Annotated in this window: 67 protein-coding genes and 2 pseudogenes; 23 read left to right on the top strand and 46 right to left on the bottom strand. The window is 53.2% G+C overall.

Annotated elements, in window-relative coordinates:
• Positions 1-161: 161 nt before the first annotated feature.
• Positions 162-689, top strand: a pseudogene (locus GA0061070_RS16585) (tyrosine-type recombinase/integrase); the annotation flags it as partial.
• A 279-nt stretch (positions 690-968) separates the two neighbouring features.
• Here the strand turns inward: GA0061070_RS16585 and GA0061070_RS16580 are convergent.
• From GA0061070_RS16580 to GA0061070_RS16570, 3 genes are all read right to left on the bottom strand, one after another.
• Complete coding sequence (locus tag GA0061070_RS16580) at positions 969-1,352, bottom strand: hypothetical protein (protein WP_090137139.1); 384 nt, start codon at positions 1,350-1,352, stop codon at positions 969-971.
• A gap of 125 nt (positions 1,353-1,477) precedes the next feature.
• On the bottom strand, positions 1,478-1,726 hold the full coding sequence (locus GA0061070_RS16575; RefSeq protein WP_090137138.1) for an ogr/Delta-like zinc finger family protein: 249 nt from the start codon (positions 1,724-1,726) through the stop codon (positions 1,478-1,480).
• A 39-nt stretch (positions 1,727-1,765) separates the two neighbouring features.
• A complete protein-coding gene (locus GA0061070_RS16570; RefSeq protein WP_090137137.1) occupies positions 1,766-2,902 on the bottom strand; it encodes a phage late control D family protein in 1,137 nt (378 codons plus the stop codon).
• Between the two features lie 153 nt (positions 2,903-3,055).
• On the opposite strand from GA0061070_RS16570, the gene GA0061070_RS16565 reads away from it, so the two are divergent.
• From GA0061070_RS16565 to GA0061070_RS16540, 6 genes are read left to right on the top strand one after another with little or no spacing between them, the layout of a single operon-like run.
• Positions 3,056-4,237, top strand: coding sequence for a phage tail sheath subtilisin-like domain-containing protein (locus GA0061070_RS16565; protein WP_090137145.1), 1,182 nt, complete (start codon positions 3,056-3,058; stop codon positions 4,235-4,237).
• On the top strand, positions 4,238-4,753 hold the full coding sequence (locus tag GA0061070_RS16560; protein WP_047364084.1) for a phage major tail tube protein: 516 nt from the start codon (positions 4,238-4,240) through the stop codon (positions 4,751-4,753). It abuts the gene before it with no gap.
• A gap of 48 nt (positions 4,754-4,801) precedes the next feature.
• Entirely contained in the window at positions 4,802-5,119 is a 318-nt protein-coding gene (locus tag GA0061070_RS16555) for a phage tail assembly protein (protein WP_090137136.1), read from the top strand.
• A 5-nt stretch (positions 5,120-5,124) separates the two neighbouring features.
• On the top strand, positions 5,125-5,280 hold the full coding sequence (locus tag GA0061070_RS16550) for a GpE family phage tail protein (RefSeq protein ID WP_090137144.1): 156 nt from the start codon (positions 5,125-5,127) through the stop codon (positions 5,278-5,280).
• Entirely contained in the window at positions 5,267-8,308 is a 3,042-nt protein-coding gene (locus GA0061070_RS16545) for a phage tail tape measure protein (RefSeq protein ID WP_090137143.1), read from the top strand. The genes GA0061070_RS16550 and GA0061070_RS16545 overlap by 14 nt, the downstream gene beginning before the upstream one ends.
• A 14-nt stretch (positions 8,309-8,322) precedes the next feature.
• A complete protein-coding gene (locus tag GA0061070_RS16540) occupies positions 8,323-8,811 on the top strand; it encodes a phage tail protein (RefSeq protein WP_090137135.1) in 489 nt (162 codons plus the stop codon).
• A gap of 154 nt (positions 8,812-8,965) precedes the next feature.
• Here the strand turns inward: GA0061070_RS16540 and GA0061070_RS16535 are convergent, their stop codons facing one another.
• The 17 genes from GA0061070_RS16535 to GA0061070_RS16455 all read right to left on the bottom strand — a co-directional run bounded on the left by GA0061070_RS16535 (position 8,966) and on the right by GA0061070_RS16455 (position 19,211).
• Positions 8,966-9,562 (bottom strand): tail fiber assembly protein, encoded by a 597-nt coding sequence (locus GA0061070_RS16535; RefSeq protein WP_090137134.1) that lies wholly within the window; start codon positions 9,560-9,562, stop codon positions 8,966-8,968.
• Positions 9,562-10,602 carry a phage tail-collar fiber domain-containing protein gene (locus GA0061070_RS16530; RefSeq protein WP_090137133.1) on the bottom strand — a complete coding sequence of 347 codons (1,041 nt, stop codon included), beginning with the start codon at positions 10,600-10,602 and terminating at the stop codon, positions 9,562-9,564. The genes GA0061070_RS16535 and GA0061070_RS16530 overlap by 1 nt, the downstream gene beginning before the upstream one ends.
• The gene (locus GA0061070_RS16525) at positions 10,592-11,206 is read right to left on the bottom strand and encodes a phage tail protein I (protein WP_090137132.1); all 615 of its coding nucleotides are present in this window, start codon (positions 11,204-11,206) and stop codon (positions 10,592-10,594) included. Before GA0061070_RS16525 ends, GA0061070_RS16530 begins: the two co-directional genes overlap by 11 nt.
• The gene (locus tag GA0061070_RS16520; protein ID WP_090137131.1) at positions 11,199-12,095 is read right to left on the bottom strand and encodes a baseplate assembly protein; all 897 of its coding nucleotides are present in this window, start codon (positions 12,093-12,095) and stop codon (positions 11,199-11,201) included. The genes GA0061070_RS16525 and GA0061070_RS16520 overlap by 8 nt, the downstream gene beginning before the upstream one ends.
• Positions 12,082-12,450, bottom strand: coding sequence for a GPW/gp25 family protein (locus GA0061070_RS16515; protein WP_090137130.1), 369 nt, complete (start codon positions 12,448-12,450; stop codon positions 12,082-12,084). Before GA0061070_RS16515 ends, GA0061070_RS16520 begins: the two co-directional genes overlap by 14 nt.
• Positions 12,447-13,028, bottom strand: coding sequence for a phage baseplate assembly protein V (locus tag GA0061070_RS16510; protein WP_090137129.1), 582 nt, complete (start codon positions 13,026-13,028; stop codon positions 12,447-12,449). Before GA0061070_RS16510 ends, GA0061070_RS16515 begins: the two co-directional genes overlap by 4 nt.
• On the bottom strand, positions 13,025-13,663 hold the full coding sequence (locus GA0061070_RS16505; protein ID WP_090137128.1) for a phage virion morphogenesis protein: 639 nt from the start codon (positions 13,661-13,663) through the stop codon (positions 13,025-13,027). Before GA0061070_RS16505 ends, GA0061070_RS16510 begins: the two co-directional genes overlap by 4 nt.
• Entirely contained in the window at positions 13,656-14,126 is a 471-nt protein-coding gene (locus tag GA0061070_RS16500) for a phage tail protein (RefSeq protein WP_090137127.1), read from the bottom strand. The genes GA0061070_RS16505 and GA0061070_RS16500 overlap by 8 nt, the downstream gene beginning before the upstream one ends.
• 84 nt (positions 14,127-14,210) lie before the next feature.
• Entirely contained in the window at positions 14,211-14,423 is a 213-nt protein-coding gene (gene lysC, locus GA0061070_RS26020; RefSeq protein WP_074172044.1) for an Rz1-like lysis system protein LysC, read from the bottom strand.
• Positions 14,320-14,757: a DUF2570 family protein gene (locus GA0061070_RS16490; protein ID WP_090137126.1), complete on the bottom strand. Its 438-nt coding sequence runs from the start codon at positions 14,755-14,757 to the stop codon at positions 14,320-14,322. The genes lysC and GA0061070_RS16490 overlap by 104 nt, the downstream gene beginning before the upstream one ends.
• Positions 14,754-15,299, bottom strand: a complete 546-nt coding sequence (locus tag GA0061070_RS16485) for a lysozyme (RefSeq protein WP_090137125.1) — start codon at positions 15,297-15,299, stop codon at positions 14,754-14,756. The genes GA0061070_RS16490 and GA0061070_RS16485 overlap by 4 nt, the downstream gene beginning before the upstream one ends.
• The gene (locus tag GA0061070_RS16480) at positions 15,283-15,585 is read right to left on the bottom strand and encodes a phage tail protein (RefSeq protein WP_090137124.1); all 303 of its coding nucleotides are present in this window, start codon (positions 15,583-15,585) and stop codon (positions 15,283-15,285) included. Before GA0061070_RS16480 ends, GA0061070_RS16485 begins: the two co-directional genes overlap by 17 nt.
• Entirely contained in the window at positions 15,576-15,776 is a 201-nt protein-coding gene (locus tag GA0061070_RS16475; protein WP_090137123.1) for a tail protein X, read from the bottom strand. Before GA0061070_RS16475 ends, GA0061070_RS16480 begins: the two co-directional genes overlap by 10 nt.
• The gene (locus GA0061070_RS16470) at positions 15,776-16,300 is read right to left on the bottom strand and encodes a head completion/stabilization protein (protein WP_090137122.1); all 525 of its coding nucleotides are present in this window, start codon (positions 16,298-16,300) and stop codon (positions 15,776-15,778) included. Before GA0061070_RS16470 ends, GA0061070_RS16475 begins: the two co-directional genes overlap by 1 nt.
• A gap of 98 nt (positions 16,301-16,398) precedes the next feature.
• On the bottom strand, positions 16,399-17,256 hold the full coding sequence (gpM, locus tag GA0061070_RS16465; RefSeq protein ID WP_090137121.1) for a phage terminase small subunit: 858 nt from the start codon (positions 17,254-17,256) through the stop codon (positions 16,399-16,401).
• A gap of 45 nt (positions 17,257-17,301) precedes the next feature.
• A complete protein-coding gene (locus tag GA0061070_RS16460) occupies positions 17,302-18,351 on the bottom strand; it encodes a phage major capsid protein, P2 family (protein ID WP_090137120.1) in 1,050 nt (349 codons plus the stop codon).
• A gap of 23 nt (positions 18,352-18,374) precedes the next feature.
• The gene (locus tag GA0061070_RS16455) at positions 18,375-19,211 is read right to left on the bottom strand and encodes a GPO family capsid scaffolding protein (protein ID WP_090137119.1); all 837 of its coding nucleotides are present in this window, start codon (positions 19,209-19,211) and stop codon (positions 18,375-18,377) included.
• 159 nt (positions 19,212-19,370) lie between these two features.
• Between GA0061070_RS16455 and GA0061070_RS16450 the strand changes: the two genes are divergently transcribed.
• Together GA0061070_RS16450 and GA0061070_RS16445 are read left to right on the top strand one after the other, a co-directional pair.
• A complete protein-coding gene (locus GA0061070_RS16450) occupies positions 19,371-21,101 on the top strand; it encodes a terminase large subunit domain-containing protein (RefSeq protein WP_090137118.1) in 1,731 nt (576 codons plus the stop codon).
• A complete protein-coding gene (locus GA0061070_RS16445) occupies positions 21,101-22,159 on the top strand; it encodes a phage portal protein (protein WP_090137117.1) in 1,059 nt (352 codons plus the stop codon). The genes GA0061070_RS16450 and GA0061070_RS16445 overlap by 1 nt, the downstream gene beginning before the upstream one ends.
• A 481-nt stretch (positions 22,160-22,640) precedes the next feature.
• Here the strand turns inward: GA0061070_RS16445 and GA0061070_RS16435 are convergent, their stop codons facing one another.
• The 15 genes from GA0061070_RS16435 to GA0061070_RS16365 form a co-directional block, all read right to left on the bottom strand.
• Positions 22,641-22,862, bottom strand: coding sequence for a hypothetical protein (locus GA0061070_RS16435; protein WP_090137116.1), 222 nt, complete (start codon positions 22,860-22,862; stop codon positions 22,641-22,643).
• Between the two features lie 57 nt (positions 22,863-22,919).
• On the bottom strand, positions 22,920-23,279 hold the full coding sequence (locus tag GA0061070_RS16430; protein WP_090137115.1) for a type II toxin-antitoxin system HicB family antitoxin: 360 nt from the start codon (positions 23,277-23,279) through the stop codon (positions 22,920-22,922).
• The gene (locus tag GA0061070_RS16425) at positions 23,276-23,551 is read right to left on the bottom strand and encodes a type II toxin-antitoxin system HicA family toxin (protein ID WP_090137114.1); all 276 of its coding nucleotides are present in this window, start codon (positions 23,549-23,551) and stop codon (positions 23,276-23,278) included. The genes GA0061070_RS16430 and GA0061070_RS16425 overlap by 4 nt, the downstream gene beginning before the upstream one ends.
• 69 nt (positions 23,552-23,620) lie before the next feature.
• Positions 23,621-23,860 carry a hypothetical protein gene (locus tag GA0061070_RS16420; RefSeq protein ID WP_090137113.1) on the bottom strand — a complete coding sequence of 80 codons (240 nt, stop codon included), beginning with the start codon at positions 23,858-23,860 and terminating at the stop codon, positions 23,621-23,623.
• The gene (locus GA0061070_RS16415) at positions 23,853-24,557 is read right to left on the bottom strand and encodes a DNA adenine methylase (protein ID WP_090137112.1); all 705 of its coding nucleotides are present in this window, start codon (positions 24,555-24,557) and stop codon (positions 23,853-23,855) included. Before GA0061070_RS16415 ends, GA0061070_RS16420 begins: the two co-directional genes overlap by 8 nt.
• Before the next feature lie 199 nt (positions 24,558-24,756).
• Positions 24,757-27,195 carry a replication endonuclease gene (locus tag GA0061070_RS16410; RefSeq protein WP_090137111.1) on the bottom strand — a complete coding sequence of 813 codons (2,439 nt, stop codon included), beginning with the start codon at positions 27,193-27,195 and terminating at the stop codon, positions 24,757-24,759.
• Positions 27,192-28,118, bottom strand: coding sequence for a DNA cytosine methyltransferase (locus GA0061070_RS16405; RefSeq protein ID WP_090137110.1), 927 nt, complete (start codon positions 28,116-28,118; stop codon positions 27,192-27,194). The genes GA0061070_RS16410 and GA0061070_RS16405 overlap by 4 nt, the downstream gene beginning before the upstream one ends.
• Complete coding sequence (locus tag GA0061070_RS16400; RefSeq protein ID WP_090137109.1) at positions 28,115-29,125, bottom strand: phosphoadenosine phosphosulfate reductase domain-containing protein; 1,011 nt, start codon at positions 29,123-29,125, stop codon at positions 28,115-28,117. Before GA0061070_RS16400 ends, GA0061070_RS16405 begins: the two co-directional genes overlap by 4 nt.
• Positions 29,125-30,096: a DNA adenine methylase gene (locus GA0061070_RS16395; RefSeq protein WP_090137141.1), complete on the bottom strand. Its 972-nt coding sequence runs from the start codon at positions 30,094-30,096 to the stop codon at positions 29,125-29,127. The genes GA0061070_RS16400 and GA0061070_RS16395 overlap by 1 nt, the downstream gene beginning before the upstream one ends.
• 8 nt (positions 30,097-30,104) lie before the next feature.
• Complete coding sequence (locus GA0061070_RS16390) at positions 30,105-30,353, bottom strand: DUF7446 family protein (protein WP_060707431.1); 249 nt, start codon at positions 30,351-30,353, stop codon at positions 30,105-30,107.
• 15 nt (positions 30,354-30,368) lie between these two features.
• Positions 30,369-30,581, bottom strand: coding sequence for a hypothetical protein (locus GA0061070_RS16385; protein WP_074169021.1), 213 nt, complete (start codon positions 30,579-30,581; stop codon positions 30,369-30,371).
• An 86-nt stretch (positions 30,582-30,667) separates the two neighbouring features.
• Entirely contained in the window at positions 30,668-30,898 is a 231-nt protein-coding gene (locus tag GA0061070_RS16380; protein WP_090137108.1) for a phage filamentation protein Fil family protein, read from the bottom strand.
• Complete coding sequence (locus GA0061070_RS16375) at positions 30,888-31,094, bottom strand: DUF4761 family protein (RefSeq protein WP_080461359.1); 207 nt, start codon at positions 31,092-31,094, stop codon at positions 30,888-30,890. The genes GA0061070_RS16380 and GA0061070_RS16375 overlap by 11 nt, the downstream gene beginning before the upstream one ends.
• A 10-nt stretch (positions 31,095-31,104) precedes the next feature.
• Positions 31,105-31,308 carry a hypothetical protein gene (locus tag GA0061070_RS16370; protein ID WP_090137107.1) on the bottom strand — a complete coding sequence of 68 codons (204 nt, stop codon included), beginning with the start codon at positions 31,306-31,308 and terminating at the stop codon, positions 31,105-31,107.
• Between the two features lie 10 nt (positions 31,309-31,318).
• Positions 31,319-31,600, bottom strand: a complete 282-nt coding sequence (locus GA0061070_RS16365; RefSeq protein ID WP_000130011.1) for a Cox family DNA-binding protein — start codon at positions 31,598-31,600, stop codon at positions 31,319-31,321.
• Between the two features lie 222 nt (positions 31,601-31,822).
• On the opposite strand from GA0061070_RS16365, the gene GA0061070_RS16360 reads away from it, so the two are divergent.
• From GA0061070_RS16360 to GA0061070_RS16350, 3 genes are all read left to right on the top strand, one after another.
• Positions 31,823-32,302 (top strand): hypothetical protein, encoded by a 480-nt coding sequence (locus tag GA0061070_RS16360; RefSeq protein WP_090137106.1) that lies wholly within the window; start codon positions 31,823-31,825, stop codon positions 32,300-32,302.
• Positions 32,303-32,563: 261 nt separating this feature from the next.
• Positions 32,564-32,884, top strand: a complete 321-nt coding sequence (locus tag GA0061070_RS16355) for a helix-turn-helix domain-containing protein (protein ID WP_090137105.1) — start codon at positions 32,564-32,566, stop codon at positions 32,882-32,884.
• 69 nt (positions 32,885-32,953) lie between these two features.
• Positions 32,954-33,934: a phage integrase gene (locus tag GA0061070_RS16350; protein ID WP_090137104.1), complete on the top strand. Its 981-nt coding sequence runs from the start codon at positions 32,954-32,956 to the stop codon at positions 33,932-33,934.
• Between the two features lie 176 nt (positions 33,935-34,110).
• On the opposite strand, the gene cpxP is transcribed toward GA0061070_RS16350, so the two are convergent.
• A complete protein-coding gene (cpxP, locus tag GA0061070_RS16345) occupies positions 34,111-34,605 on the bottom strand; it encodes a cell-envelope stress modulator CpxP (protein ID WP_090137103.1) in 495 nt (164 codons plus the stop codon).
• A 151-nt stretch (positions 34,606-34,756) separates the two neighbouring features.
• Between cpxP and cpxR the strand changes: the two genes are divergently transcribed.
• Positions 34,757-35,455 (top strand): envelope stress response regulator transcription factor CpxR, encoded by a 699-nt coding sequence (gene cpxR / locus GA0061070_RS16340; RefSeq protein ID WP_090137102.1) that lies wholly within the window; start codon positions 34,757-34,759, stop codon positions 35,453-35,455.
• A complete protein-coding gene (cpxA, locus tag GA0061070_RS16335) occupies positions 35,452-36,825 on the top strand; it encodes an envelope stress sensor histidine kinase CpxA (protein WP_090137101.1) in 1,374 nt (457 codons plus the stop codon). The genes cpxR and cpxA overlap by 4 nt, the downstream gene beginning before the upstream one ends.
• Before the next feature lie 32 nt (positions 36,826-36,857).
• On the opposite strand, the gene yiiM is transcribed toward cpxA, so the two are convergent.
• Positions 36,858-37,532 (bottom strand): 6-hydroxyaminopurine reductase, encoded by a 675-nt coding sequence (gene yiiM, locus GA0061070_RS16330; protein ID WP_090137100.1) that lies wholly within the window; start codon positions 37,530-37,532, stop codon positions 36,858-36,860.
• 160 nt (positions 37,533-37,692) lie between these two features.
• Between yiiM and GA0061070_RS16325 the strand changes: the two genes are divergently transcribed.
• Positions 37,693-38,589: a dihydrodipicolinate synthase family protein gene (locus GA0061070_RS16325; protein WP_090137140.1), complete on the top strand. Its 897-nt coding sequence runs from the start codon at positions 37,693-37,695 to the stop codon at positions 38,587-38,589.
• An 88-nt stretch (positions 38,590-38,677) separates the two neighbouring features.
• Here the strand turns inward: GA0061070_RS16325 and kdgT are convergent, their stop codons facing one another.
• The 3 genes from kdgT to GA0061070_RS16310 all read right to left on the bottom strand — a co-directional run bounded on the left by kdgT (position 38,678) and on the right by GA0061070_RS16310 (position 41,423).
• Entirely contained in the window at positions 38,678-39,661 is a 984-nt protein-coding gene (gene kdgT, locus GA0061070_RS16320; RefSeq protein WP_090137099.1) for a 2-keto-3-deoxygluconate transporter, read from the bottom strand.
• Between the two features lie 255 nt (positions 39,662-39,916).
• Positions 39,917-40,537 carry a superoxide dismutase [Mn] gene (sodA, locus tag GA0061070_RS16315; protein ID WP_090137098.1) on the bottom strand — a complete coding sequence of 207 codons (621 nt, stop codon included), beginning with the start codon at positions 40,535-40,537 and terminating at the stop codon, positions 39,917-39,919.
• Between the two features lie 337 nt (positions 40,538-40,874).
• Positions 40,875-41,423 (bottom strand): helix-turn-helix domain-containing protein, encoded by a 549-nt coding sequence (locus GA0061070_RS16310; protein WP_090137097.1) that lies wholly within the window; start codon positions 41,421-41,423, stop codon positions 40,875-40,877.
• Positions 41,424-41,526: 103 nt separating this feature from the next.
• Here GA0061070_RS16310 and GA0061070_RS16305 point away from each other — a divergent pair, with 103 nt between their 5' ends.
• Together GA0061070_RS16305 and GA0061070_RS16300 are read left to right on the top strand one after the other, a co-directional pair.
• Complete coding sequence (locus GA0061070_RS16305) at positions 41,527-42,189, top strand: AzlC family ABC transporter permease (RefSeq protein ID WP_090137096.1); 663 nt, start codon at positions 41,527-41,529, stop codon at positions 42,187-42,189.
• Positions 42,189-42,512, top strand: a complete 324-nt coding sequence (locus GA0061070_RS16300) for an AzlD domain-containing protein (protein WP_090137095.1) — start codon at positions 42,189-42,191, stop codon at positions 42,510-42,512. The genes GA0061070_RS16305 and GA0061070_RS16300 overlap by 1 nt, the downstream gene beginning before the upstream one ends.
• Positions 42,513-42,550: 38 nt before the next feature.
• On the opposite strand, the gene GA0061070_RS16295 is transcribed toward GA0061070_RS16300, so the two are convergent.
• A complete protein-coding gene (locus GA0061070_RS16295) occupies positions 42,551-42,763 on the bottom strand; it encodes a YdgH/BhsA/McbA-like domain containing protein (RefSeq protein ID WP_090137094.1) in 213 nt (70 codons plus the stop codon).
• Positions 42,764-42,877: 114 nt separating this feature from the next.
• A complete protein-coding gene (gene fdhD / locus GA0061070_RS16290; protein WP_090137093.1) occupies positions 42,878-43,717 on the bottom strand; it encodes a formate dehydrogenase accessory sulfurtransferase FdhD in 840 nt (279 codons plus the stop codon).
• Between the two features lie 237 nt (positions 43,718-43,954).
• Between fdhD and fdnG the strand changes: the two genes are divergently transcribed.
• The 6 genes and pseudogenes from fdnG (at position 43,955) to GA0061070_RS16260 (ending at position 51,044) form a co-directional block, all read left to right on the top strand.
• The gene (fdnG, locus tag GA0061070_RS16285; RefSeq protein ID WP_090137092.1) at positions 43,955-47,005 is read left to right on the top strand and encodes a formate dehydrogenase-N subunit alpha; all 3,051 of its coding nucleotides are present in this window, start codon (positions 43,955-43,957) and stop codon (positions 47,003-47,005) included.
• A gap of 12 nt (positions 47,006-47,017) precedes the next feature.
• Positions 47,018-47,920, top strand: a complete 903-nt coding sequence (gene fdxH / locus GA0061070_RS16280; protein ID WP_090137091.1) for a formate dehydrogenase subunit beta — start codon at positions 47,018-47,020, stop codon at positions 47,918-47,920.
• Positions 47,917-48,552 (top strand): formate dehydrogenase cytochrome b556 subunit, encoded by a 636-nt coding sequence (gene fdoI, locus GA0061070_RS16275; protein ID WP_090137090.1) that lies wholly within the window; start codon positions 47,917-47,919, stop codon positions 48,550-48,552. Before fdxH ends, fdoI begins: the two co-directional genes overlap by 4 nt.
• Positions 48,549-49,478: a formate dehydrogenase accessory protein FdhE gene (gene fdhE, locus GA0061070_RS16270; protein WP_090137089.1), complete on the top strand. Its 930-nt coding sequence runs from the start codon at positions 48,549-48,551 to the stop codon at positions 49,476-49,478. The genes fdoI and fdhE overlap by 4 nt, the downstream gene beginning before the upstream one ends.
• A gap of 301 nt (positions 49,479-49,779) precedes the next feature.
• Positions 49,780-50,691 carry an alpha/beta hydrolase gene (locus GA0061070_RS16265; RefSeq protein WP_090137088.1) on the top strand — a complete coding sequence of 304 codons (912 nt, stop codon included), beginning with the start codon at positions 49,780-49,782 and terminating at the stop codon, positions 50,689-50,691.
• Between the two features lie 17 nt (positions 50,692-50,708).
• Positions 50,709-51,044: pseudogene (locus GA0061070_RS16260) on the top strand (nuclear transport factor 2 family protein).
• A 47-nt stretch (positions 51,045-51,091) separates the two neighbouring features.
• Here the strand turns inward: GA0061070_RS16260 and fabY are convergent.
• The 4 genes from fabY to yihX are packed head-to-tail and all read right to left on the bottom strand — an operon-like array spanning position 51,092 to position 53,977.
• Positions 51,092-52,033 (bottom strand): fatty acid biosynthesis protein FabY, encoded by a 942-nt coding sequence (gene fabY / locus GA0061070_RS16255; RefSeq protein ID WP_167353587.1) that lies wholly within the window; start codon positions 52,031-52,033, stop codon positions 51,092-51,094.
• A gap of 44 nt (positions 52,034-52,077) precedes the next feature.
• A complete protein-coding gene (gene dtd / locus GA0061070_RS16250) occupies positions 52,078-52,515 on the bottom strand; it encodes a D-aminoacyl-tRNA deacylase (protein WP_007369330.1) in 438 nt (145 codons plus the stop codon).
• Positions 52,512-53,384: a virulence factor BrkB family protein gene (locus GA0061070_RS16245; protein WP_090137086.1), complete on the bottom strand. Its 873-nt coding sequence runs from the start codon at positions 53,382-53,384 to the stop codon at positions 52,512-52,514. Before GA0061070_RS16245 ends, dtd begins: the two co-directional genes overlap by 4 nt.
• On the bottom strand, positions 53,378-53,977 hold the full coding sequence (yihX, locus tag GA0061070_RS16240; protein WP_090137085.1) for a glucose-1-phosphatase: 600 nt from the start codon (positions 53,975-53,977) through the stop codon (positions 53,378-53,380). The genes GA0061070_RS16245 and yihX overlap by 7 nt, the downstream gene beginning before the upstream one ends.
• Positions 53,978-54,413: the final 436 nt, after the last annotated feature.

Below are 54,413 nucleotides of genomic sequence, written 5' to 3'. Positions count from 1 at the left end.
TTCACATCACGCCTGCTTTGCGACCGCATTCATACAAAGCACTCTCTGTAAGCACAGGCGTTTTCACATCTATAAATATTGTTGCTCTGAAATCGTCAGACATGGTCTGCCTTGGTGAACTTCGCCAAGCTTGACTATGTCGGCTACACTCGGTTCATAATTTTCCTCTACTGGCAGAAGCTAAGCCGGAAATGACGTTTCTGGACAAGTCAGAAATTGAAAGGCTGTTAGGAGTATTGACCGGAGATGCTTTGCTCGTTGCTATCCTCTGCCTTAGCACTGGCGGAAGATGGACAGAGGTAGCTACTCTAAAACCGGCGCAGATAGCCAGTTGCAGGGTTACCTTTTTGAAAACTAAAAACGGCAAAAAGCGAACCGTGCCTATCTCAGCACAGCTTGAATAGAAAGTGAAAGAGGAAGCCAGTGGGAAGCTGTTCAAAGTTGATTATGAAAAATTTTGCGGGGTCTTACGCAACGTGAAACCTGACATTCCACCCAATCAGGCAACACATATTCTGCACCACACTTTCGCAAGCCATTTCATGATGAACGGGGGAAATATTATTGCCCTGCAACAGATTCTCGGGCATGCAAGCATTCAGCAGACAATGGCCTATGCGCACCTTGCTCCTGACTACCTGCAAAATGCTGTCGCGTTGAACCCTCTTAACGGAGGAGTGACGGTATAAATCATCTCTCTGAGTGTCCACATTGTGTCCACACTCAGAGGGTTTTGAAACCGTTCCATACTGTCACAGCTTTTTCTAAGCTACTGTTTTATTTAGAATAATGTGTAAGTAATTGATAAAAAAAACCCCCACATCATGTGGGGGAAGACAGGGATGGTGAAGAAATCTAGCCAGCAACACATTGGAATAAAAGGATTTATTCTAAACTTCGTCTACATTTTGACTACACTTCGACGTAAAAAAGCCGGGCTTCTGCCCGGCATCTTACCGAAACATCCCTCACTCATCAGGGCCGCAATTGTCTTTGTATGACGCTGGCACTGGATCACTAAACCGGGTGTAGATTTTCTTCTCCGTTACAGAGTAGGTGACCCCCTTAGAAAACGTACCCTTTGATTTCATGCTTATTTTCATAAGGAATGGAGAGAATCCCTCGTAAGCCCCAAAACCATTTTTTGCATTGATCTGGCCGCAAACATAGCCAGTGATAGCCCCATCAGGTGAATCCTCACCCTGAACAAATCGAAGATATCTAAATTTTACGCTATCTGGATCCCTAACATCTGCTGCAACTTCTGACTTACCTAGTTCAACAGCTTTTTCAGCGCCGGGCTTACATCCAACGAGAGAAACCAAAGCCAGTATTAACAACACCTTTTTCATATCCCTATCCCATCATCGCTATTAATATGCTGACCGATGTTATCAAAGATATTTTCTCTGGAAAAAACGTTTTGCTTGAAGTTGCCCCCGCACTAAATAGAGTTACGGGGGCGCTATGATGGTGGTCAGAGAGCCAGATTAAGCTGGTCTCTGCCGTAATGTGATTCCGGAAAGGCATCGCGGGGGATAAAGTCAGGCGGTAACGGTGCAGTGCCTACGCGTTTCGTTACTTCCCTTTCCACGCTGTTTAACGTGGTGAATGACCGGCTACATTCCATATTCTGGCACTGGTGATATTGCCGGATCGTCATATCGGTTATTTTACGGCTGGTACGGGTGCGGGCCATAGCGCCGCAGAATGGACATCTGAACATAATGATGGCTCCCCTGTGGGAGTTGAACTCTATTTCATTTTATTCAGTTTCCGCTATCCAGTCAGGTATTTTTGCTTCCAGTTCCAGCCGGGTAGTAAAGCCGTTGTCGTCTATGACGTGCTCAGCACGCGCAATGATCCAGTCCTGATTATCTATTTCATCCTTAAAACCGCTAACCGTAACGTGCATTTCTGGGTAAAGCTCAGCGCGGCCACGCGCCAGGGTGATCGAAAACTCTGCCGCACCACGCTGAAGCTGTTGCCATTTTGCCGCTGCCGCACGTTTCGCCGCCTCTTCATTCTGGTAAGTTTTGCGCAGTACATAGACGTTACCGTCTGCGCCTTCCATGTAATCGCCCTCACGACTACTGCTCTTCTCTTTTTTTGGCTTTGCAGGCTTGCGGCGCTTAACGCTAACCTTTTTCTTTTTGCCAAAATTCAGATCCAGCCAGTAAGCCCTGACGCCGGTATACGCATCCCGATCGGCAATACGAAAGCGGTGTCGATCGCCGCTCGTGCGGTCAATGCTGGCAGAAGGTAACGCCTTCCCGTCAGCGGTAACACCACCACCCGGCAGGATAAACAGCAGACTGCCGTTCTTGACGGTGGCAATTGCACCCAGCATTTCCGCCATGCGGGTAAGGAATGACATGTCGCTTTCCTGCGTCTGGTCGGCGTGATCAATCTCAATGTCCATGAGCATTTCACTGATCTGCGCCTTCAGCCCGTAACGGTGTGCAATAGCCGACACGACGCGCTCAACGGTCACATCATGCCAGGAGACTTCACGCTTAACGTTGAACTCTTCACGAAAATCAGCGCTGCGGGCAGTAATGCCAATGGTATCTGCCGGGCCTTCGTGGGAAACCTCGTCAACCGTATACAGCCCCTTGTAAATCAGAGGTTCACCCAGCCAGCCAAATGATACGGCAAGCTCAGCCCCGCGAGGTGGCAGTGCAACCATACCATCACTGTCATCAATGGAAATGGATAGCTGATCGGCATCAAAACCCCGGTTGTCCGTCAGTGACAACGACATAATCCGATCATCTAGCTGCGTCAGCACTTTGCCGCCCATCGAAATGCTGAACCCCGGACTTTTTACCGCCTCAGTCAGTGAATCGTTATAACTGCTGACGGCATCGTTAAGTGATTTGGTCAGGTCTGTAAGTGCCATGCTTCCCCCCTTCTTCCGGCGAAGGATCCCACGCGCGCGGGAGAGACCAAATCAGTTTTTGTTGTCGCCGTCCGGCCAGACCCGCAATAGCGTGAGTGGCAATCAAACATGGGGGATTATCACTGCGAACTCAATAACGTAATGGTGGAAACTATGGCGGAATCTCGCTTTCATGGTGCCCGCATCCGGGAGAATACCGACCTTGTGGCGGCTATTAATGACATTGAATCCAGTGTCATTGGGGTTGTCGCCGTGGCGGATGGTGCCGATGCGGAAACCTTTCCCCTGAATACCCCCGTATTAGTGACACGGGTTAACAACGTGCTGGGTAAGGCGGGTAAAACCGGCTCCCTGTACAAAACGCTTAAAGCCATCGCTGACCAGACAAGCCCGAAGGTGATCGTTGTGCGCGTGGCCGCAGCCACGAAAGAGGAAGGCGGTAAAACGCAGTCGCAGCTCATCATGGGTGGCACGGCAGAAGACGGCAGCTATACCGGCATGTACGCATTTCTGACGGCTGAACAAAAGGTCGGCTATCGTCCGCGCATCCTAGCCGCACCAGGCTACGACACGGAAGAAGTTACCTCTGCGTTATGCGTCATTGCGCAGAACCTGCGCGCGTTTGTCTATGCCAGTTGTTACGGCTGTAAGACGATGGCGGAAGCCATCACCTATCGCGCAACCTTCGCCTACCGCGAACTTATGCTTATCTGGCCTGATTTCATCGCCTACAACCCGCTGACCGGAGAGAACGAAACCTTCCCGGCCCCGGCGTATGCCTGCGGCCTGCGTGCGCTGATTGACAACAATCAGGGTTGGCATAAATCGCTTTCCAACGTGTCGGTCAACAACGTGCTGGGTATTTCGCAGGATGTTTTCTGGTCGCTTCAGGCTGAAGACAGCGACGCGAACGAACTGAACAACAAGGAGATCACAACGCTCATCAAGCGTAACGGTTTCCGGTTCTGGGGAAACCGCGTCACGGATACCAAAGATTATATTTTCGAGGTTTATACCCGTACCGCTCAGATCCTTGCTGACAGCATTGCGGAAGCGCAGTTTGAAGCCATCGACGAGCCGCTTTCCCCGGCCAACGTCAAGGATGTGGTCAGTGGTATCAGCGGGAAACTTAGTTCGCTGGTAACACAAGGGCGGTTAATTGGCGCTTCCTGCTGGTTTGACATTGTGGATAACCCGACAACTGGTCTTCGTCAGGGCCAGGTGCGCATTCGTTATAAATACACACCCGTTCCACCGATGGAGGATCTGACGATGTACCAGACCTTCACCGATGAATACTTTGAATCGGCGTTCTCTTCGCTGGGAGGTGCATAAATGGCGGTTCCTCACAAACTGCGCCTGTTCACCTGCTTTGTGAACGGCAGCAACTGCATCGGCAAAGTCTCTTCCGTGACGCTGCCAAAACTGACCCGCAAGACTGAAGATTTTCAGGGCGGCGGGATGATTGGCTCTGCGGCCGTAGATCTCGGTCTGGACAGTGGCGCACTGGACACCACGATGGTGGTTGGCGGTCTGGTTCAGTCTCTTTTGCTTAACTACTGCGGCGATATCGACGAAACCCGCTTTCGCTTCGCCGGTGAGTATTACACCGATGGTGAAAGCCTGCTAGTTGAGGTCGAACTGCGTGGCCGCATCACAGAAATGGACGGCGGCGAAAGCAAGCAGGGAGAAGACACCTCCGTCAGTTACACGATGAAGAACACCTATTACAGGCTCACCATCGACGATAAGCCGCTGTTTGAGTTTGATTTGCTGAACTTCATCTACAAGAAAGACGGCAAGAATATTTACCCTGACCGCATTACGTCTGCGCTGGGAATGGGTAACTGATTAACCTGATAAGTGGCGGTACACTCGTACCGCCCGGAGCATTCAACAATGAGCAAGAAAACCGATAACGCCATTACGCTGGCAAAACCCGTTGTTCGCGGCGATGAGAAAATTACTCAGGTAACGATCACGGATGAGATCAAACAGGCTGGTTCCCTGCGCGGGCTGAAGCTTGTCAACGTGATGAATATGGATGTGGATTCTGTGGCGGTGCTGCTGACCCGCGTCACGTCACCGCGCCTCAAACAGAGCGAAATTAACGAAATGGATACCCGCGATTTCGTCAGCCTGTCAGAAGCGCTCGTCCCTTTTTTAACACCTGCGGTATCTGGAGCATCGAGCGAGGCGGAGACGGAGAATCAGTAACACTCCTGCGGTTCGACCTGATCGACGATCTGGTCGCTGATATCGCAGTTGTTTTCAACTGGCCGCCCTCTGAAGTCTTCACGATGGAACTGGGCGAAGTCATAGCCTGGCGTGAGCGGGCGGCTGTCCGAAGTGGAGCCAGTGACAGTGAAGAGCCTTAGTATCCGCGTCGCGTTCAGCGCGATTGATAAACTTACCCGTCCGGTTAATGCCGCCCGCCAGAGTGCGGGCGGTTTATCTGAATCCCTCAAAAAAACGCAGTCCAGCATTAAAGATCTGGACAGTCAGTCCCGGACGTTCAACCGTCTGCGCGACAGCGTGCAAAAGACCTCCCGCAAAATCGACGACGCCAGCCGGACACTTGAAGGGCTGAATCAGGCGCAACGGGAAGGCACGCAGCTTACTGAGAAACAAAAAGCACATATGGCTGCGCTGGCCGCAAAGCTTGAACGTCTGAACTCTGCACGTACACAGGAAATGGTTAAGCTGCGCGCTGCCTCCCAGGCATTACGCGGCCACGGTGTTTCGCTGGTCGGCAGCGATCGCACAATTCAGAGTGCGATACGTCGAACCGAGCAGTACAACCAGACGCTGGAGCGGGAACGGCGACAGCTTGCCGCTGTCACGCAGGCACGCGCACGCTACGACCAGATGCAACAAACTGCGGGCAAACTTCGCGGCGGTGGCACGATGGCCGTTGCCGGTGCTGCTACTGCCGGTTACGCGGCGGGGCGCTTCTTATCCCCTGCCGTTGGGTTTGACCGGGAAATGTCCCGCGTACAGGCGCTGACCCGCATAGATAAAAACTCAGCAGACTTTTCGGCACTCCGCGATCAGGCCAAAAAGCTGGGTGCTGAAACTCAGTTCACCACGACTGACGCCGCCAGTGGCCAGGCATTCCTCGCTATGGCCGGTTTCACTCCGCAGGCCATTCAGGCCGCACTGCCTGGCGTGCTCAATATGGCGCTGGCCGGGGGTATGGATTTAGGTGAAAGCGCCGATATCAGCTCAAATATCCTGTCTCAGTTCCGCCTCGATCCCAAAGAAATGGATCGCGTCAGTGACGTATTAACGGGCGCGTTCACCCGTACCAACACCGATTTGCAAAATATCGGTGAAGCGATGAAGTACGCCGGGACGGGCCTTTCCAACCTTGGCGTAAGCGTTGAACAGACAACAGCCATGATCGGCGTGATGGCTAACGTGGGTCTGCGCGGGAGTATCGCCGGTACGGGTTTGCAGGCCACATTTTCACGTCTGGCCGCTCCAACCGGCAGGGCGAAAGATGCCCTTAAAGAATTGGGTGTACAGGTCGCTGATGCAACGGGAAAAATGCGCCCTGCTGAAGTAGTTCTCACAGACCTCTATAAAAAGATCAGCAAATACGGCGACACCGATAAGCTCTCATTCTTCAAAGATATTGCCGGTGAAGAAGCGTCAAAATCATTCCAGGCTCTGGTTATGTCCGCAGGTAGTGGCGAACTTCAGAAGCTACTTGGTGAACTGAAAAATGCCAAAGGCGAGGCACAGAAAGCCGCCAAAATAATGGCGGATAACCTTGACGGCGATCTTAAAAATCTGGACAGCACCTGGGAAGGCTTTCGTATTCAGATTAACGATCTCGTCAACAATCAGCTTCGCGGCCTGACACAAGGGCTTAGCGACGTTGTGGGGAATATGACGCAGTGGGCGAAGGAAAATCCGAAACTCGCCCAATCCCTGCTGGTTGTCGGCGGCAGCGTTCTGGCACTGACTGCCGTTATTGGCGGCACATCGCTGGCGATCGGTCTTCTGATGGGGCCACTGTCTAAACTCCAGTTAGGTTTTACCCTGCTGACAGGTGGCAGAGGTATAACCGGAACGATTGCCGCATTCCGAACACTCGGCACAGTTTCCGGCCCGGCAATGGCAAGCGTGCGCGGATGGGGGCCAGTTCTTGGCTCAGTAGCAGGAAAAATGCGGGGAGTATCAGCCATCATCCCTGCAATGCGTGGCGCACTTATGGGGATATTTCTTGCACCTGGTGCCGCACTGGGCGCACTGACTAAAAATATTGGAATGTTTGCCCTTCGACTGACTGGCTTGCCCGCAATATGGGGCATGATCACTACTGCGGTATCTGTACTTGGTACAGCGCTATCACTGCTATTTAGCCCCATTGGCCTGATAGTGGCAGCGTTTATTGCAGCTGGCGTGCTTATCTGGCGGTATTGGGAACCTCTTAAAGCATTTTTTGCTGGCGTGTTCACCGGCATCATGGAAAGACTTTCCCCATTACGCGAGACCTTCGCGCAATTCAGCCCCATCTTTGACGCGATAGGCAGCGCTGTTAGCCAGGTCTTTAACTGGTTCAAATCTCTGCTTTCCCCGATGGAATCCAGCAAGGAAACGCTGGATAAATGCTCCAGCGCCGGGGAGGTGTTCGGCAACGTTCTTGGTGGCGCGCTCCAGCTTGTTCTTGCACCTGCCAAAATGCTGCTGGATACACTGGCGTGGATCCTTGAAAAACTCGGTGTTCTTCCTGATGAGGCAGAAAAAGCCAGGAAAAAAATCGAAGACGCGCAGCGCATGGCCGTTCTTCAGGACAAAGTTGCCCTTCTTCAGGGGGATATCGCTAAAGTTGCACCGAAAAAAGTTGAGGTGAATAACGTTCCGCCCGGAGCACCGCAACCCACTTCACCGCTGACAGGCGATAACGGCACTATGCGCCGGTTGCAGAGTATCGACAGCAACACCAAAGCGACAGCCGACAACACGAAGAAGATCGGCCCCGGCGATATCGTGTTTAAAAACCTGCCGCGTGCACTGGCCGTTCGTGGTGAATGGAAGGAGTCGCAGCTTGCCAGCACCACTACGGCAGGCCGGTTAGGTGCACACTCCGCAGTGTTGGGAGGAGAACGGACGAAGCCACAACTTGCCAGCACCATCACGGCAGACCTGTTAAGTGCGCGCCCCGCAGTGGTGGCGGCATCGCTTCCTGTCAAACAGGCGGAACTACCTCCAGTCAGCCGCAATGTCAGTAATATACCGGCTGTCACTGGTGGGTTCACGGGAGAAATTCATGTTCACTTGCACGGCGTTGACCGACAGGACGCACGCGAAATTGGCCGGATTGCCGCCGATGCGGTGAATGCCGAACTGGCCCGTCTTGCACGGCTCAATCGCGGCAGCTTCAAAGACAGAGATTAAGGGGAGGCAACATTATGATGATGATATACGGGATGTTCGTTTTTGAACTGAGGACGTTGCCTTACCAGCAGCTACGGCATTCGATGAACTGGCGCCATGTCAAAAATGACCGCATCAACCGATCGGCAAAATGGCAGTACATCGGCGCTGGTGAGACGCAGATCAACCTTGACGGGGTGCTTTACCCTGAAATTACGGGCGGCGACGTGTCTCTTACCGTTCTGGCAACGCAGGCATACACCGGGCGTCCGTGGCCTTTAATCAGCGGCGCAGGGCAGATTTACGGGATGTATGTGCTGACCGGGCTACAGGCCACGCATACGGAGTTTGACCGCTACGGGAAGGCGAAAAAAATAGAGTTTTCGATCAGCTTCCAGCGCTGTGATGAAGATTTACGCGAACGCCTGCAAGCCTCGTCCGTTGGCGATCTGCTTTCCGGGCTGAAGGATAAAGCCACATCTGCCTATAACTCTGCCAGTAGCACACTGTCGGGCCTGTTCTGACGGTATCCACATAAAACTAAAGCGGGCATTTGCCCGCTTCATCTTCCGGAACACACCGCCATAACTGACCGTGCTGCAGCACCGTTAAAAATGACAGTACTCGATACATATGGCCAGCACGGTTAGAACCGGCAGTGCGTGCCGGAATGCAAACTTATTCCGGCTTTTCCGGCCAGGTGATATCCGGTGCCTTCGACGTATCCACCGCCTGCACAACTTTGATGTATTTCATCCAGGCGATCAGACTGGCTTTGTCTTCATCACTGATAATGCTTAGCTGTAGTTCAGTCTGCCACAGGCTGATCGTCGCTTGTGCCTCTGCAAGTAACGCAGCTTTCTGTTGCCCCGCTGCCTCCACATCCGCTGCGTGCTGCGCTTTTGTATCCGTCACCCATCCGCTGCCGTTCCATGTATCGTATGGCGTGGCAGGTGCCAGCGTGGTGGTGCCCTCCGGGTAATCACCGGGTGCAGAAATGCTCACCGCCTCACCTGTTTCGGTGCTGTATACCGTTTCACCCCGATGATCGGCTACGTATTCCCAGGCGGTAAAATCTGCTGTCCGGCAAATGGCAAAATCTTCTTTGCTTTCGTCTGGCGCATCGGTGCAAGAATTGGCAGGAATGCCAACACCCACAGCCAGATACTCTAAGGATAAAGATAAATATTCCCGCGTCTCCCCGTCATAGTTAAACACTGTAATTTCACCGGCCACCGTGGCAATAAGTTCACTGTTTAATTTTGCCTGCGTCATTATGCAGCCCTCACTATGTAGTTAAAGACAGTATTGCGCGGCCTGTTCTCTGTTGAAGTCGGTACAACTAATGATGCATCAAATAAGACACCATAATTAGTTACTTGAAACGAAGACTGCGTTACAGGAATAAGAGAATTATTAGTTCCCGAATTATAAGTTGTGAGTGCTCCACCAACCCCGGTAGGAAGGACTACAGTTTGGTTTACTTGTCCTTGCGTATAAGCAACTATTTGCCCTCGAATATTGCGGATTGCATCACCCTGAGCACTTAATAACTGTCGCCCGTTATCCACTCCGCGCCCATCATCCCAGCCACGTAGAAACTCACCACGCAAATCAGGCAAGCTACCGGAAGGATATGCAACAGCAAGCTTTGGGTATTTCGTTTTATCAAAAGTTGCGCCATTACACTTAAGCCAGCCATCAGGGGGAGTTGCCAACGACCACGGCAGGGGAAATCCGACCGGGATATATTTATCAATATCCGTTGTTTTTAGATATTGGGGATGTGGGTCAGTGGCGGCAAGATGCGCGGCCAGCTTCTGATCTACATATGCCTTAACTTCAATAACGGCATCATCGACATATTTGCGGGTTGCCAGCACCACGGACGGATCGATTTTCAGCGTTACCGCCTCGGTACTGCTGACGATCAGGATAACGCGAATAACCTGCACACGCCCGCTGCCTTCCTGCAACTGCGGTTTATAGGTCTCCGCGCAGTTGGCAACTGCAATCATATCGCCGTCTTTATCAAACAGGCCGATTTCACGGATCCACCATCCGCCCACGTCTTCCGGTATGATCTGTTCCGCAATGATCTGATTGGTATTTATCGGGTCGACAGTCAGCATGTTAAGTTGCGCGCGGCGCAGCTCATGCGTCAGCGCGGTTTGTGCCGGGTTCGGTGTCGGCAGCGCACCATTGCCATCACCCACGGCCATCTGGGTGATCTCAACCTTCGCACCCAATGCCGTGGCGTTTGCCAGTTTTGCCGCCCCGATATTGGTTAACAGGGCAAAATATTTAGTCGCCAAATGCTACCTCCACGGTATCAATTAAATGGACTGCCGCGCCGGTGTAATCGCCACCGCCCACGGATATGGTTTCAGGAAAATAAGGGTAAACGGTCAGAGTATCGCCGATATAACACCCGGCCCCGGCTTCGATATAACCCTGCGACTGAAGCGAAAGAGAAAGGCCAGTAAGGTGGCGACTTCTCGGCTTGGCATCGTCAATAAGGCGCTCAAGCTCAAGATAGGTTTCCTCCGTAATCCCCTGTTCCTGAATGCCGATTTCAAGCTTGAATGTTCCCGGCTCTTCACCGCTCTGCCACCACTCGATCACGCGCAGCAGAAAGCCGAACGGTTCAACGACGCGACGCAAAGCGGAAATAGTGCCCTTCTGACGGTGAACCAGCCATGAGGCTTTAATCACCTGCCGCTTGGTCTGTTCTGACCAGTTCTTATCCCAGCGGTCAACTGACAACGCCCAGGCGAGATAAGGCAGAAGATCAGCGGGGCATTCGTCCGGATTCCACAGCTTACGCAGATCAACAGGAATATCGGTAAGCCGTTCCGTCACCTTCTCCGTACTGCGCATAAAACCGCTGGCCGAAGGCGGCAGCATGTTCTTATTCATCAGTGCCCCCGGTTTCTATCGCGAAGGACTCGCACCGCGCTGCCTGCGTATCGGCGATCACAATATCGCTGGCAGGCTCCAGCAGCTCCACCCTCTGCACACCCTGAACATGCAGCGCCGCCATAATGGCTGAGCGGGCAACGTCACGGCCAATCTTGCCCTGCTGATTCAGCCAGGACTGAAGCGCGTCCTGCGCGGCGGTATGGATTGGTTCAGACTCCGGGCCGGGATAGAAATACAGCATCGCATTGATCTGATAATTCACTATCTCTGCTGCCTGAACGGTCAGACGATCGGCAACGGGGCGCTTATCGTCAGCAGACAGCGCTTTATCCACCGTCGCCAGCAGTTCCGCACTGGCAGTGCCGTCACCTTCGGTAGACAGCACAGAGACCACCACCACAGCAGGCGACGGGCTGATCGCTTTGGCGTCCGCCACTTTGCCGCTGGCACTTTTGGCAAAATATTCATATGCGCCGGTTGGCCCCGCCACGCTAAGCCCTTCAAATGCAGCCTGCGCGCGCAAACGCAGTGCGGTATCGCTTTCCGTTACCGCGTCAGTGGTTGCCGTCTCCGGGGTAATGATCAAACGTTCTGTATTCAGGTTGCCCGCGAGATTATCAAGATCTGACGATACGGCATGGCTTAACATGCACGCCGCCGCACCGTCATTAATCCGCTGTCTGAGCATCATTTCACGGTAAGCAACTACCTGGGCGATCACGTTCAGCGGTTCGGATTCCAGCTTCAGCGCGGCGGCAACAGAAGCCTGCTGTTCCTGCGGGAATGCCGCCAGCATAACGGCTTTGACCTCGCTGAGAATGACTTCAAAGTCCAGCATTTGGATAATTTGCGGCTGCGGTAGCTGCGATAAATCAACTGTTGCCATTGCTGCCACTCCTGAGCGTCAACGAACTGCCTGCCGTCTGCATGGTTTCGGTGATAATACCGACCAGTTCAGCGGTGACAGCGCCATCCTTTGAATAACTGATATTGATGCCGTTCAGGGCAATACGCGGCTCCCACATCGTCAGGGCGATCACTGCCGCACTCATACATTGCAGGCGCGTCACTTCGTTCTGTGGTTCATCCAGCAGATCGGGGATCATGCTGCCGTAGTCCCTCCGCATAACCCGGCTTGCCAGCGGCGTGGTCAGTATGTCGCGTACTGAATTCCACAGCTGATCTGTATCGGTAAGCTGGCCCGTGCCGTCCGGGTTCATCCCGGTATAGCGGACTGTCATTTCGGCCCCCCTGTGTTGCTGCTGCCACCCTGCACACCACCATGCACGTGCGAATGAACAGTCACCCCGTTAGACGAAAGCGATCCGCCAGAATGGGTAACATTGCCCTTCATCGTGCCACCCTCCGACAGTTCGAACGTCCGCGCTTTCAGATGGTTGGTGCATTCTACAATTGGTGTTTCAAGCGTGACGCTGGCAGAGGCTTTGATATGTGCTGTCTTCATGCCCTGCGCTTCCAGCGCGCTGGCCTCTGCGTCATAGCGGAAAGAGGCACCGTCTGGTGCTGTCAGCACAATCTCTTTCAGGCTGCTGCCCGGCGCAGGGTGGTCACTGCTGTAGAGACTGCCGATAATGACCGCCGTTTCAGGGTTGCCACCGATACAGCCCAGCCAGACCTGCTCACCCACGGAAGGCGGCACCCAGATACTGAATGCCCCGGCGCGCGTGGTGGTCCAGCGCAGCCAGTCGGTCTGAAGCTCGCCGCTTTGCACGCGCACGCGCCAGCTCTCTTTATCAATGGCGATAACGACGCCGACGCGAAGGATATTTCCCAGCAGGCGGATCAATTCAGCGCTCATCGTGCGGCACTCCTCAGGCTGCTAATCACCTGTGTTGTAATCATCTGCTCATCGGCAGCGGTAAAGCCCAGCAACTCACGCACCGGATATTTAGCAAAAGTACCCGGCCCGACCTGATCGCGCTGGCCGTACTGGTGCACGCGTGCAATGCGCGCGGCCACACCGTCATAACCCACGGAAGTGCCGCCTGCATCAGCACGCATTTTGAGAAAGCGATAGCTGCGCAACCGCTGAAACATCGGCACTTTCTTCGTGGTGCTGCGGCGCACTGAGCGCGTATTGATCTCGATGTAGCGCTCAATATCACTACGGTAAAACGTGCGAATATCATTTCTTTCTTCGTCAAAGCCGGTAATAGTGCGCCCGTATTTTCCCCGGCCACCGTGCCAGTTTTTGAGGCGACGGATCTCACCCTGCCAGACAAATACAATGCCCTGCTGAGAGCGCAGCACCCGGCGACGGCGGGCAGGATATGGCGAACCTTCCGGGTTTTGCTGTGTTTTGATGCGCTGTTGCTGGCTCTTTCGCAGTGCCTGACCAACTGCACGGGCGGTGCGAATACGTCCGGCCTGCGAAGTACTCGCGAGTATGTCGCTGAAGACCTGATCCAGTTCACGAAAGCGATCGTTACTCATGCGCGTCAGCCTCCCACGTCACATCCTCAAAGATGGCGCTCCAGTCGCCGTCCGCTGACGGAATGCGCGGTTTAGGTTCCGGCAAATGCTCCGCGCAGGGAATACCGTTTTCATCCAGAGTGACCTTCACGCGCTCACGCAACGGCATCTCAAAAAGAATGTCGGCGGTATCGTCGTTATTGATAAGGGTCGTAAATTTAATGTCCAGGTTCTTCTCCGGGTTCAGCAGTAGATCGGGCTGGTTGTGCCAGAGCCATGCCATTAATGGCAACGTGAAATCATCAATATCACCGGCAAAATTCATCACAAACAGCACCAGGGTATAGCGGTACATAAACGATGGTGTTTCGCCGGTCGTATCGATATTCCCTTCTTCCACAAAAACGGTGAAGGCTTCAGGGTTGGCCCTGCACCATTTGTTAGCGCGGGTCAGGGTCTCGCGCAGTGAGTCAGCTTTCAGCATGGTGATACCTTCTTAACGCCCGAAACGTTCAATCGCACCCGCGATGATCAACAGATAAATAAGCGTCCAAGTAATCGAATAAGGTCATTGTGTGGCCCTCGCGTGGTCAGTCAGTCTTTTCAGGCGGCGCAGATCGAGATCGGCTATCGCTGCCTTATCGGCGTTGCAGGTATCCAGCGCATCGCGCAGGCGATCACTCCAGATAGCTATCGCGCCCCACGTTACCGGAGCGGTCAGTTCCGGCGCTGGCGTTGCTGCCGTCAGGCTTTCCGGTACCGGCTCGTGCACGATTTTCATTTGTGGCTGCTGCGGTACGGTGTTGCAGGCTGTTACTGACAGAAGCAGGCACAACAGTACTGGCACACGTATCGTCTTTGATGGCATCGCGCATGTTTTCACGTCGCTTTTCTCCCTCTGCGTTTCTTTGCTGTTCGGTTGCCCGCAACTGTGCAAGGACTTCTCGAGCGTCAGCAGTCAGTGCACGCAGCTCATCCAGTACCTCACGATTGCTCTTCACCTCGCGGGAAAGTGCTTCATTGCTGGCGGAGTCTTTACCTCGTTGTTGTGTTTGCCAGAGCAGGCCACCAGAGGCCAGCACCAGCAGTGCGCATAAAATGGCTGTAATCTTCACTTTTCAGCCCCCACGTCACGCAGGCACCATGCCTTAAAATCTGTTCTGCGGTTAATCAGTCCCTGGCTTCGCTTACCACTGCTGTTTACAAAGTCCGTCAGCCGGTTACACATCGCCTGCCACTCATGTGCCTGCGCCTTCTTCCAGATGGTCGTGCGCTGTTTTCTATTCTGACTGTCTGTGAACCACATCAGGCCAGTGCACCCCACATTAAGACCGGCGTCCGTCATTGCCTCAAAGGCGGACTGTGGCATATACCCGCCTTCAAAATTCTGGTTAATACAGTTTTCAGCGTGCCGCATATCGTTAATCCATCGACCGGCGATCTCGCTGTCGCTGTACTCCCGCTTCTCAACGCGCCCCGTCGAACCAATTCCGACCGTCAGCACGCCAGCCGTGCAGTAATAGGGCGTGTTCCGGCAGTCTTCCCAGCCAGCGATCTTCTGCTGGCCTTCAGGCGTTGTGCGCAACGCGCCCGGACTGAGCGTGATACCAAGCGCAACAATGGCCGCAATGGAACATTTTTTAATAAGCTGTTTCATCTTCCGGCTCATTCTGTTGCAGAAGGTCAAGCGCCCGGCGCTCTGACTCACTCATTTGCCTGTGCGCTGCCCGCTCAAGAATCTGATTAATCAATTCGTTGCGGTGCTTCTGCCCCCGTTCGATGCGGGCGCGATAGAGCCAGCCACGGGCACCAAAAACCATCCCTACAAGAAGACCGGCCAGCGCAATCTTTTCACTCAGTGTCATTACGCCGATACTTGTGACCATTGCTGACATGGTGAATGTCAGCCAGTCATTCAGGCGCTGAAAGAAACTTAATCCCATAGCTGCACCATCTCCTGTATTGCTTTGCGCGCGATTTCCGGCAGTTCAATCTCCTGTCCGGCATCAAGAAAAACCTGCTGGCTTAGTCCGGGATTGGCGGATAACACTTTTTCGGTAACGCCCTGCGTGGTGCTGTAGTGACGCCAGCAAAGCAAATCCACCGTATCCCCCTGCAATGCCTTCACTTTCATCAGCAAAGCTCCGCATAGAGTCGCGGCGTGTCGCGAATGTCAGCGATACTCCAGCGGGCATCCCGCCAGAGATCATCCCGTTGCAGGTCAAGCGCGGCGGCGTCTTTGTCGCCTTTCGCCGTGGTATCAACGTCGCGATAGCCTTCGAGTACAAGCGCCCTGGCAATCGAATAGACTGCACGCCGGAAGCGGTACACCTTCACGTTTTCACCGTTGATAACCAGCTTTTCCGTTTCACCTGACGGCAGGACTGAGGGCACATCTTCCAGCATGAGAAAGCCTGCACTGACCTGACCGGCGCGCCAGTCCAGCAACTGCGCTGTAACATGGGCTACCGCTTCAGTGGTGACGTGCATCAGCCTTGACGTGGTGATACCGCCAGTGATACGCGCGGCCAGACGGAGATCGGCCAGTTTGATCACCGGCCAGAAGTCCCCGGCGCTGACGGTGGCATCACCATCATCAACATCGGGCGTATCGCTGTCCGCAGGCAAAACGCGCTTATTTGCCACAAGGCTGCTCATGCACTTATCTCCCATAAATCAGGCGGTGGGCGGGTGGTTAAAAGACCGTATACGGGCAGATATCCACCCGCGCCGCCTGTCGGACGGGGCCGAAGTCGTTAATTCTTTTTCTGGCTGACAGGCTTGCGCTTTGTCGCTTTGTCTGTTGCCGTCTTAGTCGTGGTTTTACGCGTCGTTGCTTTACCTGCTGCGCTGGCGGTGGTGGTCTTTTCAGGAACAGGCTCAGCAGTACCGTCACCTTTGTCGGTGCTGGCCGCGTCACCTTCACCCATGCCACCAACCGCAGACAGCTTCTTAACGTCACGGGCAAGCGTGGCAATCTCTTTTTTTACCCCGGCGTTGGGGTTACGCGTCAGCGCCTCACGGAACAGCGCCAGCGCTTCCGCTTTGGTCGTGATATCAGCCGCACCACGGCGGGCAAGTGCACGGGCCTTGCACAACTTGGCGCGCACCACATCCGGCATATCACTGTCGGCGACAATGTCCGCCACTTCGTCAAGCACGGCGGCACCAGACGATAAATCAGCGTCGGCATCAGCGGCGGCGAGCGTCAACAGTGGTTCGCTCATTTCTTCAGTCAGGAATGTTGCTGCCGTGCGGTTGAAGTTATCCGGCAGTGTCAGCCCGTGGCACACCACATAACGCCCCAGCCTCATCGCAAGCGCATAATCACGACAATCAATCGCCCAGACCATCAGCCGGGTAATGACTTCATCCTGTCGTCCGCTGTCGCCATCGATGGTGCCTTCAATCCATCCCTCATATTCAGGCAGCATGGACTTTTTCATTTCAGCTTTGGTTTCTTCTGACTGCACCCCGCTAAGGCGAGATAAGTCCATACGCAGGCGATGCAGAATTTGCTCATGTGCGGTGCGCTGGATATCGGATTCTTCATCCGCCTGGCCCCGGCGTTCTGCCATGACCTTCTGAAAATGTCGTTGTGCCGGTGTTAACATCGTCACTTCTCCCCGTCATGGCGGGGCAATGCCCCGCCGCTTCTGTTACTCGCCTGCCGGTTCGGCCTGTGCGAACTGAATGCCGTCAATGAACGCAACATTGCCGTAGTCTTCAATGACGAAGTCATCGTTTGAAGACTGATACGTTGCGATGCGGTTGTATTCCGGCTCTTCTTTGATCGTCCGGCGCAGACCGCCGCGCTGGTAGTACACCGACAGATTTTTGAATGGTGTGATCAGCACGCCATTCACCGGGAAGTAAGGCGCGATAAAGGTCGGCATGTTGCCTACACGCTCCTGCGCAACAATCAACTGACCGGCCAGCATTTCGGTATTCGGGTTGGTCTGGCTTAAGGCGTTGATGGCCGAGAAATTGCTGCTCGTCAGCAGGTCACCCGCCAGAATCACCACGTTATCCGGGTTACGCTTGTGCCACTCATCCATCATGCTGTTTTTGGCGTCGTACACCGCAGCGCCAATATTGCCGTAGGTGCCTTTTGCAACAACCTTGTTATCCTCATCGCGCGATGTGATCGTCACATTGGAAATGACGCGGTGCGGTGCTTCCTGACGGATTTTTTCCAGCCAGCCAATGCTACAGTCCTGCAACAGTGGGTTAGCGGCACGGTCAGACGGGTCGCTGTACTTAACGCCGTTAAAGCCGATCATGATGCGGTCAAGCGACATCTGACGCGACATTGCCTTACTAATCAGCGGCTGGAAATCCGGCATATGCGCCCAGGCATCAAGTTGTTCATAACTGATGCCATAGTCGTAGTTGATCTTGCGGCACATGTAGTCGAACGGCTCCATTGAGTGATTTGAGCCAGGGTTGCGACGACTGGTTGTGCTGTTGTTAACACCGGCCATTGGGCCTTTGCTGCCAATCAACACTTTCTGACCAATCTGTTGGGTAACGCCAAAGACATTAATTTTGCTCAGGAAGGAATCATCCTGCTGTGCAGCCTGTTCCATGCGCTGCTGACGTGTCGGATCTACAGCAAATTTTGCAGCAATAGCGGCAGGGGATACGCCGTTTAGCTGTGCTTGCCGGGCGACGTACTGATCAAATAGCTCGCGGGTAGTGTTTTCCATATTCTCTGCTCTCGTTGTGGATATCAGTAATCAGCAAGCTGCGCGTTAGCGCCACCGCTGGCGGGTTCCCGCTGGCTGAAATTGGCGTCTGTGCTTCCCAGCTTGCTGGTCAGCGCGGCAAGATCGGAGGTCAGCTTCTGGATGGCGATCTTGTCCTGTTGGCGCTCCTGCTCGGCTGCACTGAACTGCTCACCAAGATCAACCTGAGACTGTGCCACGGCCTCAACGGCCTGATGTACCTGACTGAAGCGCTGATCGTCGGTTTTCTGGCCTTTTCCGAGGATGCCCATTACGCGGGAGAACCACTCCTTCCCGGAGTCGTTGCGGCTCTGGTTTTCCTGTACCAGTTCGGCCTCAAATGACGGGGTGAACATGGTGACTACCGCATCTTGCGAACTGAAACGCATAATCTCCGCGCGTTTTTCGGCGGTGAATTTCAGTTTGTCAGTACCCAAACTTGCCGGGGTGTCGGTCATTGCCAGCCCCATGAGGTAGGGGCCTTTCGTCAGCGGGAAGTTGGGGTGCATTTCGATACTGGAGTAGACCTTTTTGCCATCAGCAATCAGGTCCTTCATGCGCTGGGTAGGCTCAATCTCTGCGAAAAGGTGAGCCTCTCCAGCCAGTGGGCCTTCGTTGATATCTTCGACGGACAAGGCCGCAACATCCCCCATCGCGCTGAATACACTGTCAGGGAACGGTGATAGATAGTGCTCAATATTGACGCGGGCACCATAGACAGACGGGTCGTACGCTGCCGCCATTTCGTGAAGATGGGCGCGGGTGACATTGCGACCGTCGATAGTTGTGCCGGACGTCATCACCTTGAATTTCTTACGGGCTGGTTTAGCTGCGCTAGCCATGTCGATAATCCTGTTGAGTGGTTTCTGTACGGCCATGATGGCAGAGCGTAACTTGCTGTCTCAACGAGGTTTTGTTGTCGGAGGAGGGCCAGACCATAAAGGGGGCGATAGCGGGATCGCGCGCGGGGTAATCTTCACTCCATAAACGGTGGAGGGCAGATGATACAGGACGCTTTTGTACGTCAGAGGGCAAGACAACTTTACTGGCAGGGCTACCCGCCAGCGGAGATCGCGCGCCTGATGGGGATTAATCAGAACACAGTTTACGCCTGGAAGAAACGCGATGAATGGGATGAAACATCACCTATTCAGCGAGTAACCCAGACTTTTGATGCGCGCCTTATCCAGCTTGGTGAAAAGGACAAGAAAACCGGGGGTGATTACAAGGAGATTGACCTGCTGACCCGGCAACTGAAAAAACTGTCTGATGGACAACCGGCAGGGGCTGGCACGGGCAAAAAGCCGCGCAAACGTAAGCTGAAAAACCACTTCACCGAAGAACAGATCGTTGCGCTGCGGGAGAAAATACTGGATTCCCTGTCGTGGCATCAACGCGGCTGGTATGAGCAACGCCACCACCGAAACCGCATGATACTGAAGTCCCGCCAGATTGGTGCAACCTGGTACTTTGCACGCGAGGCGTTACTTGATGCGCTGCGCGACGATGTGAAATACCCGTACCAGCGCAACCAGATATTTCTGTCCGCATCCCGCCGACAGGCTCACCAGTTCAGGGGATTCATTCAGAAAGCAGCGGAAGAAGTAGACGTTGAGCTTAAGGGCGGCGACAAAATCGTACTGAGTAACGGCGCAGAGCTGCATTTCCTCGGCACGTCCGCTGCAACAGCGCAGTCATATACGGGCAACCTGAAGTTTGACGAATTCTTCTGGGTCAGCAACTTCACCAACCTGCGAAAGGTTGCAGGGGCGATGGCTACGCTGAAGGGACTGACGCGTACCTACTTTTCCACGCCGTCAGGTGAAACCCATGAGGCTTACCCGTTCTGGACGGGCGATCGCTGGAATGAAAAACGCCCGAAGGCACAGCGCAAAGCGTTTGATGTGGGCTGGAAAACGCTGAACAGCGGGCTGTTGTGCCCGGATAAAACCTGGCGTCAGATTGTCACCCTGAAGGATGTGATAGACCACGGCTGGGAGTACACCGATCTTGAAGAGATTCAGGATGAAAACAGCGAGGATGAATTCCGCAACCTGTACATGTGCGAGTTTGTCCGCGATGGCGAATCTGCCTTCAACCTTAACGCCCTGATTGGCTGCGGTGCAGATGGTTATGACGAATGGCCTGACTGGAAACCCTTTACGTCCAGACCGATGGGTAATCGCCCGGTATGGATAGGCTATGACGCCAACGGCAGTAGCGGCAACGGTGACAGCGGTGCAATTTGTGTTGTGGTGCCGCCACTGGTGCCTGGCGGTAAATTCCGCACGGTGGAAACGGAACAGGTGCGCGGCCTTGAGTTTGAAGAGCAGGCGAAAGTTATCGAAAACTTCACCTTCAAATACAACGTGCAGCATGTCGGCATCGACGTGACGGGCGGTAACGGTGAAGCCGTTTACCAGATAGTGAAGAAATTTTTCCCGATGGCGATGCCCTACACCATGTCAATGACGTCAAAGCGTGCCCTTGTGCTGAAAATGCTACAGCTGATCCGCGCTGGACGCTGGGAATATGACCGCAGCGAGCGCGCCCTGATCAACGCATTTAACTCTGTTCGCAAGGTAAAGACGCCTGGCGGATTCATCACCTATGACACTGACCGCTCGCGCGGCGTCAGCCACGGTGATTTAGCCTGGGCGAATATGCTCGCCATTATTAACGAACCGCTGGGCCAGGAGAGTGGCAGCGGCGGGTTTGCTATGGAGTTCTGATGAAGAAGCGCACATACAAAAATAAACACACTGCCAGCAGTGGCAGTGCCGGACAGCCTGATATCTCTGACGCGCTCAAAAGCGATCCGGCGCTCAGCGCCTTCACCTTTGACGGGCCATATTCGGTCACAGACGGCTATGATCTGCTTGATAGCATGTGTTGCGTCGACAATGGCCGGTACTATGAAACGCCAATAGACTGGAAAGGGTTAACCCGTGCGTTTGCACAATCCCCGCTGCATCAGTCGGCGCTTTACTTCAAACGCAATGTGCTGACCGGGTGCTATATTCCTCATCCGTTACTCTCACGACAGGCTTTCTCTGCGTTTGCGCTGGACTGGTTTGTCTTCGGAAATGCCTACCTTGAGCGTCGAACTAATGTCCTTGGCGCTCCGCTCAAACTCCAGCATGTTCTGGCACTGAACACGCGGCGGGGGAGCGATCTTAATACCTACTGGTTTATCCGGCAGTGGAAAGATGAATACGAGTTCAAGGCGGGCGAGATCTGCCACATCATGAACCCGGACATTCATCAGGAAATCTACGGTATGCCTGAATATATGGGTGCGCTACTGTCCGCCAGCCTGTCACATTCCGCCGATAAGTTCCGCAAACTCTATTACGACAACGGCTCCCATGCCGGATGTATTCTCTATGTGGGCGCAGCACAGGTGGATCAGGAAAGCATAAAGGTGGTTCAAAAGACGCTCTCACAGGCCAGAGGGAAAGGCGCATTTAAAAACGTACTGATCCACGCTCCTGGCGGCGGCAAAGACGGTGTGCAACTGATGCCGTTCAGCCAGATATCGGCAAAGGATGAGTTTCTTAACATCAAATCAGCAACGCGCAGCGATTTGCGTGACGCTCACCGCATCCCACCGCAGTTGATGGGCGCAATGCCTGAAGGCAATGGCTCGCTCGGTGATGTTGAGAAGGCCGCGCGCGTCTTTGCCATCAACGAAATGTTGCCCGTAATGGAAGCCATGAAAGGCGTCAATGACTGGCTCGGCCAAGAAGTGATCCGCTTTAATCCCTACGCTCTGCTCAAAGACGAGTAACCCAACACACACGCCGCACATTCTGCGGCGATTCTCCTTCAATAATTTTCAATCCCCGTATAACCGGCCACCACCAGATAACAACTCAGTACGACCTTTAACGCCCCTCACTCAGAACGCATGAGCGCCATTCTGGCAGGCGCAAACTGCAATCGACCCCGCACACATCCAGACGGGAGAAAACGCGCCGAGAAGACGAAAAAGGCCGGAGAATGGCAATTGAAGGCATCACCTCCCGACCCTCCGTCGCGTGGGCTGTTCCCCCGTCACCTGCGCGCGACATTTGCTTCGTTTTTTGTGCATTTGCCGATCCGGGGGCAGACCGCGCCGACACAGGGCGGAAAGGGTATAAATAGCTTCAAAAAAATTGTGCAAATTTGTGCACTATTGTGCAAAACAAAAAAGCGCCATTTAATGACGCTTTCGATAGGATTGGAGGGAATTTCAAAATGTTAAATAATCCGCTCCTGAGACATTTAACTTAACTACCAATTGTCGTTGTATCTGCATGAAAAGTTTTACCATGTGCACTTTCGGAAACGTATTTCAGCGCAAGAGTCATTAGATCGTTGTAGGTATAGTGCTTTTCAGCAACGGCCCCGCTAGTTATGTATGCGTCCTCAATGTTGGCAGCAATGCAAGACAAGGCATCCGATAAAAGAGTCATGTCATAACTATCATAGCGTTTTATTAACATTTTCATTTAAAACCCCTCAATCGGTATAGACAAACATTAAATACTGAGCAGAAATAGCCACCGTTACGCGTGTTTCATGCGCTCGTTTAGCGTCTCAATAATGAAAGTATTAACAGAAGTTTCGTGCTCAGCAGCGGCCTGGTTAAGGCGCTCCCCAAACGATTCCGGGTAGCGTAGCGTGAATGTTTTAACTTTTTCCTGGCGCACGTATGGCTCAATGCCCGCTGCACTGCAATCTTCCAGATATTCACGCAGTGAAATCTCACCTTCGTTTTTCAGCCCCTGGATACTGTCCGATACAAAATCACAATAGCCGGTCAGCCCCAGAAACTTACCGCGAAACGCGCCAAGCTCCGGCACGTAGTTGATAATGGCTGGTTGTCCGGCGATATCAATGGTATTCGGTGTTGATGGTTTGCTCATGGCTTAACTCCTGTGCTTTCAAGCCAGTCGCGCAGGTTAACTACTGCGCCTTTGTCCGTATCTGGTGAAGGGTGGGGACGATGAAAGTTAGCGATGCTGCCATTAAGGATAAACTTACAGCGGGAACCGCGCCCCTCTTTTACTTCCCCTCCCAGCGCCCTGATCAGTGACTCGATATCAGCCCATTTAATGCCCGACTGAACAGGCGTTTTAAATATCTGCTCAAGCGTGCTTTTTTGCTTCTTCCGTAGTGATGAAACCTGCTCTTTCATTCCCTGCCTCACGAAGTCACTTTATGAAGTCATTATTACGCGCATTAATCATGAAGTCAAACTATGAAGTCATTCAGATATTGGCCTCTTATATCCCTGCCCTTTCTCTGCCAGCGCCCTGATCGCCGGACGTGCCAACACCATGTTTTGACAGTGGTGAATAGCTCGGCAAAATTCATCCAGCCCCATTGGATGCTCAACAGGCAATGCAAGGTAGAGATTCCACGCATCACCTAAAAGCTGGGCTACCTTCTGTTCTTCAGCCGTCAGTACACAAGCAGAATCACTAAACACCTGATATTCATCCATGATTACCCCCGTCTACTTCATTTAATGCCACCATGATCGCCAGCCGTTCAGCAGGCGGAAGCGCGGCATATTTCGCGCGCCAGCGCTCAACTTTGCGCTTAATACGGTGCCGATCGTTGTAATCTTTCCCGGCAAATGCGTGGGAATACGCGCGCCCTTCCGGGTAGTTCATCCAGATTTTTTCTGTTCGCACGCCGCCGCGTGTCATGGCCTGAAACTCCTTACTGCGCCAGCCCGCTAACGTTTCGTCATAGAGCCGCGACGGATAGCCAGACAGGATCACGTTGACGTTTTCCGGCAGGCTTATGAGGCAGGCTAACAGGCGCTCATGATCGGCAACCGTATATTCATGACGATAGCGGGCGCGACTGGTGCGCGTTTCTGGCAGATAGGGAGGATCGGAATAAACCAGCACGCGGCCATGTTGAGTAAAGTCTTCTCTTTCCAGAAAACCTACAGCATCACCGTGATAAAGATGCAACCGGGGCGGAGTTTCCCCCATATCAGACCAGCGCTCCCGCGTTAATTTAAAAGCATTTTCATCGACATCAATTCCAATCGTCCTGGCTGCAAGTGGCTTGTGAAACATTACTGCGCCACTGCCCAGGTGCGTTTCAATGTAGGTATCATGCGGGGGCATTTCAGCAATAATCTTTTGATAAACCCCACTCGCCGCTTTACTTCCCAGATAGCTCATTCTCTTTCGTCCTTAGCTGACACCGTCATTTTTAACAACCTGCAGCACTGTTAAAAATGACGGTTCTCGATGTACGGCCAACACTGCCGGAAATGGCGGTATTTGCCGGAATCCGGTACCACACCGTCAAAGCTGACCGTTCCGGCCATCGCGGTATTTGGGTACCACACTGTCAAAGCCAACCATGCCGATCAGCACCCTACTTCCGCCCCGAAAACACAGCCTTCATTCTGTTTACGAGGTCGCCTGTTTTTTTCTTCGCCGCCATCACCTGCGACGGCAATTCATTGCTTTCATGCCTGCTCGATACAAGCCCTTTATCTGTCATGGTTACCGTCAGCCCAGAACCGGCGCGGCTTCTGGATACCAGCCGCCCGTCCTGCACGGTCATAACGAGATCACCGCACGCCACTGACGCACCGGCCATCATCGATCTGACCATTCCGGCGCTGGCCTCAATCCCGCGCAGCGCCAGCAATTCACTGATCTGCTGCTCTTTCACGGATAGCCCGGCCCCCTCTTCCTGTTGCGGAGGCCGTTTTTTACGCTTACTCCGAACGTCTTCACTAAGCCGCTGCGCCAGTTCTCGCTTTTCCTGCCGTGAAAGCGCATCAAAATTCACCGTCACGCCCTCAGCTGGCACAGTCATTTCCGACTGTCCTGCAGCTTCGCGGGCGGCATGTTCAACACCGTCAGCACCTGCCGCGGGATCCCGCGTACAGTTATTGACAGAACTCCGAGGGGCGGCGTTGCCGCCTGAAAAACCAACGTCAACGGCCACACCGTCAGCGCTCTGGCGCTTCGGCACGATTTTGTATTGAGTGGTGCGGGTGAAGATCAAAGAGTCATTGCCCGTAATCGGGCAATAGATACCGGTTATTCGCTGGACGTCATCGCCGTAGGCGTTGCCGTTTTCGGTGGTTTCATAGTTCAGGCGAATGCGCAGATTATCGCGCTCTACCAAAGGGCCACCCTGGGCTAATACATAGTTATCCCACTCGCCTGCGTCAGCGGCCTGCCGCGCGGTTTCCAGTTCAGGGTGTAACACCAGTTCACGATTGCCCACGCGGCGAAGTTCGCGATATACCGTGACCGGCGCGCCGCCGATCTGCTGAAACTGGCGAATTGACCAGCGCGACGCCCACGCGCTAACGCGGAGTGACATTTCTTTCAGGTCTTCCCCGGTTTCGTCGTCCTTCTCACCATCCAGCGCGAAGCCGTCGATATTCTTCGAAATGTATTTCGCTATGTAGCCGGTTGCGCTGCCTAAAGCGTCCTCAATCGGTTTAAATTCAAGGCGGTGCTCCCACGCTCCCGGCTCGTTGCCGTCTTCTCTCAGGGCATATTTACGGAAGATATCGCGCGCCTGTTCGACCTTTTCCGGGCGCATGAAAAGAAGCAAGTGCCAGTGCGGCGTTGCATCGTGGTGAGGTTCAACAACACGAAATCCGAAAACACGGATCCCTTTTCTCTTCCATGCGGCGCGGGTTCTCGCCCAGACTTTGCAAAGATATTGCTGTGTCTCACGCGGCGACGCGCCACAGTATTTGTTATTACGGCGCCCGTTATGCTGCATAGCGTGATAGCGGGAAGGCGCTGTCAGCGTGTAGAAGTCACCGGCCAGCCCTTCCAGCTTCGCCAGATCTTCAAATCCGCGCATTCTCGTCATGAGTTCGCGGCGACGGTTGGCCGGATTGGCAACACTACCGGCGACTTTATCGATCAGTGAAATGCGTTCGCCCGTGTCCTGGTCTTCCAGTTCCATAGCCTTAAGGTATTCGCGGTTAGCCTTTTTCTGGGCCAGCCATTCCGTAAGGCACGGGGCGCTACTGTATGGGGAAGATTTTTTCTGGACGTATCCCGCTGCGATCATCAAATGCTCACGCCACCTAGCATGGATACGGCGCAGGCGGTTTAACCACCACTGCGGTGACTCAAGACGAAGAACCGCGCGTAACGCGTCCTCCGCTTCCAGTTCTTCATTGCAATACGCCGTCCAGCCGGGGATCGGCGTTTTCAGATGCACCGCCAGCGACGCAATACGGCCATAGCCAGAAAGCGCCGCGAACTCAGGATCGCCGGTGCGTGCCAATTGGTGATCGGACTCGCGTATAAACTCGCTCGTAAAGATATCGGCAAGCGTATAAGCCAGTCTTTTTAACTCTTTCTTCCCTGCCCAGAGCATACGGAAAAGCTGATCGCGGATTGGCAGCAGAATGCCGGGCATCACAGTGTCAGGCTGGTAAACACTGTTCACGCTATCAATACGCGTTAATACGTGGCGCTCAAAGGTATTAACCAGCCAGTGATCTGCCGCTTTGCGGTCTTTCGCGTCCAGTGCATCCAGCTTCGCGGCAAAGTGGCGGCGGATATACTGCGGAAGGGAAGCCAGACGGCGACGCAGCAGCTTGCTGCGCTCCGGCTTTTCGTCTTCCGCTACAAGTTCACTGAACGCAATATGCTTACGCGTGCCGTCCGGCGTGAGATAGTCGAAACCATCCAGCCCCGGCGCTACATCAACGCCAATCGGCTGGTATGGTTTGTTCCCGCCATAAGCGTAAGGGATAGCATTGTCAGTGCTACCCGGATACGGTGGAGGTGGAGAAGGGGCGCGACGGCCACGGGTTGCCGTGGTCATTGCGCGATCTCCATGTAGGCTTTTAAGAAGGTTGCTGCTGCATAGATATTTACGGCGTTTCCGCTGGCGCGTAGTTTTCCCACTCTGGAGGGAACCCCATTAACCAGAGGCTTAAGGCCGGGTTTAACTGGCCTCCACTTTCCATCTCTGCAAAAGAGCCAGTCAGCAGATCCCCAGAATCCGTTAACCGGGCCGGGCCTGCTATCTGCGCTGTCACATCCAGCGTATCTGTTGACAGCTTCCCGTGCCGCATCCTTCCCCCCTGATACCCGCCCTTTCCATCCCTCGCCGCAGGGGTGGGCCAGCCCGCAAGACAAGCAAAGTCCTGTAAGTTCGACTGCCGACCAGCCAGCTTCCTGGCGATCACCTTCTCGGCATCCTGATAAGCGTTCTTCGTATTGCTCGCGGTTGGAGTCGGCCAGCCAGTAAGTACGCTCCCGGATGTGCGGCGCACCGACGCCCGCAGACGGAAACGCCGACGCCCCGAAGGCATAGCCCAGACTTTCCATGTCAGTTTGTACAAGGTCGATCCAGACTTCTGCATCTTTGCTTGAAGACTGTTCGCCAAATATAACGACAGGGCGTTGCTGGCCTGCAAGCCAATGAACGGCGGGCCATAGGTGCCGCTCATCATCAAATTGTTTTCCTTCGCCTGCCTGGCTGAAAGGTTGGCATGGGCAACTTGCTGTCCATACTGGGCGGTCGTCCGGCCATCCTGCGACGCGCAAAGCACGGGGCCAGCCTCCAAAACCTGCAAACAGGTGGACTTGAGAGAATCCTTTAAGGTCATTTGGGGTAACATCCTCAACGGAACGAGTATCGACAACACCGGAAGCGATAAGCCCGGCATCAATGAGGTTGCGCAGGTATTGCGCAGCGAAGGGATCAATCTCGTTGTAGTAAGCAACAGGGTGGTTATTCATTCGCACACCCCGGCATAAACGCTGCTGCACACCGATTTATCGTTTGACTCTGCCAACAGATCGAATTGCGCCCCGCCCCGTGTCGTCATTGCCCAATCGCGGTAGGACTCAATGCCGTATGCATCAACGGTGATAACGTCGATCCGCTTTTCCGCTCTACGCGGGTCATGAGTTGAAGGGAAAAAAGTAGAATTTCCACGGCGGGAACACGCCGCGACAAGGCGTTCCCACTCTGCAACACGCTTTATTTCTTCCGGCCAACGGCTAAATATTTCTGCCAGTTCAGACTTGCGGGCATGGATACAAGGCATGCACCCGACACGGCTGCAACCTTGCTCATAGAGTGGGTTTGGTTTGATACCGTGGCGTTTAGCCAGGGCAAACACATCTTCATGTAACCAGTTAAGAATTGGGCGGTAGACGTGGAGACCAGGCGTGTTATCTGCGTCTTCCTCCCAGGCGGGTAAACCGGCCCGTGCTGGTGACTCTTGCGCGCGAACACCCTGCCAGCTAATTACCTCGTCGAACTCATCCAGCGCTGGCAAAACCACCTGGGTTCGTACCGGTTCATGTTTCAGGTCAAATGTGCAGAAACGCGCCTTAGTGCTCGGGAAACGCCCTTTCCACATGCAGAGATCAAGGAATGGATTGCCTGTTGGTTTTAAAACTTCCAGTGCATGGTGAATACGTTCCGCCGCCTCTTCGGGCGACATTCCGCACTCTTCAACCAGAGAGATAGGCCACTTTTCTGCAATGAACCTACGCTTCCCCTCTATCTGACGAGAAAAATCAGCTTTAACACGAACTATTTTTCCCAGCCTGGATTCCAGATAGTCTAGGTATTCCATTGTTTGGGGGTGCTCATGGCCGGTATCAGCAAAAACAGTCGTATAAGACACACCGCTTTCAATGGCTAAAAGCCATTGCGCAAGGCTGTCTTTCCCTCCAGAAACAGAAACGATATTTATCGTATCCGTACCACTGCAACGGGGATCTATGATCGACATTAGAAAACCTCCCCATCATCAAACGCGCTCGCCGCAACCATCGCGTTGTAAGTCGCATCACCCATCACGGCGCCACAATCAGGGCAACCGCCGCCGTAACGCCCGCAGCAATCGCAGACAGGCAGCACGCCAATCACTTCTTTGGCCTTCTGGCGGTTGTCTTTGTCGGTGCTGACGGAACGTTGCACGCTGATTTCGTGCATCTTGAATGGCTGATAAATCGCGCGGGTGGCTTCGGTGTCGCTGTTGGAAATGACGACCTTCACGCCATGCTTACGGTTAACTTCCAGCAGTGCCTGGACTAACTGGCGGTGGTTATCTTCCGTGAATGGTTCGGTGTGGTATTGGGTAAAATCGGCTGTTTTGCTTTCAGGCAGGTAAGGCGGATCGCAGTAAACAAGAACATCGCCACCCGTGACGACCTGTAGAGAACGCTGGAACGGCGCGCAAAGAAATATTGCCTTTGTATCGTTGGCCTTTTCGGCAAACTGGCGGATTTCATTTTCAGGAAAGTAGACGCTCTTATACTTGCCAAACGGCACGTTAAAGCCGGTCTTACGGCTGTAGCGGCATAAGCCGTTATAACCGTGGCGATTCAGATACAGGAATTGAGCAGCGCGCATAATGCACGCCATTTCAGCGCCATAACGCAACCCACCGCTTTTTACCGTACCCACCTGCTTATTGAACGCGGCGCGGACTTCGTTGTACCCCTGCGGGCTGTTCTTGCTGTTGAATAGTTCGCGGGCAGCATCGATCACTAAGTCCGGGTAACGGGTGACTTCCCGATACAGGTTAATAAGATCCGGGTTGATATCAGCCAGCACATAGCGGCGGTATTCAGTCGCCAGAAATACCGATGCGCCGCCTACGAACGGTTCGATCAGGCAGTCGGCTTTAGGAAGATGCGGCAGCAGGTCAGGGAGGACACGGGTTTTACCCCCTGCCCATTTGATGAACGGGCGAATAATAGGGCTGCTCATGATGCGTGCCCCACTTTCTCAGCCTTCAAAACCATGCGGCTACCGTCCGACAGGTTCCAGCCGATTTCCCCGCCCTCAGACATAACCAACTGCCAAACTAATTGCGCAGCTTCGTTAGTCACATCACGACCAGGATCGCTACCAACGCGAAGGCGGCGCCCTTCCCCATCATCGCGCATCTTTGCCAACTGAATTTTTTTAGTCAGCGGTGAAAAACCTAATTGAAGTTTCGCTACGTTACTCATGCAAAAGACCTCTATTTATAAATAACCGTAAGGAGAAGAAGGAACGGAAGATCGCTGCAATTCGTCAATGCAGTGCTGGCGCAGGTTGCTAATAAAATTAACGGTTACTGATCCGCTGGCTGAAAGGGTTAACTCACCATCACGGCGGGTTTTAATGGTTAAGCCTTCATTTTCGATAGCAGGTAAAAGAACATGCAAAATGAAGCTATATTGATCACGTCTGGTCATAATCTCTTCCTCAAAAAAAGAATGAGCTGAACCGCCGCCACTTAACAAAGAGGCGGAGAAAGCAGAGTTGATTTTTTAAAACCGAATTACTTAATTAGCTTTTTAAATAATTCAGCCAGTGTAAGCAGGAAGCCTTTATTTATTCTTTGGGTATAAATAAACGGTTTATTTTTACCTTTGATAAATTGAACCTTCGCCGGTTCGGGCTTAAAAAATCTTCCGTCCGGCGTTTCCAGCCAGCCGCGTGAGTTCTTGAAGTGTATGACCTGGCACCCGTGCTTAAGCAGGCTTGCCAGTGATGGGCCTTCATCGTGCATTACTGCCCCCTTGCTTATACATCTGATCAACCGTGCGCATGGCTTCCGCTAAAGCAAAGTCACGCCCGTAATAATCGCCATTGCTGGAAATACGATAAGAGTGCTTAGACGTAAAAGGATTACGCGGGCATTTTTGAATAGTGAAGCCACGATATAAATATGAGTGACGACTTAACTGTATTAATTGCACAGCCACAAAAGCCCCCTCACATTCCCAATTTAAGCAATTCACCATCAACATGGTGGGCCACGTCTTTGGTTATTTTCTTAATCAGCTTTTTATCCCTGATCATAAACTCGCCGCTATTGGTGCGAATCATGAAGCCCGTTTGCATATCTTTTAAATGGGTGTCAAGAATGTCGTTGCATTCACGCACCCGGTTTTCGTGGTTGGCTGTTTTCTGGCTCATCGCGATAACCTCAAAGACCGATCCACAACAACCACGCGTCGCGCTGTTCTCTCGGACGGTTGTAATAGGCGTCACGCATTGCGCGGTTGAACTCAGGGATATAGATCCAGTTCTCAGCACGGGCGCCCAGGCTTTCCGGGTTCTTCCACGGGATGATCGGCAACTTACCGTCTTCAATCATGCTCTTAACCGTGGCGGGCTTCTTACCGATCAATTCGGCAAATTTTGGGTATGGAACTGCGTCAACAGCGTGACGCACTTCAATGAACCCCTCTAACTCTTTGTCTGTCATAGTATTAATTCCTCATGTCAAATTATGCCGGGATTTTTAGCCATGCCCGGCGCATGGTTTTGTGGTAATTTCGCTATGCCATCTTCGGCCAGGAAGTGAACGGCATAACCATCACCCAACAAGGAGAAAACAATGTCCGATACGGATAAATTTCACGTACCCAGAAAACCCGCCCCATCCCCAGAAAAAGGGCAGAGCGGTGATGAAGAGGATTAAATAGCCATGAACAACCAACCAACTGAACGTAATCCCAAGCATGATTTGGTATTTCGAATCTGGAACAGCTATTGGCTCGAATGCATTGCAGAAAAATACAATCGGCGGATTGATACTGTAATCAACGCAACAATGCTGATTCTTGGCGCATCCGTATTCGCCGGTAGCCAGTTCAGTTGGTTTTCTGGTGGTGTTATCGCAATTCTTAGTGGATGCCGTATCGCTTGGAACTTCGGGCAGAGGGCTGAAGCAGCAAAACAGCAGGCGCGGCGCTACGCAGTTCTTCTCGATGAAGCCAATAAACTCAGCATTGACGAACTCGCTGGACGACTCTCCATGATTGAAGAGTTTGACAGTATCGTCATGGAGTGCATGGACAATCCCGCAAGAAGCAAAGCCAGTATCTCTATGGGTCTTAATCATCGGGAATCACTCTGTTTATCTGAAAAATTGATTGCAATGCTTACTGTTGGTATCCCTCACTGAATTACTGCTTTGGAACTACACCATCAGCACGGTATCGTTCTTTTACTTTCAGCATTCCCGTGTAACTTCCATTCTTGAAATATCTACGGCGGAATTCAGCAACATGGATTCCGTCACTTCTGTTGCCCTGCTCAAGTCTTCCACTCATTTGTGCTAATCTCCGCATTAGCGCTAGGCGCTTATTTCAGCTTGTAACTGCTTATATTGGCGGTTGCCTTTTCGTTGTAATGGTATCAATTGAGACCCACTAAGGAGAAGGATATGGTATCAAATGAGACCCAGTCAAGCGGGATTGGGGAAAAAATTCGAGCAATTAGGGATGCTGAAGGGCTATCCAGAACTCAATTCTTTGAATTGACAGGTATTCCGGCAGGTACTCAAAAGCATTACGAGATGGGGAGAAGAGAAGGAGTTGGTAGTGAAATTTTGTTGAAGATCACACAACACCCCCGTTTTGCAAAATATACGCTCTGGCTAATGACTGATAAGACCGCCCCGCAAGCTGGTCAAATCGCACCGGCTCTCGCACACATTGGGCCAGAGTCAACGGAATCAGACCACTCCGAGAAACAAACTGGCTAACCATATATAAACATTACATTTTCACTATCTGTTACCAGGATGGGGAAATAAACGCCGGAGGGCTTTCTTATGTCAATTAAGAAGCTCGAAGGTGGTCAATATGAAGTAGACGTATGGCCGCGCGGACGTAACGGAAAACGTATCCGCAGGCGATTTGAGAAGAAACAAGAGGCGGTTCTTTTTGAGCGTTATGTATTAGCCAACGCCGACAAAAAAGAATGGCTGGGCGCGAGCGTTGACCGCCGCACCTTAAGCGAGTTGTTAGATACCTGGTGGCTGCTGTACGGACAGACTCAGGAAAATGGCGAGATTGAAAAGCGGCACCTGAATAAAACAATCAGGGCGCTTGGCGATCCAGCCGTTAACCGACTGAACAAGCGAATGATTGCTCAGCACCGAGGCCAACGGCTGGAAGACGGTATCAGCGCAGCAACGATCAACCGGGATATTTACCGCTTATCCGGGATGTTCAGCACGTTGATAAAACTGGAAGAGTTCAGGAAGGACAACCCCTGCAAGGGTCTGGAACCACTGAAAGAAGCGCCGCCAGCTATGACCTATCTAGCAAAATCAGAGATCAGCAGATTACTGGATACTCTGTCCGGCGACGATCGACGCGTAGCACTGCTATGCCTCAGCACTGGCGCACGCTGGGGCGAAGGCAGCACGCTGCGAGGTGAGCAGGTTAATCACGGGCGCGTGACGTTCCTTAAGACCAAAAACGGAAAAAAGCGCACCGTTCCGATATCGGAAGAACTGGAGAAAGAAATCAAGACCAGCGACACCGGGCCACTGTTCAAAGTTGACTATGAAAACTTCTGCGAACGGCTCAAACAGGTTAAGCCCGATTTACCACGCGGGCAGGCCACGCATGTGCTTCGGCACACATTTGCAAGCTGGTTCATGATGAACGGGGGGAACATTATTGCGTTACAGCAAATTCTGGGGCACGCCAGCATACAACAGACGATGGTTTATGCTCACCTTGCCCCCGATTACCTGCAACACGCGGTAACGTTAAACCCTCTCGGCGGCGGGCTGGCGGTATGACAATATTGTCTACATCTTGTCTACACCCGTAGCGCTATATCCTTCTTGTAACTGCTTATGGTTGTTGCAAGGAGGATTGATTTATAAGGGATTTTTTCTAAGTACCTGATAAAAAAAACCCCACATCATGTGGGGGAAGACAGGGATGGTGTCTATGGCAAGGAAAAACAGGGTTGTTACCTGGTACTGCTGCTACTTAACTCGGTCATCGGTGAACTTTGCTGCGTTTGTGCTACGCTGCGTAACTGGTTCATCCGTTGTTGATGATTCTGGTTCAAAACCGCTTGCTGCTCCGGCGTGAGCAGGTTGTACATCTGGTTGCGCACTCTGGCCATTTCAACCTGACGAGCTACCTGTTCCTGCGCCATTTTTTCTGCCTGAGCGTGCACAGCGCTTTCATCAAATTTTTCTGCGATGACAAGGCGATGCATTGTCTCCATTTCGCTAACATTAACAGGAGGCTGATCGTGCCGCGCCTGTTGCATGAGATCCCGCATCTGTTGACGCTGGTGTTCCGTTAAATTAATACCGTCGAACATATGGCTCTGAACACTGCGCAGCGCGAATCCCTCTGTAGGGTGCCAGTTATCGCCTGTTTCAACATCAGCAGCACAACTAACCGTGCTTAACACCAGCGTTGAGGCCATGACGGCAACGGTAACAATGCGCATCATTTGCTCCAGTAACCTTTTCGTCTCTCGATTCAACGATAATAAGTCTACGATTCAGGCTGCAAACATGCGTCAGGGGGTGTAAAACAACGTAAAGTCATGGATTAGCGACTCTTGATGACGTAATTTCTGCCTCGGAGGTAGTTAAACAATGAATAAAATCCTTTTAGTAGATGATGACCGAGAGCTTACTTCCTTGTTAAAGGAGCTACTCGACATGGAAGGTTTTAACGTGCTCGTCGCCCATGACGGAGAGCAGGCACTCGATCTCCTCGACGACAGCATCGACTTGCTTTTACTCGATGTCATGATGCCGAAGAAAAACGGCATCGATACACTTAAAGAGCTACGCCAGACACACCAGACACCGGTAATTATGCTAACTGCGCGCGGCAGCGAACTTGATCGCGTCCTTGGCCTTGAGCTGGGCGCGGATGACTATCTGCCGAAACCCTTTAACGATCGTGAACTGGTCGCGCGTATTCGTGCGATCCTGCGCCGTTCCCACTGGAGCGAGCAACAACAAAGTAGCGACAATGGTTCATCCACGCTGGAAGTGGATGCCCTGAGCCTCAATCCGGGCCGCCAGGAGGCCAGTTTTGATGGACTTTCACTGGAACTCACAGGCACTGAATTCACGCTGCTCTATCTGCTGGCTCAGCATTTAGGCCAGGTGGTTTCACGTGAACATCTGAGCCAGGAAGTGCTGGGTAAACGCCTGACGCCGTTCGATCGCGCCATCGACATGCACATCTCCAACCTGCGCCGTAAATTGCCGAATCGCAAAGATGGGCATCCGTGGTTTAAAACCCTGCGTGGTCGCGGTTATCTGATGGTCTCCGCTTCATGATAGGAAGTTTGACCGCCCGCATTTTTGCCATCTTCTGGTTAACGCTGGCGCTGGTGCTAATGCTAGTGCTAATGGTGCCGAAGCTGGATTCCCGTCAAATGACGGAGCTTCTGGACAGCGAACAGCGGCAGGGCGTGATGATTGAACAGCATGTCGAAGCAGAGCTGGCAAATGACCCGCCGAACGACCTGATGTGGTGGCGTAGGCTGTTTCGCGCTATCGACAAATGGGCGCCGCCGGGTCAACGCCTGCTGCTGGTCACCAGCGAAGGACGCGTCATTGGTGCCGAACGCAACGAAATGCAGATCATCCGCAACTTTATAGGCCAGGCGGATAATTCGGACCATCCGCAGAAGAAAAAGTATGGCCGGGTTGAGATGGTAGGACCTTTCTCCGTCCGCGACGGAGAAGATAACTATCAGCTTTATCTCATCCGCCCTGCCAGCAACTCACAATCTGACTTTATCAATTTGCTGTTTGACCGCCCGTTACTGCTGCTGATCGTCACCATGCTTATCAGTTCGCCGCTGCTGTTATGGCTGGCGTGGAGCCTGGCGAAACCCGCACGTAAACTGAAAAACGCGGCGGATGAAGTGGCACAGGGCAACCTGCGACAGCACCCGGAGCTGGAAGCCGGGCCGCAGGAATTTCTTGCCGCCGGGGCCAGTTTTAACCAGATGGTGACCGCGCTGGAACGCATGATGACCGCCCAGCAGCGCCTGCTATCCGACATCTCCCATGAGTTGCGCACGCCGCTGACACGTTTACAGCTTGGTACTGCGCTGCTGCGTCGCCGCAGCGGTGAAAGTAAAGAACTGGAACGTATCGAAACGGAAGCTCAGCGGCTGGACAGCATGATCAACGATCTGTTGGTGATGTCGCGCAATCAGCAGAAAAACGCGCTGGTCAGTGAAACCGTGAAAGCCAATCAGATGTGGAATGAAGTGCTGGATAACGCTGCCTTCGAAGCCGAGCAGATGGGCAAATCGTTCACGGTGAATTTCCCGCCAGGTCCGTGGCCGCTGTACGGTAACCCCAGCGCACTGGAAAGCGCGGTGGAGAATATCGTTCGTAATGCGTTGCGCTATTCGCACAGCAAAATCGAAGTGAGCTTTGCAGTGGATAAAGACGGCATCACCATTAACGTGGACGATGACGGCCCCGGCGTCAGTCCGGAAGATCGGGAACAGATTTTCCGCCCATTCTACCGCACCGATGAAGCGCGCGATCGCGAATCCGGCGGCACGGGCCTCGGGCTGGCGATTGTCGAAACGGCTATTCAACAGCATCGTGGCTGGGTGAAAGCTGACGACAGCCCGCTTGGCGGGTTACGCTTGACGCTCTGGCTACCGCTGTACAAACGCTCCTGATAAAACGCCCTCTCATTGCAGAGGGCGTTTTTTTATTTTCCCCACAGTCGGCGCGACGGATCCTCAATCTTGCCGTGAGTGCGTCGATTCTGCATGGTGCGCGTCCAGCTCGCCGACAACCCCGCAGCCGAAAGCAGACGGTGATATTGTTCATCATCAAACGGCTGAAACCACGCAATCGCTGCCGCGTCATACACGCTGACATCGCTAACTCGCGAGAGCAATTCAAGCGGCGCTTCTGCCGATACTTTTCCCGCAGCAACAACACGATAAAGCCAGCCGACGTGGCCGCTGGCCTGCATCTGCGCAGAAATGTCGCTAATGCCGAAATGGAAGTTAAGTTTGAAGCAGGGCGAGCGCGGCTGCGTCACCTGAATTAGCGTATCGCCCCAACGAAAAATATCGCCGATAAACACGTTTTGCTCGGTCAGACCTTCCGATGAGAGGTTCTCGCCAAACGCTGGCGCGCAAAACAGCGCGGTCTGCTCCGGGAACATCTGCGCCCAGTGAGCATAGTGTTCACGCGGATAGTGGCACAACGCGCGATCGGTGCCGCCGTGGTAACTTTTTTCCGCCTGCTCATCACCCGCGATGCCCAATTCCGTGAGGATTAGCTCGCCTTCCACCTGCAATTTAGCAATCGCGCTTGGCCGACTGCCGTCATAATCCCTTATTTTTCCAGTAAAAACGTCTACCTGATATTGCATGTTCCCTCCAGACGCTCGTCGTAATCACGCTATTACATCACATTTGTTTGCTGACCTAACCTGCAAAAATGCGACATTCATGCCGATCCGCATTAACCGGGCGTGCTATCACTTAACACAGTATTTGAAACGCAATTTCATTAATCATAGAGGTTACAACGTGATCCGCGAAACATCTTTCTACGGTGTCTGGTGCCCTTCCATCACGCCAATGAACAACGAAGGGAAGCCTGACCTTAGCGCGCTGAGCCAGCATATCGCCCGGCTGGCAGAAGCGAAAATCGATGTGGTTTTGCTGATGGGCAGCATCGGCGAATTTGCCTCCTTCTCGCTGGAAGAGCGGTTGCTCTTGATCCGTGAAGCGCGCGGCATGTCGCCGATAACCATGGTGGCTAACGTCTCATCCACCTGCTTTAATGATATTCTGTGGATGGCTGATGAAGCCTGGCGCACCGGCTATGACGCGGTCATGGTGCTGCCGCCTTACTATTACGCGCAAACGCAAAATCAATTGTTGAGCTACTTTCGCGCCCTGGGCAAAGCGATAAGCGGCAAATGGTTCGCCTATAACTTTCCGGCGCGTACCGGCTGCGACCTTACGCCGGAACTGGTCGCTACGCTGGCTGCGGAATTCCCGGACTTCGCTGGTATCAAAGACACAGTCGATTGCCAGTCGCATACCCGTAATCTGATTCAGGCAACTGCGCAGGTGCGTGAGGATTTTGCCGTGCTGTGCGGCTACGACGAGTACTTCATCCCCAATCTGCTGGTAGGCGGCGCGGGCGTCATTTCCGGGCTGAATAATGTGATGCCTGAACTGTTTGTCCAGGCGCGGGAAGCGTGGCGACAGGAAGATTTGCCGACGTTGCATGCAATCCAGCAAGAAATTGGTAAATTTATGGCGATTTACGCAATTGGCGACGACTTCGTGACCACCATCAAAACCGTAGTATCACGCAAGTTTGGTTACTGTACCCCGATTTCACGCAATTTTGGCGGCACGCTGGATGAAGCACAGTGCCAACTTATCGATCAGGTGTTTGGGATTTGCCCATGACGGGAAAGTGGCTGGATTACTGGAGGCCTGCACGGTGGCCGGAAGTTTTGTCGGCCCGGTAAGCGTAGGAGCGCCCCCGGGCAAACGGTTATTTCACTGCGTTACGCATCACCACTTCAGCCTCTGTCGCTTTCATCTTGCGAGACCAGACGGACGTTAAAATCGGCACCAGAATCGACGTGATAATCACCGAGGTCGCTACCAGCGAGGTTGCGGACGGGGCCATCGTTTTAAAGCCCGGCACCATTTCGGCGATTATCACTGGCGTTGCCACTGCCGCCCCCGCAGAACTGGAGGCCGCCAGCCCTGCTGTCCCATCACCGCCGCCAATCAGCTTATCAGCGATAATCAGCGGGATACCGGTAATTACAATCACCGCCAGCCCCAGAAAAATTCCCAACAAACCGGTCTGCGCAATCACGGTTAAATCAATCGTATTACCCAGTGCGAATGCAAAGAACGGGATCAACGTCTGCACCGCTTTACTGAAAAATTCCCGCAATTCCGCATCCAGATTACCCAGCACAAACCCCACCAGGAAAGGTAACACCGCGCCGACAAACACATGCGGCTCGAACGAGGCGATTCCCGCAGTACCGAGAATAATCATCGTCATCAGTGGGCCGGATTCCAGCGACATCAACACGAACGCACCAGCTTCCTCTTTGCTGCCATACTGCTGCATGATTGACGCATACAGCCCGCCGTTGGTCATATCCATCGATGCCACCAGCGCCAGCGTCGACAACCCGGCAAAGAAACCCGCCTCCACACCGTGTTCAGGAATCAATCGTGAGGCCACGGCAGCCACCACCCAGGCAACCGCTATTTTGGTCACCACCAGCGTGCCGGACTTACGCAACACGGTGCCGGTGGCGCTCAGTTTGATCGAGGCCCCCATACAGAAAAACCACACCGCCAGAATCGGCACCGTGCCGATAATCATGCCGTTAGTAAATGAACCAAAGTACTTCCCCGCGCCGGGCGCAAAGGTATGGCAGAGAGCGCCGATGAACAAAGGAACCAGCATCATCCCGCCAGGGATTTTTTCGATTGCACGCTTGATTTGCATATCTTCACCTGTCAAAAAACGTCTGATTTTTTGAGCGCTGCCCCGCTATTTTTGCGGGACAACAGCAGCGCGGACGAAGAGAAGGTAGACCGGGTCTGGCGGAAGAAAAGTGATCAAACAATCAAAACAAAACAACATTTCATTATTTTCAGATCAATATTCCTTTTATTTTACATTAGAGAAGGCGTAAAAAAACCCCGACGGCCAGGCCGGACGGGGTTTTGACCTCACGTAAATGTGAGGAGGAAGGCAGACTTATTTTTTCGCAGCGAAACGTGCCGCTGCTTCGTCCCAGTTCACCACGTTCCAGAACTCTTTGATGTAGTCCGGGCGGCGGTTCTGGAATTTCAGGTAGTAAGCGTGTTCCCACACATCCAGGCCCACGATCGGGAAACCGGACGCGCCAGAGATCGCTTCACCCATCAGCGGGGAATCCTGGTTAGCGGTAGAAACCACAGCCAGTTTGTCGTCTTTCAACACCAGCCAGGCCCAACCGGAACCAAAACGCGTGGCCGCTGCTTTTTCGAATTCCGCTTTGAAGTTGTCTACGGAACCAAAATCACGCTCGATAGCCGCTTTCAGATCGCCCTGCAAAGTGGTGCCTTTTTTCAGGCCTTTCCAGAACAGGCTGTGGTTAGCGTGACCGCCTGCGTTGTTACGCAGAACGGTTTTTTTGTCTGCCGGCAGTTGATCCAGTTTGGTGATCAATTCTTCAGCTGACAGGCTGGCGAACTCCGGCAAGCTTTCCAGCGCGGCATTCGCATTGTTTACGTAAGTCTGGTGATGTTTAGTGTGATGGATGTCCATCGTCTGCTTGTCGAAATGAGGCTCAAGGGCATCATACGCGTACGGCAGAGCGGGCAGTGTATAGCTCATTTTCATCTCCATTATTGTCTGGCGGCATATATGTTAATGCCACGTAAGCAGTTGGATCATTATAGTTAATTAAATGATATTGAAAATGTTTATCAATGCCGTAGTTTTAATAAGGTTATAACCTTTGGTTATGTTATTGAAATTGTGAAGTTGCTCATCTCCATCACGCGTTCATTGCCAGCTCGCCATCTATCGCGGCAAACGCCTCAAGGTTAATCTCCTGACTGATTTTTACACTCATCAGGTCGGCTGCTCGTATCCCGACGATAAAAACAAAGAAGTGTTTTACCTGGCCTGACTTGATCCATCCCCTTCATATACGAAGGGGATGACAAGATTAATTCAACTCCGCAATTAAAATAGCCTGCGTATCAGATTCCAGCGCTTTAAAAATATGCTCCTGATCCGCTGGGTAGCAGATGTAATCCCCTTCACCTAACTCTTCTGCCGCTTCGGTTGGCCCCACCAGCGCCCGCCCCTGAGTCACAATAATATGTTCGACTGAGCCCTGTGGATGAGGATGCGAAATACGGTCCGCGCCCGGCTGCGTCAGCAGCAGGTAGATATCACGCCGTGCGCCTGGCGGGCAGGCAGCCAGTAAAATCGCCTGGTAGTTAGCCCGCCCGGCAATAACTTTGGTACCTTCACCGCAGCGAATCACCTGTGTTTTCGGGTTTTGTGGTTCCAGCAGGCGGGCAAAGGGAATATTCAGCGCCACGCACAATGCCCACAATGTTTCCAGGCTGGGATTGCCATTCCCGGCTTCCAGTTGTGACAGCGTGGATTTGGCGATCCCGGCACGGCGGGCAATTTCTGCCAGCGAAAGGCCGGTTCGCTGACGCTCGCGCACCAGACTTTTGGCTATGATGCTAATTGGTTGTGTCATACACGACCTCAAACGTTCATTAAATCGAACGAATCGTTCTTATTGAAAAACGATCCTGATGTGTTCATTATAATGGATAAACGTTCGATACGGCTAAAGTGAGATGCTTACACAACACTTCACATCGCTAAAAGGCGACACCATCAAAGCAATATTCCTTGTTTGCCTGGCGGTCGGCGTCGTCGGCGTCTCCTGTGGATCGCTGGCGATGGCTTACGGCTTTCCGATGTGGGTGCCGCTTGCGCTTTCTACGCTGGTACTGGCGGGCGCCAGCGAGTTTATGTTTATCGGCATTGTCGCCAGCGGCGGTAATCCGTTGGCAGCCGCAGTTGCCGGATTACTGGTTAATGCCCGCCATATACCTTTTGGCGTCACGGTGCGTGAACTGGTCGGTCAGCGGGCGGCGGGATTTATCGGTTGCCACATTATGAATGACGAAAGCGTGGTGTTTGGTTTGTCGCAACCTACGCCGGAACAGCGCAAGGCCGCTTACTGGTTATGCGGGTTGTGCATCGCGTTGCTGTGGCCTGCGGGTGTACTGGTGGGCGCAGCGGTTGGCACGTTGTTACCGGCACCGGAAACCATCGGGCTCGACGCAGTATTCCCCGCGATCCTGCTGGCGCTGGTGTTACCGGCGCTGCAAAAACGCACCACACTTGTCCGCGCTTCCAGCGGTGCTCTGTTATCACTGGCAACGGTTCCCTTTGCCCCGGTTGGCTTACCGGTACTGCTCTCTTTACTGGGTTTACTGACGAGGAAAAAATAATGGCCAGCGTTTCCTTAATTATCGGCGGTATTGCGGTTCTTTCCGTTGGCACTTATTTGATGCGCTTCGGTAGCGCAAAACTCGGCAGCAGGCTGGCACTCTCAGAGCACTCACAGGCACTGGTTTCCGATGCAGCAACGACGTTGTTGTTCGCGGTCGCGATGGCGGCCATGCTCTATGAAGGGGATCATTTTGCCGGAATGGCACGTGTGCTGGGCGTGGTGTTTGCCCTTTTCCTGGCCTGGCGAAAGATACCGCTTATTGTGGTGATCATCTCGGCGGCTGTAGTGACGGCGTTGTTACGCCTGGCGGGTATGCATTAAAAAAGCGCCCGCAAGCGCTCTTTCGACAATATTGCAATTTATTTGGTCAGCTCGGCAGTCATATGAACCTGGTTGCCGTTGTAAGCTTCAGTAATGTGGTAAGAAGAAGCGCCTGCCTGCTGAGCCTGAGCGGCGATTTGTGCTTCCGCACCGCTGAGAGTTGAGTCAGTTACGCTTACAGACTGGGCAGCAAAAGAACCGAAAGAAGCAGACAGAGCGATAACAGCGACAAAATTTTTGATGTTTTTCATGATATAAACCCTTACGTTAATTTGTTGTAATGAGGCGTTATGCCTCGATGAGATAAATACTAGACCTGTTCATTCACAACAAAAAGCGGAAGGATTTGTTGTCATTACTCAAAATTATTGACAAACAATCAAGCGCTGCGGATGGGTATAAATGGTCGCCCTGCCCGGCTTACAAAAACCCACCAGCGTCAGATTGCAGCGTTCCGCTACTTCTACGGCCAGCGTTGTCGCCGCCGATACCGCAAACAGAATTTCAACGCCGCACATCGCCGATTTTTGCACCATTTCATAGCTGGCGCGGCTGGACACCAGCACGGCTCCTTGCTTCCACGCCTCACCTTCACGCGCGCGATGACCAAGCAGCTTATCCAGCGCCACATGACGCCCTACATCTTCATGGCCACCCGCCAGTTCGCCGGATGGCAACATCCACGCCGCCGCATGCGTACAACCGGTTAACTGCCCGACAGGCTGAAAATCGGTTAAATGCGCCAGCCCGTTATCCAGTAATGCCAAATCAAAGCACTGCGTGAACGGCAGCGGCGTTATCGGCTTGCCGATATCGTTGAGCTGTTCCACACCGCACACACCGCAGCCGGTTCGCCCGGCCAACGCGCGGCGCCGCTCTTTTAATCCCATAAAACGGCGGCTGGAGAGTTCGATTTGCACTTCGAGGCCGTTACAGGAAGGAACCACATCCATGCCGTAAATTTCCGCCGGGTTTTCGATAATCCCTTCGGATAAGGAGAAGCCAATCGCGAACCACTCGAGATCTTTTGGCGAGGCCATCATCACCACATGGGAGATGCCGTTGTAAACCAGCGCGACAGGAACTTCTTCCGCCAGCATATCCGGCTGCGTTTGCTGTAAATCGGTGCGTTTCCACAGGGAAACCTCGCGGGCCCCTGTGACTGATGTTGCATTTTTGTGCTTTTTAGGGTGCAAATCGTTCACTTTGTCTTAACCGTCATCAAACAAGCGTACCAACAATATGGTATTCTTCGCATATATCCCTTGGGGAAAAAGGGAATAGCAACGATTCTGAATTTTTCATTCCAGAATAGACCTACCTATATTGTGGTAATCTCTGTTGCTAATCCCGTGAATGAGGGATTACCAGTAATTCTGAACCTTTGCGAAAACCACCGCAAAGAAAAAACGATAAGAGTAATGTCGAACCAGGAGCAAACCATGCAGGTCAGCAGAAGGCAGTTCTTTAAGATCTGTGCTGGCGGTATGGCAGGAACAACGGCTGCGGCATTGGGTTTTGCCCCCAATATCGCGCTTGCGGAAACACGGCAGTATAAGCTGCTGCGCACCCGTGAAACCCGTAATACCTGCACATATTGTTCCGTCGGCTGTGGGCTGTTGATGTACAGCCTCGGCGACGGTGCCAAAAACGCCAAAGCGTCAATCTTTCATATAGAGGGTGACCCGGATCATCCGGTAAACCGTGGCGCGCTGTGCCCGAAAGGCGCAGGTCTGGTGGATTTCATCCACTCGGAAAGCCGCCTGAAATACCCGGAATACCGTGCGCCAGGCTCCGATAAATGGCAGCGCATCACGTGGGATGATGCGTTTGACCGCATCGCGAAGCTGATTAAAGCAGACCGCGACGCCAACTTTATCGCGCAGAATGCTGAAGGTACCACCGTCAACCGCTGGCTGAGCACCGGGATGCTGTGCGCATCCGCGTCCAGCAATGAAACTGGTTATTTAACACAAAAATTCACCCGCGCACTCGGCATGTTAGCCGTCGACAACCAGGCGCGTGTCTGACACGGACCAACGGTAGCAAGTCTTGCTCCAACATTTGGTCGCGGTGCGATGACCAACCACTGGGTCGACATAAAGAACGCCAACCTTATCATTGTGATGGGTGGGAACGCGGCTGAAGCACATCCGGTGGGATTCCGCTGGGCGATGGAAGCCAAGATCCATAATGGCGCGAAGCTGATTGTTATCGATCCGCGCTTTACGCGTACCGCCTCTGTTGCGGATTTCTATACGCCGATTCGTTCCGGTACTGACATTGCCTTCCTGTCAGGCGTGTTGCTGTACCTGATGACCAACGAAAAATATAACCGCGAATATACCGAGGCCTATACCAACGCCAGCCTGATCGTGCGGGAAGATTTTGGTTTCGAAGATGGCCTGTTCACCGGCTATGACGCGGATAAACGTAAATACGACAAAACCAGCTGGAACTACGAACTGGATGAGAAAGGTTTCGCCAAACGCGATACCACGCTCACCCATCCGCGCTGCGTATGGAACCTGCTGAAACAGCATGTTTCTCGCTATACGCCGGACGTGGTTGAAAACATCTGCGGGACACCAAAAGCGGACTTCCTGAAGGTGTGCGAATACATCGCCGAAACCAGCGTACATGATAAAACGGCCTCGTTCCTCTATGCGCTGGGCTGGACGCAACACTCTGTCGGTGCGCAAAACATTCGCACCATGGCGATGATTCAGCTACTGCTGGGGAACATGGGGATGGCTGGCGGCGGCGTAAACGCCCTGCGCGGTCACTCCAACATTCAGGGGCTGACAGACCTTGGTTTGCTGTCACAAAGCCTGCCGGGCTATATGACGCTACCGAGTGAAAAACAGACCAATCTCCAGACCTATCTTGCCGCCAACACGCCGAAACCGCTGCTGGAAGGCCAGGTAAACTACTGGGGTAATTACCCGAAATTCTTTGTTTCGATGATGAAAGCCTTCTTTGGCGACAAAGCCACAGCGGAAAATAACTGGGGCTTTGACTGGTTGCCGAAGTGGGACAAAGGCTACGACGTTCTGCAGTACTTCGACATGATGTACAAAGGCAAGGTGAACGGCTATGTGTGCCAGGGTTTTAACCCGGTAGCCTCGTTCCCGAACAAGAACAAGGTTGTGGCATCACTGTCGAAGCTGAAATTCCTGGTGACCATCGATCCGCTGAACACCGAAACCTCGACCTTCTGGCAAAACCACGGCGAGTCGAACGATGTCGATCCGGCGAAAATCCAGACCGAAGTGTTCCGTCTGCCTTCAACTTGCTTTGCCGAAGAGAACGGTTCGATCGTGAACTCTGGACGCTGGTTGCAATGGCACTGGAAAGGCGCTGACGGCCCAGGCGAAGCCGTGACCGATGGTGAGATCCTCGCCGGTATCTTTACACGCTTGCGTAAGATGTATGCCGAAGAGGGTGGTGCGTGCCCGGAACCGGTGCTGAATATGACCTGGAACTACTCCACCCCGCACGAACCGGCATCGGAAGAAGTGGCGATGGAGAGCAACGGTAAAGCACTGGCAGACATTATCGACCCAGCGACGGGCGCGGTGATTGTCAAAAAAGGCCAGCAGCTTAGCTCGTTTGCCCAACTGCGCGATGATGGCACCACCTCCAGCGGTTGCTGGATCTTCGCCGGTAGCTGGACGCCGGACGGCAACCAGATGGCACGTCGCGATAATGCCGATCCGTCAGGTCTTGGCAATACGCTGGGCTGGGCGTGGGCATGGCCGCTTAACCGCCGCATTCTTTACAACCGTGCCTCAGCCGATCCGCAGGGTAAACCGTGGGATCTGAAGCGTCAGTTGCTGAAGTGGGACGGTGCGAAGTGGGGCGGCGTGGATATTCCGGACTATAGCGCTGCCGCGCCAGGTAGCGATGTCGGGCCGTTTATCATGCAGCCGGAAGGGATGGGTCGCCTGTTTGCTATTGATAAGATGGCAGAAGGGCCGTTCCCGGAACACTACGAACCGTTTGAAACGCCGCTGGGCACGAACCCGCTGCACCCGAACGTCGTATCCAACCCGGCAGCCCGTGTCTTTAAAGACGATCTGGAAGCCATGGGTAAAGCGGATAAATTCCCGTATGTCGGCACCACTTACCGTCTGACCGAACACTTCCACTACTGGACCAAGCACGCGCTGCTTAACGCTATCGCGCAACCTGAACAGTTTGTGGAGATCGGTGAGAAGCTGGCAGGCAAATTGGGCATCGTTCAGGGTGATATGGTTCGTGTCTCTTCCAACCGTGGCTATATCAAAGCCAAGGCGGTGGTGACCAAGCGTATCCGCACGCTGAAAGTGAACGGCAAAGATGTCGATACCATCGGTATTCCTATTCACTGGGGTTACGAAGGTGTGGCGAAGAAAGGCTTTATCGCCAATACGTTAACGCCGTTCGTCGGCGATGCGAACACCCAAACGCCAGAGTTCAAGGCGTTCCTGGTGAATGTGGAAAAGGTGTAACGGAGACGACTTATGGCTTATCAATCGCAAGACATCATCCGTCGTTCCGCAACTAACGGCTTCACGCCCGCGCCACAGGCGCGGGATCACCAGCAGGAGGTGGCGAAACTTATCGACGTCACCACCTGTATTGGCTGTAAAGCCTGTCAGGTGGCCTGTTCCGAGTGGAACGACATCCGTGATGAAGTGGGACATAACGTTGGGGTGTATGACAACCCGGCGGATCTGACCGCGAAATCCTGGACGGTTATGCGCTTCTCAGAAGTGGAGCAGAACGACAAACTGGAGTGGCTGATCCGTAAAGATGGCTGCATGCACTGCGCCGATCCTGGCTGTCTGAAAGCATGCCCGTCAGAAGGAGCTATCATTCAGTATGCCAACGGCATTGTCGACTTCCAGTCAGAGCAGTGCATCGGCTGCGGTTACTGCATCGCGGGCTGCCCGTTCGATGTGCCACGACTGAACCCGGAAGACAATCGCGTCTACAAATGTACGCTGTGCGTCGACCGTGTCACCGTGGGCCAGGAACCGGCATGCGTGAAAACCTGTCCAACCGGCGCTATCCACTTTGGCTCCAAAGAGGATATGAAAACCCTCGCTGGCGAACGTGTCGCAGAGTTGAAAACCCGAGGCTACGATAACGCCGGGCTGTACGATCCGACGGGCGTTGGCGGAACACATGTGATGTACGTGCTACACCACGCCGACAAGCCGAATCTGTATCACGGCCTGCCGGAAAACCCGCAGATCAGTACAACCGTGAAGTTCTGGAAAGGCATCTGGAAACCACTTGCGGCGGTCGGCTTTGCAGCGACCTTCGCGGCCAGCATCTTCCACTATGTCGGTGTCGGTCCGAACCGTGCGGAAGAGGAAGACGATAACCTGCATAAAGAGAAAGACGAGGTGCGCAAATGAAAAAACGTGACACCATCGTGCGCTACACGGCACCGGAGCGCATTAACCACTGGGTCACCGCCTTCTGCTTCGTGCTGGCGGCGGTGAGCGGACTGGGGTTTTTCTTCCCCTCTTTCAACTGGTTAATGGGGATTCTCGGTACGCCGCAGTTGGCGCGCATTCTCCATCCGTTCGTCGGCGTGGTGATGTTTGCGTCGTTTATCATCATGTTTTTCCGCTACTGGCACCATAACCTCATCAACAAGGATGATATCTTTTGGGCGAAGAATATTCGTAAGATTGTCGTCAATGAGGAAGTTGGCGACACCGGGCGATATAACTTCGGTCAGAAATGTGTGTTCTGGGCGGCGATTATTTTCCTGGTGTTGCTACTGGTAAGCGGCGTGGTTATCTGGCGCCCTTACTTCGCGCCAGCGTTCCCTATCCCGCTAATCCGATTAGCGCTGATGGTGCATTCATTTGCCGCAGTCGCGTTAATTGTGGTTATTATGGTGCATATTTACGCCGCTCTGTGGGTTAAAGGCACCATAACCGCAATGGTGGAAGGCTGGGTCACCAGCTCGTGGGCGAAGAAACATCACCCGCGCTGGTACCGGGAAATTCGCAAGACAACGGAAAAATCGACTGAATGAGTATTCGCATAATCCCGCAAGATGAGCTGGAGAAGAGCGATAAACGCACGGCGGAAGTTATTCCGCCGTTATTATTCCCCAGGCTAAAAAATCTCTACAACCGCCGTGCAGAGCGTCTGCGCGAACTTGCAGAGAGTAACCCGCTGGGTGATTACCTGCGTTTTGCTGCGCTTATCGCCCATGCCCAGGAAGTGGTGCTGTACGACCACCCCTTGCAGATCGACCTGACAGCGCGCATTAAAGAAGCCGCTGAACAGGGTAAACCGCCGCTCGATATTCACGTCCTGCCGCGTGATACGCACTGGCACAAATTGCTGCATTCGCTCATTGCCGAGCTGAAGCCGGAGATGAGCGGCCCGGCGCTGGCAGTCATTGAGAACCTGGAAAAGGCTTCCGCGCAGGAACTGGAAGCGATGGCCAGCGCACTGTTTGCTGCTGACTTCGCCACTGTGAGCAGCGATAAATCGCCGTTTATCTGGGCAGCGCTGTCGCTCTACTGGGCGCAGATGGCCAGCCTGATTCCAGGAAAAGCCCGTGCTGAATATGGTGAACAGCGCCAGTTCTGCCCAGTGTGCGGCGCTATGCCGGTTTCCAGCGTGGTGCATATCGGCACAACGCAGGGGCTACGTTACCTGCACTGCAATCTATGCGAAACCGAATGGCACGTGGTGCGCGTTAAATGTAGCAACTGTGAGCAGACCCGTGATTTGCACTACTGGTCGCTGGATAATGAGCAGGCAGCCATTAAAGCCGAAAGCTGCGGTGATTGCGGCACTTACCTGAAGATCCTGTATCAGGAAAAAGACCCGAATGTCGAACCGGTGGCCGATGATTTAGCTTCGCTGGTGCTTGATGCGCGCATGGAGCAGGAAGGTTTTGCCCGTAGCTCGATCAATCCATTCCTCTTCCCGGGCGAAGGGGAATAATCCTGACAGGTCGCGGTAAGCTATGCTTACCCGGCCTGCCATTGTTTCCATGTCAGTCTTGCCATTCTGCTCCTGCCCCAATTTAACGCTCGTCACCGAAATTTTTCGCAACTATTAACGATTTCAGTACATTTCGCAGCGAAACATATCGCCGCTATCGGCAAAAACAAGCAGGTTCAAAAGCTATAAATCGGCTTTACGAGTAGCTTTCTAAATTTGTGCTTTCCACAAAATCAACCGTTCCCATTTCATAAAAACCAGGTTATAAGGCTGTATATTTATACAGACTAAGGTGAGCGGAATGGCACTGGAAAAAGGCATTGCCGGGTTAGTGAGCGACTTTATCGCCGCCGGGCGCCCCTCGGCACGCGCCATGAGTATTGATGAACGGCGCGCGGGTTATATCGCCAGCGTATCGCTTGCCGGGGAAACGGAAACCCGCGTTCAGGTTGAAGACGTCACGCTTGACGATATGACACTGCGCATATTCTCACCGCTGGAGGCCAACGGTAAACTGCCTGCGCTAATCTATTACCACGGCGGCTGCTTTATCAGCGGCGGGTTCGACACTCATGATAAACAGTTGCGCCAGTTAGCGTTCTACAGCGGTTGTCGGGTGATTGCCGTACGGTATCGGCTCGCACCGGAACATCGCTGGCCTGCCGCGCACGATGATGCGCTACGGGGTGCAGAGGTGATATGGAAAAATGCTGAACGCCTCAACATTGACTCACAACGAATTACGCTAGCAGGCGACAGCGCGGGCGGGCATCTGGCGCTGGTCACGGCGCTACGATTGAAGGCGGCAGCAGTCTGGCAACCTGCGCAACTGGTGTTGATCTACCCGATGCTGGATGCAACGGTCTACTTCGACAGCTATACCTTTAACGGCTCTGATTATGTAATAACCCGCGATGCGCTGTTGTCAGGCTACGAAATGTATCTTGGCGACACTGACCGCCTGCTGTCGGATGTTAGCCCGCTGTGGCGCGATGATTTCGCAGGTCTGCCGCCAGTACACATTATTACGGCGGAGTTCGATCCGCTGTGCGATGAAGGTGAAGCGCTGTACCAGCATATGACGGAACAAGGCGTAACCTGTACCTGTTCCCGCTACCTCGGCGTTATTCACGGTTTTTTCCAGCTTGCCGGTATCAGCCAGAGCGCACGGGATGTCATACAAGACGTGGCCGCACGCGTGGCCAGAGCATAAACCCCAAAGGAGAGTCGATGTCTGTCGTAAGCCCCGTAGAACAACAGTTTGCAGCGTACAATGCCCATGATATCGAAGCGTTCGTCGCATGCTTTAGTGAAGATTTCACCGCCTACCGTTTGCCCTCCACATCGCCATCGCTGCAAGGGCGGGAAGCCTTACGCGCGTTCTATGTCGAGCACCGAATAACCCGGCACTCCGCGCGGAGCTGCTCTCGCGTACGGTAATAGGGCAATAAGGTGTTCGATCACGAAAAAATCTACGGCATTGGCGAATCGGTCATCGAAAATATGGCGGTTTATGAAGTGCAGGATGGGCGCATCACCACAGCGAGGTTTTTCTTCGCGCAGTGAGTGGCAGCAATAAGACTGCGCGCCTGCATCAACAAGCACGCGGTCGGTTACTCTTCTTCGTTGCCACCCTCTACATAAGGGCCAAAAGGTTTCGCGGGCAGTACGATGTAAATCCCTTCGAAAATTGCGCCCTGTTTACCCTCGCCAAACAGCTCAACCTGAAGCTGCACGCGCGCTTTACGCCCGCGCGCCAGGCGATCGAGATCGCCGCTTAACGAGCCGAGATCGGCAATCGCGCTGGGTTTACCTTTAATTGGCGTACTGTATCGAATATGCGCATCAGCCAGAATAATGGTGCCGCCGAGATGGCGTTCGCGCAGCATCAGCCAGATCAGCCCCCAGCCAGTCAACGTCGCCAGCGAAAACAGGCTGCCGGCAAATAGTGTATGGTGCGGGTTCTGGTTGCCGGTTTCCGGCATGGTAGTGATAAATTTCTGCCCGGTATACTGCTGAATACGCACGCCCATCTTTTCGCTCAGCGGAATATGTTCGTACCAGGCTTGTTGCAGCTGCCCGCACCAGTCACCGCGATGCAGAATATCGTCCAGCGTGGCCACGGGTTTGATCATCAAAAAATGGCGCACTGGCGTCGTTTGCGGCGCGGTGATCTCCCCTTCATTGATAAACCCGAGCTTGGCAAAAAACTCTACAGCATCTTCGCGGGCGCTACAGGTCACTCGCTTCACCCCTTCCTGGCGGGCAACAGATTCCAGCGTCATCGCCATCAGCGTGCCCAATCCTTTATCCTGCACAGAAGGGTGAACGGCCATAAAACGGATTGAGGCTTCATTGTCGGCGTTGATATACAGCCTGCCGACCGCCACCATATTGCCCTCTTCATCAACTACCATCTGGTGATGCGCCATGGCATCCCATGCATCGCGTTCGGAACCTTTTGGCTGATGCAGGGGTTTGCGCAGCATTTCCCAGCGGAACTGGTAATAACGCTCTAACTCTTCTTCAGTCTGTGGTACGCGGAGGTGATACATAGCGGTGTTCTCTCTTGTGACTCTGGGCCACGCCGCAAGCTGGCTCATATCTGCAACCAGAATGTGACAGGACCATCGTTGACCAGCGAAACCTGCATATCGGCAGCGAATCGCCCGGTTTGCGTTTCCATCTGCTGGCTACGGCAACGTTCGACAAAGTAGTTATACAGCGCTTCCGCTTTATCTGGCGCAGCGCCTCTGGAAAACCCAGGACGCATTCCGCGTTCGGTGTCCGCTGCCAGCGTAAATTGCGACACCACCAGCACGCTCCCACCCGCCTGCTGGACGTTAAGATTCATTTTTCCTTCGGCGTCACTAAAAATGCGATACCCCAGCACTCGCTCGCACAGGCGGTTCGCTTTTTGTTCATCGTCTTCCCTTTCGACCCCTAACAACACTAAAAGTCCGGGACCAATTTCGCCCGTCACCTCGCCCGCCACGCTAACGCTTGCGCGGGAAACACGTTGAATTAATGCAATCATGGTTGGTCTGCTTCTTCTTGCTGTGCGGCTATTTTGAGTTTTCTGTATTCACCGAGAGTGACAGTTATTTCTGCACCTAGCAAGACGATACACCAGGTCCAATAGACCCAGAGGAACAAAATCGGAATGACAGCCAGCACGCCATAAATAAGCTGGTAGGAAGGGAACATGGTGATATAGAGGCCAAACACTTTCTTGCCCAACTCGAATAACAGAGCCGCGACAAAGGCGCCAATAATGGCGTCGCGGTTAGGCACCCGCGTCGTGGGTACAATGCTGTAAAGCAGCCAGAAAGAGAGCCAGGACAAAAGCAGCGGGAAAATCCGCAGCACATCATCAATCACACTGTTCAGTTCACTGGCCCAGCGCAGAGACAGCAAATAGGAACTAATGGCAAGGCTGGCGCCCGCCAGGAGCGGCCCAAGCGTGAGGATCATCCAGTACACCGCAAATGAGTACACATGCGGGCGAATCCGCGTACTGCGCCAGATAGTGTTCAGCGCCGAATCAATGGAGTACATCAACAGCAGTGATGTCACGATCAGCCCGCACGCACCGACAGCGGTCATTCTGGTGGAGTTCGCCACAAACTGCTCAATATAGTTCTGAATCACATCGCCAGTTGCCGGGATAAAATTGGCAAACACAAAATGACGTAGCTGAATGCTGATTTCAGAAAACATCGGAAATGCAGCAAACAGCGCGAATATCACGGCGATCAGCGGCACCAGCGAGAGCAAAGAGACGTAAGCGAGGTTCCCCGCCAACGTCGTCATATGATCTTCATCGATGCGCTGCCAGAGCAGTTTTAACCATGACCATAATGCGAGCACGCGATGTCTGGCGTGCTGCCGAACGTTTTTTAGCATAACTGCTTCGCGAAATAATTGGGGATCGTCATTTTGTCTTTCACCAGAATACTGGTAATACCCAGTTGCTCTGCACCGGCGATATTGTCAGCATTGTCATCGAAAAAGACTGCATCGTCGGCAGAAAAACCTTCGAGTGATAATACTTGCTGATAAATTCTCGCTTCGGGCTTACGCATCCCCATTTCCTGGGAAAGATAGATATGGTCGGCAGCAGCCTGGATTTCGGGATATTGCTCCGGCCAGTAGGTGGTATGCAGGCGGTTGGTATTTGACAGAACTACCACGCGATGCCCCTGTACGCGCAACTTGTGCATGATTTCGATAACGTCGCTACGCAGAGCGACAAACACTGCCTGCCAGCCGGTAGAAAATTGCTCGTAGCTCAGCGGCATTTCCATCTCTTCACACAGCGCTTTGGCAAAATCTTCGTCGCTGATCTCTCCGCGCTCATGCTGGTGAAAAGCCTCGCCCATGATGAAGCTCCGCTTCAATGTCGCCAGCGGCACACGGCTGAAATTACTCCAGGCGCCCAGTACCCGGTTAAAGTCGATATCGACAATCACATTACCTAAATCAAAGATATAGAGCATTTCTCTCTCCTTGCCTGCCGTGGAGAGTTAACTGTAGCGGTAAAGTGTGAAATTGAATAGTTTGCCGTCTCACATGTGGGATCGGGATAGGGGCTGATCTCACGATCAGCCTCCTCCCACACCACCGTACATACGGGTCCGTATACGGCGGTTCGGTTATGTTTATCGTCGCCTGCCTATAAATCCGGTAGGCCCAGTCTGATGAACAGGCGATTGGGAAGTGCTATGCTCAGTGCCGGACTACAGCTTATCCGCCATTGCTTATGGCAACTCCCTACCGTTTGCGCTGCAAGGTCTTTGCTTACTCCCCGTCTGCGCAACTCTTTGAAGCGCTTGCTGCCCGTTTTCCACTGTTTCCACAGGACACTTCGCAACCTGCGCCTTATCCACCTGTTCAGATCTCTCATCAGCGTTTGCCACTGGTTCAGTCCATAGT

The sequence above is a fragment of the Kosakonia oryziphila genome, assembly GCF_900094795.1.
Lineage (GTDB): Bacteria > Pseudomonadota > Gammaproteobacteria > Enterobacterales > Enterobacteriaceae > Kosakonia > Kosakonia oryziphila.
This window is presented reverse-complemented; position numbering and strand designations above follow the sequence as displayed.

Excerpts from the sequence above, each read along its gene's own strand:
- GA0061070_RS16300 (WP_090137095.1), top strand. The coding sequence starts at position 42,189 with ATGGCCAGCGTTTCCTTAATTATCGGCGGTATTGCGGTTCTTTCCGTT.
- GA0061070_RS16480 (WP_090137124.1), bottom strand. The coding sequence starts at position 15,585 with ATGGGATTAAGTTTCTTTCAGCGCCTGAATGACTGGCTGACATTCACC.
- lysC (WP_074172044.1), bottom strand. The coding sequence starts at position 14,423 with ATGAAAATCGTGCACGAGCCGGTACCGGAAAGCCTGACGGCAGCAACG.
- yihX (WP_090137085.1), bottom strand. The coding sequence starts at position 53,977 with ATGCTCTATATCTTTGATTTAGGTAATGTGATTGTCGATATCGACTTT.
- GA0061070_RS16390 (WP_060707431.1), bottom strand. The coding sequence starts at position 30,353 with ATGAGTAACGTAGCGAAACTTCAATTAGGTTTTTCACCGCTGACTAAA.
- GA0061070_RS16245 (WP_090137086.1), bottom strand. The coding sequence starts at position 53,384 with ATGCTAAAAAACGTTCGGCAGCACGCCAGACATCGCGTGCTCGCATTA.
- GA0061070_RS16370 (WP_090137107.1), bottom strand. The coding sequence starts at position 31,308 with ATGAGCCAGAAAACAGCCAACCACGAAAACCGGGTGCGTGAATGCAAC.
- GA0061070_RS16500 (WP_090137127.1), bottom strand. The coding sequence starts at position 14,126 with ATGCTGAAAGCTGACTCACTGCGCGAGACCCTGACCCGCGCTAACAAA.
- GA0061070_RS16410 (WP_090137111.1), bottom strand. The coding sequence starts at position 27,195 with ATGACCACGGCAACCCGTGGCCGTCGCGCCCCTTCTCCACCTCCACCG.
- GA0061070_RS16525 (WP_090137132.1), bottom strand. The coding sequence starts at position 11,206 with ATGAATAAGAACATGCTGCCGCCTTCGGCCAGCGGTTTTATGCGCAGT.
- GA0061070_RS16470 (WP_090137122.1), bottom strand. The coding sequence starts at position 16,300 with ATGAGCAGCCTTGTGGCAAATAAGCGCGTTTTGCCTGCGGACAGCGAT.
- GA0061070_RS16505 (WP_090137128.1), bottom strand. The coding sequence starts at position 13,663 with ATGAGTAACGATCGCTTTCGTGAACTGGATCAGGTCTTCAGCGACATA.
- GA0061070_RS16420 (WP_090137113.1), bottom strand. The coding sequence starts at position 23,860 with ATGGATGAATATCAGGTGTTTAGTGATTCTGCTTGTGTACTGACGGCT.
- fdxH (WP_090137091.1), top strand. The coding sequence starts at position 47,018 with ATGGCTTATCAATCGCAAGACATCATCCGTCGTTCCGCAACTAACGGC.
- kdgT (WP_090137099.1), bottom strand. The coding sequence starts at position 39,661 with ATGCAAATCAAGCGTGCAATCGAAAAAATCCCTGGCGGGATGATGCTG.
- GA0061070_RS16485 (WP_090137125.1), bottom strand. The coding sequence starts at position 15,299 with ATGAAACAGCTTATTAAAAAATGTTCCATTGCGGCCATTGTTGCGCTT.
- GA0061070_RS16515 (WP_090137130.1), bottom strand. The coding sequence starts at position 12,450 with ATGACAGTCCGCTATACCGGGATGAACCCGGACGGCACGGGCCAGCTT.
- GA0061070_RS16510 (WP_090137129.1), bottom strand. The coding sequence starts at position 13,028 with ATGAGCGCTGAATTGATCCGCCTGCTGGGAAATATCCTTCGCGTCGGC.
- GA0061070_RS16310 (WP_090137097.1), bottom strand. The coding sequence starts at position 41,423 with ATGACACAACCAATTAGCATCATAGCCAAAAGTCTGGTGCGCGAGCGT.
- GA0061070_RS16540 (WP_090137135.1), top strand. The coding sequence starts at position 8,323 with ATGATGATGATATACGGGATGTTCGTTTTTGAACTGAGGACGTTGCCT.
- GA0061070_RS16305 (WP_090137096.1), top strand. The coding sequence starts at position 41,527 with ATGCTTACACAACACTTCACATCGCTAAAAGGCGACACCATCAAAGCA.
- GA0061070_RS16575 (WP_090137138.1), bottom strand. The coding sequence starts at position 1,726 with ATGTTCAGATGTCCATTCTGCGGCGCTATGGCCCGCACCCGTACCAGC.
- dtd (WP_007369330.1), bottom strand. The coding sequence starts at position 52,515 with ATGATTGCATTAATTCAACGTGTTTCCCGCGCAAGCGTTAGCGTGGCG.
- GA0061070_RS16535 (WP_090137134.1), bottom strand. The coding sequence starts at position 9,562 with ATGACGCAGGCAAAATTAAACAGTGAACTTATTGCCACGGTGGCCGGT.
- GA0061070_RS16450 (WP_090137118.1), top strand. The coding sequence starts at position 19,371 with ATGATACAGGACGCTTTTGTACGTCAGAGGGCAAGACAACTTTACTGG.
- GA0061070_RS16400 (WP_090137109.1), bottom strand. The coding sequence starts at position 29,125 with ATGTCGATCATAGATCCCCGTTGCAGTGGTACGGATACGATAAATATC.
- GA0061070_RS16570 (WP_090137137.1), bottom strand. The coding sequence starts at position 2,902 with ATGGCACTTACAGACCTGACCAAATCACTTAACGATGCCGTCAGCAGT.
- GA0061070_RS16520 (WP_090137131.1), bottom strand. The coding sequence starts at position 12,095 with ATGGCAACAGTTGATTTATCGCAGCTACCGCAGCCGCAAATTATCCAA.
- GA0061070_RS16555 (WP_090137136.1), top strand. The coding sequence starts at position 4,802 with ATGAGCAAGAAAACCGATAACGCCATTACGCTGGCAAAACCCGTTGTT.
- GA0061070_RS16265 (WP_090137088.1), top strand. The coding sequence starts at position 49,780 with ATGGCACTGGAAAAAGGCATTGCCGGGTTAGTGAGCGACTTTATCGCC.
- GA0061070_RS16295 (WP_090137094.1), bottom strand. The coding sequence starts at position 42,763 with ATGAAAAACATCAAAAATTTTGTCGCTGTTATCGCTCTGTCTGCTTCT.
- fdhE (WP_090137089.1), top strand. The coding sequence starts at position 48,549 with ATGAGTATTCGCATAATCCCGCAAGATGAGCTGGAGAAGAGCGATAAA.
- GA0061070_RS16475 (WP_090137123.1), bottom strand. The coding sequence starts at position 15,776 with ATGAAAGTGAAGGCATTGCAGGGGGATACGGTGGATTTGCTTTGCTGG.
- yiiM (WP_090137100.1), bottom strand. The coding sequence starts at position 37,532 with ATGCAATATCAGGTAGACGTTTTTACTGGAAAAATAAGGGATTATGAC.
- cpxP (WP_090137103.1), bottom strand. The coding sequence starts at position 34,605 with ATGCGCATTGTTACCGTTGCCGTCATGGCCTCAACGCTGGTGTTAAGC.
- GA0061070_RS16350 (WP_090137104.1), top strand. The coding sequence starts at position 32,954 with ATGTCAATTAAGAAGCTCGAAGGTGGTCAATATGAAGTAGACGTATGG.
- GA0061070_RS16455 (WP_090137119.1), bottom strand. The coding sequence starts at position 19,211 with ATGGCTAGCGCAGCTAAACCAGCCCGTAAGAAATTCAAGGTGATGACG.
- sodA (WP_090137098.1), bottom strand. The coding sequence starts at position 40,537 with ATGAGCTATACACTGCCCGCTCTGCCGTACGCGTATGATGCCCTTGAG.
- GA0061070_RS16405 (WP_090137110.1), bottom strand. The coding sequence starts at position 28,118 with ATGAATAACCACCCTGTTGCTTACTACAACGAGATTGATCCCTTCGCT.
- fdoI (WP_090137090.1), top strand. The coding sequence starts at position 47,917 with ATGAAAAAACGTGACACCATCGTGCGCTACACGGCACCGGAGCGCATT.
- GA0061070_RS16430 (WP_090137115.1), bottom strand. The coding sequence starts at position 23,279 with ATGAGCAAACCATCAACACCGAATACCATTGATATCGCCGGACAACCA.
- gpM (WP_090137121.1), bottom strand. The coding sequence starts at position 17,256 with ATGTTAACACCGGCACAACGACATTTTCAGAAGGTCATGGCAGAACGC.
- GA0061070_RS16360 (WP_090137106.1), top strand. The coding sequence starts at position 31,823 with ATGAACAACCAACCAACTGAACGTAATCCCAAGCATGATTTGGTATTT.
- GA0061070_RS16425 (WP_090137114.1), bottom strand. The coding sequence starts at position 23,551 with ATGAAAGAGCAGGTTTCATCACTACGGAAGAAGCAAAAAAGCACGCTT.
- GA0061070_RS16565 (WP_090137145.1), top strand. The coding sequence starts at position 3,056 with ATGGCGGAATCTCGCTTTCATGGTGCCCGCATCCGGGAGAATACCGAC.
- GA0061070_RS16445 (WP_090137117.1), top strand. The coding sequence starts at position 21,101 with ATGAAGAAGCGCACATACAAAAATAAACACACTGCCAGCAGTGGCAGT.
- GA0061070_RS16580 (WP_090137139.1), bottom strand. The coding sequence starts at position 1,352 with ATGAAAAAGGTGTTGTTAATACTGGCTTTGGTTTCTCTCGTTGGATGT.
- GA0061070_RS16435 (WP_090137116.1), bottom strand. The coding sequence starts at position 22,862 with ATGAAAATGTTAATAAAACGCTATGATAGTTATGACATGACTCTTTTA.
- GA0061070_RS16460 (WP_090137120.1), bottom strand. The coding sequence starts at position 18,351 with ATGGAAAACACTACCCGCGAGCTATTTGATCAGTACGTCGCCCGGCAA.
- fabY (WP_167353587.1), bottom strand. The coding sequence starts at position 52,033 with ATGTATCACCTCCGCGTACCACAGACTGAAGAAGAGTTAGAGCGTTAT.
- GA0061070_RS16355 (WP_090137105.1), top strand. The coding sequence starts at position 32,564 with ATGGTATCAAATGAGACCCAGTCAAGCGGGATTGGGGAAAAAATTCGA.
- GA0061070_RS16380 (WP_090137108.1), bottom strand. The coding sequence starts at position 30,898 with ATGCACGATGAAGGCCCATCACTGGCAAGCCTGCTTAAGCACGGGTGC.
- GA0061070_RS16365 (WP_000130011.1), bottom strand. The coding sequence starts at position 31,600 with ATGACAGACAAAGAGTTAGAGGGGTTCATTGAAGTGCGTCACGCTGTT.
- GA0061070_RS16415 (WP_090137112.1), bottom strand. The coding sequence starts at position 24,557 with ATGAGCTATCTGGGAAGTAAAGCGGCGAGTGGGGTTTATCAAAAGATT.
- cpxR (WP_090137102.1), top strand. The coding sequence starts at position 34,757 with ATGAATAAAATCCTTTTAGTAGATGATGACCGAGAGCTTACTTCCTTG.
- cpxA (WP_090137101.1), top strand. The coding sequence starts at position 35,452 with ATGATAGGAAGTTTGACCGCCCGCATTTTTGCCATCTTCTGGTTAACG.
- GA0061070_RS16385 (WP_074169021.1), bottom strand. The coding sequence starts at position 30,581 with ATGACCAGACGTGATCAATATAGCTTCATTTTGCATGTTCTTTTACCT.
- GA0061070_RS16560 (WP_047364084.1), top strand. The coding sequence starts at position 4,238 with ATGGCGGTTCCTCACAAACTGCGCCTGTTCACCTGCTTTGTGAACGGC.